The organism is Marinobacterium rhizophilum DSM 18822 (genome assembly GCF_000378045.1).
Classification (GTDB): domain Bacteria; phylum Pseudomonadota; class Gammaproteobacteria; order Pseudomonadales; family Balneatricaceae; genus Marinobacterium_A; species Marinobacterium_A rhizophilum.
On the sequence record NZ_KB899107.1, the window covers coordinates 1 to 56,493 of the forward strand.

General features: G+C 60.3%; 56 protein-coding genes (1 of these 56 only partly in view). 25 read left to right on the plus strand and 31 right to left on the minus strand.

Annotated elements, in window-relative coordinates; genetic code table 11:
- Positions 1-405 precede the first annotated feature (405 nt).
- Both F451_RS0118140 and F451_RS0118145 read right to left on the minus strand, forming a co-directional pair.
- Complete coding sequence (locus F451_RS0118140) at positions 406-861, minus strand: LPP20 family lipoprotein (RefSeq protein ID WP_020682830.1); 456 nt, start codon at positions 859-861, stop codon at positions 406-408.
- Positions 858-1,568 (minus strand): FlgO family outer membrane protein, encoded by a 711-nt coding sequence (locus F451_RS0118145; protein ID WP_020682831.1) that lies wholly within the window; start codon positions 1,566-1,568, stop codon positions 858-860. Before F451_RS0118145 ends, F451_RS0118140 begins: the two co-directional genes overlap by 4 nt.
- Before the next feature lie 101 nt (positions 1,569-1,669).
- Here F451_RS0118145 and F451_RS0118150 point away from each other — a divergent pair, with 101 nt between their 5' ends.
- Both F451_RS0118150 and F451_RS0118155 read left to right on the plus strand, forming a co-directional pair.
- Positions 1,670-2,866 (plus strand): flagellar assembly protein T N-terminal domain-containing protein, encoded by a 1,197-nt coding sequence (locus tag F451_RS0118150; RefSeq protein ID WP_020682832.1) that lies wholly within the window; start codon positions 1,670-1,672, stop codon positions 2,864-2,866.
- A 107-nt stretch (positions 2,867-2,973) separates the two neighbouring features.
- Positions 2,974-3,174 carry a hypothetical protein gene (locus F451_RS0118155; RefSeq protein ID WP_020682833.1) on the plus strand — a complete coding sequence of 67 codons (201 nt, stop codon included), beginning with the start codon at positions 2,974-2,976 and terminating at the stop codon, positions 3,172-3,174.
- Positions 3,175-3,369: 195 nt separating this feature from the next.
- Here F451_RS0118155 and F451_RS0118160 read toward each other — a convergent pair whose 3' ends face one another.
- Positions 3,370-4,026: a YiaD family glycine zipper/OmpA-like lipoprotein gene (locus F451_RS0118160; protein ID WP_026291873.1), complete on the minus strand. Its 657-nt coding sequence runs from the start codon at positions 4,024-4,026 to the stop codon at positions 3,370-3,372.
- A 312-nt stretch (positions 4,027-4,338) separates the two neighbouring features.
- Between F451_RS0118160 and F451_RS0118165 the strand changes: the two genes are divergently transcribed.
- Together F451_RS0118165 and F451_RS0118170 are read left to right on the plus strand one after the other, a co-directional pair.
- Entirely contained in the window at positions 4,339-6,249 is a 1,911-nt protein-coding gene (locus F451_RS0118165) for a beta-ketoacyl synthase (protein WP_020682835.1), read from the plus strand.
- A 47-nt stretch (positions 6,250-6,296) separates the two neighbouring features.
- Entirely contained in the window at positions 6,297-6,686 is a 390-nt protein-coding gene (locus F451_RS0118170) for a hypothetical protein (protein WP_020682836.1), read from the plus strand.
- Positions 6,687-6,695: 9 nt separating this feature from the next.
- On the opposite strand, the gene F451_RS0118175 is transcribed toward F451_RS0118170, so the two are convergent.
- The 3 genes from F451_RS0118175 to F451_RS0118185 form a co-directional block, all read right to left on the minus strand.
- On the minus strand, positions 6,696-7,517 hold the full coding sequence (locus tag F451_RS0118175; RefSeq protein ID WP_020682837.1) for a TatD family hydrolase: 822 nt from the start codon (positions 7,515-7,517) through the stop codon (positions 6,696-6,698).
- An 81-nt stretch (positions 7,518-7,598) separates the two neighbouring features.
- The gene (locus F451_RS0118180) at positions 7,599-9,185 is read right to left on the minus strand and encodes a peptide chain release factor 3 (protein WP_020682838.1); all 1,587 of its coding nucleotides are present in this window, start codon (positions 9,183-9,185) and stop codon (positions 7,599-7,601) included.
- 276 nt (positions 9,186-9,461) lie between these two features.
- Entirely contained in the window at positions 9,462-10,091 is a 630-nt protein-coding gene (locus F451_RS0118185) for a TetR family transcriptional regulator (RefSeq protein WP_020682839.1), read from the minus strand.
- Between the two features lie 131 nt (positions 10,092-10,222).
- Here F451_RS0118185 and F451_RS0118190 point away from each other — a divergent pair, with 131 nt between their 5' ends.
- From F451_RS0118190 to F451_RS0118210, 5 genes are all read left to right on the plus strand, one after another.
- Positions 10,223-11,425 (plus strand): efflux RND transporter periplasmic adaptor subunit, encoded by a 1,203-nt coding sequence (locus tag F451_RS0118190; RefSeq protein WP_020682840.1) that lies wholly within the window; start codon positions 10,223-10,225, stop codon positions 11,423-11,425.
- Positions 11,426-11,441: 16 nt separating this feature from the next.
- Entirely contained in the window at positions 11,442-14,585 is a 3,144-nt protein-coding gene (locus tag F451_RS0118195) for an efflux RND transporter permease subunit (protein WP_020682841.1), read from the plus strand.
- Positions 14,578-15,948: an efflux transporter outer membrane subunit gene (locus F451_RS25990; protein ID WP_020682842.1), complete on the plus strand. Its 1,371-nt coding sequence runs from the start codon at positions 14,578-14,580 to the stop codon at positions 15,946-15,948. Before F451_RS0118195 ends, F451_RS25990 begins: the two co-directional genes overlap by 8 nt.
- Positions 15,949-16,053: 105 nt before the next feature.
- Positions 16,054-17,322 (plus strand): ATP-binding protein, encoded by a 1,269-nt coding sequence (locus tag F451_RS0118205; protein ID WP_020682843.1) that lies wholly within the window; start codon positions 16,054-16,056, stop codon positions 17,320-17,322.
- Positions 17,309-17,851, plus strand: coding sequence for a response regulator transcription factor (locus tag F451_RS0118210; RefSeq protein ID WP_020682844.1), 543 nt, complete (start codon positions 17,309-17,311; stop codon positions 17,849-17,851). The genes F451_RS0118205 and F451_RS0118210 overlap by 14 nt, the downstream gene beginning before the upstream one ends.
- Before the next feature lie 18 nt (positions 17,852-17,869).
- Here the strand turns inward: F451_RS0118210 and F451_RS0118215 are convergent, their stop codons facing one another.
- From F451_RS0118215 to F451_RS0118235, 4 genes are all read right to left on the minus strand, one after another.
- On the minus strand, positions 17,870-18,538 hold the full coding sequence (locus F451_RS0118215) for an energy-coupling factor ABC transporter permease (RefSeq protein ID WP_020682845.1): 669 nt from the start codon (positions 18,536-18,538) through the stop codon (positions 17,870-17,872).
- A 42-nt stretch (positions 18,539-18,580) separates the two neighbouring features.
- Positions 18,581-19,030, minus strand: a complete 450-nt coding sequence (gene rimI / locus F451_RS0118220; RefSeq protein WP_020682846.1) for a ribosomal protein S18-alanine N-acetyltransferase — start codon at positions 19,028-19,030, stop codon at positions 18,581-18,583.
- An 80-nt stretch (positions 19,031-19,110) separates the two neighbouring features.
- Positions 19,111-20,097: a uracil-DNA glycosylase family protein gene (locus tag F451_RS0118230; RefSeq protein ID WP_020682848.1), complete on the minus strand. Its 987-nt coding sequence runs from the start codon at positions 20,095-20,097 to the stop codon at positions 19,111-19,113.
- The gene (locus tag F451_RS0118235; RefSeq protein WP_020682849.1) at positions 20,097-21,638 is read right to left on the minus strand and encodes a 2-isopropylmalate synthase; all 1,542 of its coding nucleotides are present in this window, start codon (positions 21,636-21,638) and stop codon (positions 20,097-20,099) included. Before F451_RS0118235 ends, F451_RS0118230 begins: the two co-directional genes overlap by 1 nt.
- A gap of 330 nt (positions 21,639-21,968) precedes the next feature.
- Between F451_RS0118235 and F451_RS0118245 the strand changes: the two genes are divergently transcribed.
- Entirely contained in the window at positions 21,969-23,123 is a 1,155-nt protein-coding gene (locus tag F451_RS0118245; RefSeq protein ID WP_020682851.1) for a MalY/PatB family protein, read from the plus strand.
- A gap of 84 nt (positions 23,124-23,207) precedes the next feature.
- On the opposite strand, the gene epmA is transcribed toward F451_RS0118245, so the two are convergent.
- Positions 23,208-24,185 (minus strand): EF-P lysine aminoacylase EpmA, encoded by a 978-nt coding sequence (epmA, locus tag F451_RS0118250; protein WP_020682852.1) that lies wholly within the window; start codon positions 24,183-24,185, stop codon positions 23,208-23,210.
- Positions 24,186-24,252: 67 nt separating this feature from the next.
- Positions 24,253-24,816, minus strand: a complete 564-nt coding sequence (efp, locus tag F451_RS0118255; protein WP_020682853.1) for an elongation factor P — start codon at positions 24,814-24,816, stop codon at positions 24,253-24,255.
- 121 nt (positions 24,817-24,937) lie between these two features.
- On the opposite strand from efp, the gene epmB reads away from it, so the two are divergent.
- Together epmB and F451_RS0118265 are read left to right on the plus strand one after the other, a co-directional pair.
- The gene (epmB, locus tag F451_RS0118260; RefSeq protein WP_020682854.1) at positions 24,938-25,957 is read left to right on the plus strand and encodes an EF-P beta-lysylation protein EpmB; all 1,020 of its coding nucleotides are present in this window, start codon (positions 24,938-24,940) and stop codon (positions 25,955-25,957) included.
- 126 nt (positions 25,958-26,083) lie between these two features.
- On the plus strand, positions 26,084-26,620 hold the full coding sequence (locus F451_RS0118265) for a hypothetical protein (RefSeq protein WP_020682855.1): 537 nt from the start codon (positions 26,084-26,086) through the stop codon (positions 26,618-26,620).
- A 66-nt stretch (positions 26,621-26,686) separates the two neighbouring features.
- Here F451_RS0118265 and F451_RS0118270 read toward each other — a convergent pair whose 3' ends face one another.
- Entirely contained in the window at positions 26,687-27,013 is a 327-nt protein-coding gene (locus F451_RS0118270) for a DUF1820 family protein (RefSeq protein ID WP_020682856.1), read from the minus strand.
- A gap of 205 nt (positions 27,014-27,218) precedes the next feature.
- Between F451_RS0118270 and miaB the strand changes: the two genes are divergently transcribed.
- From miaB to F451_RS0118300, 6 genes are all read left to right on the plus strand, one after another.
- Entirely contained in the window at positions 27,219-28,568 is a 1,350-nt protein-coding gene (gene miaB, locus F451_RS0118275) for a tRNA (N6-isopentenyl adenosine(37)-C2)-methylthiotransferase MiaB (protein WP_020682857.1), read from the plus strand.
- Positions 28,569-28,627: 59 nt separating this feature from the next.
- The gene (locus F451_RS0118280) at positions 28,628-29,632 is read left to right on the plus strand and encodes a PhoH family protein (protein WP_020682858.1); all 1,005 of its coding nucleotides are present in this window, start codon (positions 28,628-28,630) and stop codon (positions 29,630-29,632) included.
- On the plus strand, positions 29,629-30,084 hold the full coding sequence (gene ybeY / locus F451_RS0118285) for an rRNA maturation RNase YbeY (RefSeq protein WP_020682859.1): 456 nt from the start codon (positions 29,629-29,631) through the stop codon (positions 30,082-30,084). Before F451_RS0118280 ends, ybeY begins: the two co-directional genes overlap by 4 nt.
- 12 nt (positions 30,085-30,096) lie before the next feature.
- Positions 30,097-30,939 carry an HlyC/CorC family transporter gene (locus F451_RS0118290; RefSeq protein WP_020682860.1) on the plus strand — a complete coding sequence of 281 codons (843 nt, stop codon included), beginning with the start codon at positions 30,097-30,099 and terminating at the stop codon, positions 30,937-30,939.
- Positions 30,940-30,953: 14 nt separating this feature from the next.
- Positions 30,954-32,483: an apolipoprotein N-acyltransferase gene (gene lnt / locus F451_RS0118295; RefSeq protein WP_020682861.1), complete on the plus strand. Its 1,530-nt coding sequence runs from the start codon at positions 30,954-30,956 to the stop codon at positions 32,481-32,483.
- 110 nt (positions 32,484-32,593) lie between these two features.
- Positions 32,594-32,914 carry a carboxymuconolactone decarboxylase family protein gene (locus F451_RS0118300; protein ID WP_020682862.1) on the plus strand — a complete coding sequence of 107 codons (321 nt, stop codon included), beginning with the start codon at positions 32,594-32,596 and terminating at the stop codon, positions 32,912-32,914.
- Between the two features lie 261 nt (positions 32,915-33,175).
- Here the strand turns inward: F451_RS0118300 and F451_RS0118305 are convergent, their stop codons facing one another.
- From F451_RS0118305 to F451_RS0118320, 4 genes are read right to left on the minus strand one after another with little or no spacing between them, the layout of a single operon-like run.
- The gene (locus tag F451_RS0118305) at positions 33,176-33,607 is read right to left on the minus strand and encodes a YqaA family protein (protein WP_020682863.1); all 432 of its coding nucleotides are present in this window, start codon (positions 33,605-33,607) and stop codon (positions 33,176-33,178) included.
- A 2-nt stretch (positions 33,608-33,609) separates the two neighbouring features.
- Positions 33,610-34,308 (minus strand): gamma-glutamyl-gamma-aminobutyrate hydrolase family protein, encoded by a 699-nt coding sequence (locus F451_RS0118310; protein WP_020682864.1) that lies wholly within the window; start codon positions 34,306-34,308, stop codon positions 33,610-33,612.
- Positions 34,287-35,258, minus strand: coding sequence for an amidoligase family protein (locus F451_RS0118315; RefSeq protein ID WP_020682865.1), 972 nt, complete (start codon positions 35,256-35,258; stop codon positions 34,287-34,289). The genes F451_RS0118310 and F451_RS0118315 overlap by 22 nt, the downstream gene beginning before the upstream one ends.
- 55 nt (positions 35,259-35,313) lie before the next feature.
- Entirely contained in the window at positions 35,314-35,859 is a 546-nt protein-coding gene (locus F451_RS0118320) for a zinc ribbon-containing protein (RefSeq protein WP_020682866.1), read from the minus strand.
- A gap of 146 nt (positions 35,860-36,005) precedes the next feature.
- Between F451_RS0118320 and leuS the strand changes: the two genes are divergently transcribed.
- The 6 genes from leuS to F451_RS0118350 all read left to right on the plus strand — a co-directional run bounded on the left by leuS (position 36,006) and on the right by F451_RS0118350 (position 42,953).
- Entirely contained in the window at positions 36,006-38,600 is a 2,595-nt protein-coding gene (gene leuS, locus F451_RS0118325) for a leucine--tRNA ligase (protein WP_020682867.1), read from the plus strand.
- Positions 38,601-38,615: 15 nt separating this feature from the next.
- Positions 38,616-39,101 carry an LPS-assembly lipoprotein LptE gene (locus tag F451_RS0118330; protein ID WP_020682868.1) on the plus strand — a complete coding sequence of 162 codons (486 nt, stop codon included), beginning with the start codon at positions 38,616-38,618 and terminating at the stop codon, positions 39,099-39,101.
- Positions 39,098-40,126 carry a DNA polymerase III subunit delta gene (gene holA, locus F451_RS0118335; protein ID WP_020682869.1) on the plus strand — a complete coding sequence of 343 codons (1,029 nt, stop codon included), beginning with the start codon at positions 39,098-39,100 and terminating at the stop codon, positions 40,124-40,126. Before F451_RS0118330 ends, holA begins: the two co-directional genes overlap by 4 nt.
- 523 nt (positions 40,127-40,649) lie before the next feature.
- The gene (locus F451_RS0118340) at positions 40,650-41,087 is read left to right on the plus strand and encodes a VOC family protein (protein ID WP_020682870.1); all 438 of its coding nucleotides are present in this window, start codon (positions 40,650-40,652) and stop codon (positions 41,085-41,087) included.
- A gap of 132 nt (positions 41,088-41,219) precedes the next feature.
- Complete coding sequence (locus F451_RS0118345; protein ID WP_026291875.1) at positions 41,220-42,035, plus strand: transglutaminase-like domain-containing protein; 816 nt, start codon at positions 41,220-41,222, stop codon at positions 42,033-42,035.
- Between the two features lie 66 nt (positions 42,036-42,101).
- Positions 42,102-42,953 (plus strand): transglutaminase family protein, encoded by an 852-nt coding sequence (locus F451_RS0118350; RefSeq protein WP_020682872.1) that lies wholly within the window; start codon positions 42,102-42,104, stop codon positions 42,951-42,953.
- Between the two features lie 170 nt (positions 42,954-43,123).
- Here the strand turns inward: F451_RS0118350 and lipA are convergent, their stop codons facing one another.
- From lipA to F451_RS0118420, 14 genes are all read right to left on the minus strand, one after another.
- Positions 43,124-44,104, minus strand: coding sequence for a lipoyl synthase (gene lipA / locus F451_RS0118355; RefSeq protein WP_020682873.1), 981 nt, complete (start codon positions 44,102-44,104; stop codon positions 43,124-43,126).
- A 7-nt stretch (positions 44,105-44,111) separates the two neighbouring features.
- Complete coding sequence (gene lipB, locus F451_RS0118360; RefSeq protein WP_020682874.1) at positions 44,112-44,762, minus strand: lipoyl(octanoyl) transferase LipB; 651 nt, start codon at positions 44,760-44,762, stop codon at positions 44,112-44,114.
- Positions 44,762-45,034, minus strand: a complete 273-nt coding sequence (locus F451_RS0118365; protein WP_020682875.1) for a YbeD family protein — start codon at positions 45,032-45,034, stop codon at positions 44,762-44,764. Before F451_RS0118365 ends, lipB begins: the two co-directional genes overlap by 1 nt.
- Positions 45,031-45,894 (minus strand): aminotransferase class IV, encoded by an 864-nt coding sequence (locus F451_RS0118370; RefSeq protein WP_020682876.1) that lies wholly within the window; start codon positions 45,892-45,894, stop codon positions 45,031-45,033. Before F451_RS0118370 ends, F451_RS0118365 begins: the two co-directional genes overlap by 4 nt.
- Before the next feature lie 77 nt (positions 45,895-45,971).
- The gene (locus tag F451_RS0118375) at positions 45,972-47,135 is read right to left on the minus strand and encodes a D-alanyl-D-alanine carboxypeptidase family protein (RefSeq protein ID WP_020682877.1); all 1,164 of its coding nucleotides are present in this window, start codon (positions 47,133-47,135) and stop codon (positions 45,972-45,974) included.
- 137 nt (positions 47,136-47,272) lie between these two features.
- Positions 47,273-48,142, minus strand: coding sequence for a septal ring lytic transglycosylase RlpA family protein (locus F451_RS0118380; protein WP_169434538.1), 870 nt, complete (start codon positions 48,140-48,142; stop codon positions 47,273-47,275).
- Entirely contained in the window at positions 48,139-49,197 is a 1,059-nt protein-coding gene (mltB, locus tag F451_RS0118385) for a lytic murein transglycosylase B (RefSeq protein WP_020682879.1), read from the minus strand. The genes F451_RS0118380 and mltB overlap by 4 nt, the downstream gene beginning before the upstream one ends.
- A gap of 13 nt (positions 49,198-49,210) precedes the next feature.
- On the minus strand, positions 49,211-50,353 hold the full coding sequence (gene rodA / locus F451_RS0118390; RefSeq protein WP_020682880.1) for a rod shape-determining protein RodA: 1,143 nt from the start codon (positions 50,351-50,353) through the stop codon (positions 49,211-49,213).
- Positions 50,354-50,423: 70 nt separating this feature from the next.
- On the minus strand, positions 50,424-50,567 hold the full coding sequence (locus tag F451_RS27850) for a hypothetical protein (protein ID WP_156826552.1): 144 nt from the start codon (positions 50,565-50,567) through the stop codon (positions 50,424-50,426).
- Positions 50,564-52,486, minus strand: coding sequence for a penicillin-binding protein 2 (mrdA, locus tag F451_RS0118400; protein ID WP_020682881.1), 1,923 nt, complete (start codon positions 52,484-52,486; stop codon positions 50,564-50,566). The genes F451_RS27850 and mrdA overlap by 4 nt, the downstream gene beginning before the upstream one ends.
- A 7-nt stretch (positions 52,487-52,493) precedes the next feature.
- Complete coding sequence (gene rlmH, locus F451_RS0118405) at positions 52,494-52,961, minus strand: 23S rRNA (pseudouridine(1915)-N(3))-methyltransferase RlmH (RefSeq protein ID WP_020682882.1); 468 nt, start codon at positions 52,959-52,961, stop codon at positions 52,494-52,496.
- Positions 52,962-52,966: 5 nt separating this feature from the next.
- The gene (gene rsfS / locus F451_RS0118410; protein ID WP_020682883.1) at positions 52,967-53,308 is read right to left on the minus strand and encodes a ribosome silencing factor; all 342 of its coding nucleotides are present in this window, start codon (positions 53,306-53,308) and stop codon (positions 52,967-52,969) included.
- 6 nt (positions 53,309-53,314) lie between these two features.
- The gene (nadD, locus tag F451_RS0118415; RefSeq protein WP_020682884.1) at positions 53,315-53,983 is read right to left on the minus strand and encodes a nicotinate-nucleotide adenylyltransferase; all 669 of its coding nucleotides are present in this window, start codon (positions 53,981-53,983) and stop codon (positions 53,315-53,317) included.
- 6 nt (positions 53,984-53,989) lie between these two features.
- The gene (locus F451_RS0118420; RefSeq protein WP_026291876.1) at positions 53,990-55,246 is read right to left on the minus strand and encodes a glutamate-5-semialdehyde dehydrogenase; all 1,257 of its coding nucleotides are present in this window, start codon (positions 55,244-55,246) and stop codon (positions 53,990-53,992) included.
- A gap of 234 nt (positions 55,247-55,480) precedes the next feature.
- Between F451_RS0118420 and F451_RS26895 the strand changes: the two genes are divergently transcribed.
- On the plus strand, positions 55,481-56,493 hold the 5' portion of the coding sequence (locus tag F451_RS26895) for a hypothetical protein (RefSeq protein WP_020682886.1). The gene runs 589 nt beyond the window's last position; only the first 1,013 of its 1,602 coding nucleotides appear in the window; it begins with the start codon at positions 55,481-55,483; the stop codon falls past the right edge of the window.

Consider the following 56,493-nt stretch of genomic DNA (forward strand, 5'->3'; position numbering starts at 1 on the left):
CGAACAGGTTTTCACCACCCGAGCCCCGCGCGCAACAGCAGTTCGCCCGCTTTCAGGCGGTGCACACAAAGGAGTGAGTGACGGGCTTTTAAACCTGCGGGAGCCCGGTCTCCGGGCGAATTTGATCCGGCACCGCGGTTTTTTCGCTCGCGGAGCGAGCCCCTACTCCACCCAGGCGCGCTGCACCTGGCTCAGGTCCAGCTCCAGCATTGCGGGGATAGCGGCGTAGGTATCATCCTGCACCGAACAGGTTTTCACCACCCGAGCCCCGCGCGCAACAGCAGCTCGCCCGCTTTCAGGCGGCAAGCACAAAGGAGTGAGTGACAGGCCTTTAAGCCTGCGGGAGCCCGGCCTTCGGGCGAATTTGATCCGCCACCGCGGTTTGTTCGCTCGCGGAGCGAGCCCCTACTCCACCCAGGCGCGCTGCACCTGGCTCAGGTCCAGTTCCAGCGTCGTAGCATAGGTGTCATCCTGCACCGGGTAGGTTTTCACCACCCGAGCCCCGCGCACAATACCGGCCACCGCGGCACGAAAGCGATCGTTCTGCACGATCATGTCATTCACCTGGGTGGTGCCATACAGGTACTGCCCGTGTACCACGGCGGCCAATTCCTGATAGGCCCGCAACTTGGATGCCCGCATGGCCAGCAGCACACGATGCTGCTCGGTCTGACCGGGCTGCAGGCTGATGGGGGCATACCCTGTCGCCGTCACCCGCTCGGACGCCCGTATCGTGACTTCATCCAGCTCAGCACCGGGGGCCGTTCCTCCCTGCCAACCCTGTTGCAGCGAACCGCAAGCCGTCAGCAATAGACACGCGAAAGCCAACAGGCCCGATCTGAAATCTGTTTTCAAGTTCATTGCTGCAGCCCCAACGGTCCACGGCTATTCTCAATAATCATCCCCGCCTCCAGCGCCTGCAGCGCGTCATATCCAGGCAGAGCACCTTCCAGACGTGAATCCGGTACATGAGTCTGCCCACTCGCCAGTACCTGGCGTGTCGTGGTATCCAGTACCCGCGCATTCAGCACAATGCCATCCGGATAGCGAACATAAGTACCGGTCAAAACAAAATAAATGCGGTTGCGACTGAACAGCGCAGAAAGATTCTGTCGCGACAGCGGCGCCTTTTCAGTGGTCGTCAAACTAAGGGCGCGATAATCAATCAGGTTGTACTGCGCCTGCTGCATCTGATAGATAAAGTTTTCCGCCACACGTTCGCCCAGCAGATCGGTGGCTGTTTCGGCCGTATCACCGGCCAACTCGACAAAGGGCAATACCGCCATCGGCAGGCGTTTGACCCGATGCTCCTGCAAGCCGACCGACAACTGCCGCGCCATCTGCGCCACCGCCTCACTCATCGGATCGGCAAGCCCCTGCGACTTCAGAAAACTCAGAGGGGCACTGCCCTGTATCGCACCCGAGCCCACCACCCCTCCAGCACCCAGGCCTTGCAGCTGCACCACGGCGCCCTCACCAAAGGACTCTACCTGCACAGCCACGGGGGGGCGCTCCTGCACAGCACAGCCTGTTATCGCCAGCAACAGCACCACAGCCAGTCGTTTCATTGTTGTCATCCGTCCTTAAGTCCTCAGCCAGCAGCGGTACATTTGCAAGGCTCGTTCAAATTGCATACCTTTGCCCCAAGAGTATCGGCCCGAGAGCGCACATGTTTAGTTTTCTGTTACGCATTACAGGCTTGGCATTGCTGCTTTCCCTGGGCACCCAGGTCCAGGCCCAGTCCATGCAGGCCGAAGGGCGCGCCATTATCGTCGGCACCGATCTGGCCTCGGCGCGTCGCGCTGCCATCCAGGATGCCACTGAGCAGGCCGCCCTTCAGGCCGGCGCCTATATCAGCGTCAACCAGCAGATTACTGATGGAATCCTGGACATCGACAACCTGCACATGGCAGCCGTGGGCAAGGTACGCAACGTGCAGCTTCTGGATGAAAAGCGCCAGGGCAACTGGCTACTGGTGCGCATCAGTGCGGATGTCGATAGCACTCAGGGCTGCAGCAACGACAGCGCTCACCAGTACCGCAACAGCCTGGCCGTTACCGCCTTCACACTGCAACGGCCAAAGGATGCCAGCCTCGGCAGCCTCGGCAACATCGAACAGGCGCTGGCGTTGGATCTCAGCCAGGCACTGAACCTGAACCCCCGCCTGGATGCACTCAATGCTGGCAGCATTCGCCTTATCGATAATCCAAAGTCTGCACCTACGCGCCAGCTCGATAATGGCAGGCTGCAAACGTGGCTACCCCAGAGTGGGCAGCTGGGCCCACAATATATAATATCTGGCGTTGTGCGCGATCTATCGATGCAAAATTCTGCGGTGCATAGCGAACAGAACATTATCAAGCACTGGATCAACCGGGCGCAGCGCCAGGATGAACGCTACCTGCGCAACTTTGCATTCGACCTGTTCGTGCATGACGCCCTGTCCGGCGCACTGCTGCTCAGCCACCAGTATCAAACCCAGGGACTCTGGAATCTGCCCATGGAGCAGCGCACCGGCTTTGCCACCGCAGCCTTCTGGCAGCAGGACTACGGCCGCAAAACCCGGGACCTGCTCGACAAGGTAGCCCAGGAGCTGGGTGACGAACTGGCCTGCCTGCCCTTTCGCGCCCCCATATCCAGAGTGGACAATAACCGTATCTGGTTTGACGCCGGCACCAATGCCGGCATTGCCAAGGGCGACAGGCTCAGCCTGCTGCGACTTGACCGGCTGCACGGTAACAGCCTCGAGAACAGCAGTCAGACCCTGATTGTCGACGACGTACAGGCGCTGTCCGCCAGCGGCACCCTGGGCAACAACAGCGAAGTATTCAACATTCAGCGCGGCGACCTCGTCAGCAGCCAGTAAACCACGACAGAACTGTTCAGGTCGCTGAATATCGACAATAGGCCCGGCCGATTTTTTTCCCTATACTAGGCCGCTTTATCCACCCTTGGATCAGGATTGTAATCAAGATGCAACAGACAGAAATGTTCGCTTTGCTGGAACGCAAAATTGAGGAAATGCTGGAAGAAGTTGAGCTTCTGCGCATGGAAGTCACCGAACTGCGCGATGCGAAAGATGCGCTGGAAACAGAAAAGTCCGAATCGACGCGTCGCCTGCAGTCCCTGCTGGCGCGATTCGAAACCATTCAGGCCGAGCAGTCAGCAGCCTGAAGCATTCCTGTTGCGCGGCAGTTCCAGTTACTGCCGACAGCACGCAAAAGGGCCCGATCAAATGATCGGGCCCTTTTGATTATGAGCCGCGCAAAGAAGAAACAGCGAAATTTCAGCCAGACCGATTCGCCTGGCACAGCCCGCTCCCACCAATGACGCACCTGTACGTCATCGGTAAAGCCGCCAGTTAATCTATCAGCTCGCGGTACCGCGAATGTACACCTCAACGCGACGGTTCTGCGCGCGGCCTGCGGCCGAGCCATTATCCGCGACCGGGTAACGCGGGCCATACCCCTGTGTCGTCAGGCGCATCTGGGATACACCTCGGCTCGCCAGGTAGCTGGCTACACTGGCAGCACGCTGCTCTGACAGGCTCTGGTTGAATTCAAAAGAGCCGGTGCTATCGGTATAACCATTGACACCCACAGCGCTGTCCTTGAACTTGTTAAGCACCAAGGCAACATCGTCCAGCACGGGATAGAAGCCCGTATCGAGCTGAGCACTGCCCGTCTGGAAGGTAATATTACCGGGCATGATCAGACGGATATCATCGCCGACGCGCTCCACACCCACACCGGTACCGTCCAACTGCTGGCGCAGCTCCATCTCCTGTTTATCCATGTAGGCACCGACACCACCACCAACGGCACCGCCAACCAGGGCGCCGATGAGGGCACCTTTGCCACGATCCTTGCGACTGGACACCGCGGCGCCAAGCAGGGCACCACTGACGGCACCAATACCGGCACCTTTGGTCGCATTTGCTGTTTTTTCTTCGCGAGAATAAGGGTCAAGCGTCGTGCAACCCGCCAGCACACCTACCAACATCGTCGCTGTAACTACTTTTTTCATCATTGTGAATCCAACTCCAGCTGTTGCGCCCGATTGCGGGCGGCTCAAAGTCCATTCTAAACGTGCTGCATTAACGGGTACTGAAGCCTTGTCCGGCAATGCACCTTCACCATACACCTGCATGCACTTCCATAACCCCTTTAGCATAGGTTTTTTGTGCAGGCAGGCAACCGTCTGCCACAAGCTATTGACGACCTGCCAGGTTGCGCGGGGGGATTAGCGCTAGTCAGTCCGGCGAACAACCGATAAAATGTCATATCCTGATCCTGTCCTCTTTAAAATCCAGCGCTCGTTCTTACCGAGGAGTCCCCTTTGTCTCAGCTGCCTGTCATTGTCGGTTTTGGTGGTATCAATCCGGCTGGTCGAGCCTCATCACATCACGCCTATCGTCGCGTGATTCTTGACAAGCTCGATGCGAACAGTCGTCGACAGACGCTGCTGAGCCTCGCCACGCTGATGAATCTGGCCAGCTACAAGGATGATCAATACCTCAACGCCGACGGTGACGCCGTCACGCTGGATGATCTGCTGATAGAGGTGGGACAGCAAATCATCGATAACACCCTGATCCGGCGCATTCACCCTGACTGGTTCGATGTTGATGCCGTGATGTTCAACCGCCCCGCCGACATTCAGGCCGGTGATGAACCGCTGCGTTTTCAGCTGCGGACCCGCCATATGCCGCAGCAGGTGCCGGACAACTGGACCGTACGCCCACTGGGGCCAGGCCAGATGGAAGTGACCATCAGCGGGCGCTGTGAAGTCATTTTCCCCGATACCAAGACCGCCCAGGTACAGTCTGCCGGCATGCTGCCCACCGGGTTCGCGCCGGGCACGCTGTACCAGTCGCGCAATCATCCACGCGGCCTGCAGATGACCATTTTTTCCGCCTCGGATGCACTGCAGTCCAGTGGCGTCCCCTTTGAACGCATAGCAGCACGGGTTCGACCGGACCAGATAGGCGTCTATGCCAGCAACTCCATTGGTCAGCTCGATGACTTCGGTTTCGGCGGCCTGACCAAATTTCCATCCCTGGGCAAGCGCACGACGTCCAAGCAGATGCCGCTGGGCTACGCCCAGATGCCCGCCGACTTCGTCAATGCCTATGTACTGGGTAACGTCGGCGTCACCAGTGGTGCCCTGGGCGCCTGCGCCACCTTCCTCTACAACCTGCGCAATGCCGTCAACGATATTCGCAGCGGCGCCCGCAAAGTCGCTCTGGTCGGCGGCAGCGACGCGCCCGTCACACCGGAGATAATCGAAGGCTTTCGCGCCATGGGCGCCCTGGCCGAAGACAAGGACCTGCTGGCCCTGGACGGCCTCTCCCGCCTTAGTGATGACGACTACCGTCGCGCCTGCCGCCCCTTCGCCAACAACTGCGGCTTCACCATTGGTGAATCGAGCCAGTTTGTGCTGCTAATGAGTGATGACCTGGCACTGGAGATGGGCTGCCAGGTTTTTGGCTCGGTGCCGGATGTGTTCGTCAATGCCGACGGTTACAAGAAGTCCATTTCCGCTCCCGGTATCGGCAATTACCTGTGCCTGGGCAAGGCCGCCGGCATGGTGCGAACCCTGCTGGGTGACGAAGCCCTGCGCCAGCGCAGCTTTGTCCAGGCTCACGGCACAAGCACGCCGCAAAACCGCGTCACCGAATCCCATGTGCTGAACGAAATTGCCCGCGCCTTCGATATCGAATCCTGGCCGGTGACGGCGATCAAGTCCTACCTTGGTCACTCCCAGGGCACTGCCGGCGGCGACCAGCTAACGATGTCGCTGGGTACCTGGCAGTACGGCTATATTCCCGGCATTCAGACCACGCCGCACATCGCCGACGACGTTAACAGCAGCAACCTGCTGTTTTCGCACCAGCACCTGGAAGTTGGCTCCCAGGGCATGGATGCTGTGCTGCTCAACGCCAAGGGCTTTGGCGGCAATAACGCAAGCGCCCCGGTGCTTTCACCCACGGCCACCGAGCAGCTGCTGGAACGCCGCCACGGCGCCAAAGCGATGACCCGCTGGCGTCAGCAGCGCGAGGCTGCCCTTGTGGCGTCCGCCGCCTATGAGGATGCCGCCAGCAAGGGCCTGACCCGGCCGATCTACCGCTACGACAACGATGTGCTGGAGGGCAGCGATCTGCAATTCAGCAATTTTGAAGTGCGCCTGCCCGGCTACGAGCTACCGGTCAGCCTGATCGAAGACAACCCCTTCAAGGACATGTGCTGAGGCTCCTGCCCCGGCACAGCTATCACAGACAGGACACAGGAATCACCATGCGCCTCGTTACTCTCCTCGCCGCTGCCATGACCCTGAGCGGCTGCCTCGCACTTGAGACCAAGCAGGAAGATTTCTACACCCTGGACGCACGCTACCTGGAACTGTGCCGCGGTACCTCGGATAACTGTCTGGAACTGGCACTGGTCGCCCCCGGCATTTTCATGGCTGACCCCATCGAGGAAGCCTACGGGCAGGAGCTAACGCCCCCCAACTACCCGCTGAGCCTGGCAAAAATGATACTCAAGCCCGCCGATGCAAGCTACAGCGCCACGCCGGCGGATGAGAACGGCCGTTATTACATGCTGCCGATGAACGACAAAACCACCGTGGCCTGGGATACGCTCAACAGCATCCACGACTGGCTCTACCCCAACGAGAACAACTAACTCCCGGCCTCAGCCAACCGGCGCATTACATTCCAGCCCCAGCACCTCGCGTGCATTGTTACTGGTCTGGTGAGCAATACGTTCGGCCGTTTCGGCCCGCAACGTCGCCATGACCGCGAGCACGTCAGCCACGCGCTGCGGCCGGTTAGGCTCGGCGCGCCAGTCCGCCAGCGGCATATCCGGAGCATCGGTCTCCAGCACCAGGGCCTCGAGCGGCAAATTCGCCGCCAGATGCCGCAAGCGGGTTGCCCTGTCATAACTGATCGCCCCACCAAAACCCAGCTTGAACCCCAGATCCATATAGATACGCGCCTGCTGCTCACTGCCGGAAAAAGCATGCACAATGCCACCACGTGGCAACGCGAGCCGACGCAGCATCTTCAGCACTTGGTCATGGGCCTTGCGCACATGCAGCAGCACAGGCAAGTCGAACCGCCGGGCCAGCTGCAACTGCTGCTCCAGCAGCGCCTGCTGGGACTCTCTGTCGGCATTGGGAATAAAGAAATCCAGGCCGATCTCACCGACTGCCAGCGCCTCGCGCGCGGCGAGGCGCTGCTGAAGCAGAGCCAGATGTTCTGGAAAGTGATGGGCCATGAAGCAGGGATGCATTCCCAGGGCCGGGTACAGCTGTGGATAAAGCGCCGTGTCGGCGGCGGACTGATCGCGGCACAACTGCAGCAGCCTCGGCCAGTGCTGCGCCGTTACACCCGGCAGCAGAATCTGCCGAATGCCAACGCGACGGGCCTCAAGCAGCGCCTGGTCCCGCCAGCCATCAAAGGCCTCAAAATCCAGGTGACAATGACTGTCAAACAGATCCGGTTCGGACGCCATCACAGACCCTCACGACTGGAATCACAGCGCGACCCCTCTCGAATTAGAGCGCCCAAAGAGCTCAGGCACGGCTAGCCGACATCAGTGTTCGCGTGTTGCCCTGAAGGCGATATCCGGCCAGCGCTCCTGCGTCAAACTCAGGTTGACGCGTGTCGGTGCCAGATAGGTCAGCAGGCCGCCGCCATCAATCGCCAGGTTTTCGTAACCCTTGCGACGGAACTCCTCAAGCATCTTGTTATCCTTGCATTCAACCCAGCGGGCTGTCTGCACACTGACGCCTTCATAGACGCAGTCGACCTTGTATTCGTCCAGCAGACGGTACACCACCACATCAAACTGCAGCTGACCAACGGCCCCCAGCACCAGGTCGTTATTCTTCAGCGGCTGAAACAGCTGTACCGCCCCCTCTTCCGACAGCTGCTGCAGGCCTTTCTGCAGCTGCTTCATCTTCATCGGATCCTTGGGCCGCACACGGCGGAACATTTCCGGCGCGAAGTGCGGAATACCGGTAAATTTCAGATCTTCGCCGGCGGTAAAGGTATCGCCAATCTGAATGGTGCCGTGGTTGTGCAGGCCAATAATGTCGCCCGACCAGGCTTCTTCAACATTCTCGCGATCACCGGCCAGGAAGGTCACCGCATCGGCGATTTTCACATCCTTGCCGATACGGGTATGGCGCATCTTCATACCCCGTTCGTACTTGCCCGAACACACGCGCATGAAGGCGATACGGTCGCGGTGCTTGGGATCCATATTGGCCTGGATCTTGAACACGAAGCCGCTGAAGTTTTCTTCGTTTGCTTCCACCGGACGGCTCTGCGTCTGGCGGACAGCGGGCGCAGGCGCCCACTCGACGAAGTCGTTGAGCATTTCCCGCACGCCGAAGTTGCTCAGGGCGGTACCGAAGTACACCGGCGTCAGCTTGCCCGCAATGAAGGCTTCCTGATTCCACTGATGCGTCGCACCGCGTACCAGCTCCATTTCCTCGACAAAATCGTCATAGATATCGTCAAGCAGCTCGCGTGCCTGGGGTGAATCGATTCCTTGAATACGGATGTCATCGGACAGTACCGACCCCTTGCCAGGTTCGAAGACATGGATTTCATCGGTGTAGAGGTTATAGACGCCCTTGAATTCCTTGCCCATGCCGATCGGCCAGGTAATGGGGGCCGCTTCGATGCTCAGCACCTCTTCGATTTCGTCCAGCAGCTCAATGGGATCGCGGATATCGCGGTCGAGCTTGTTGACGAAGGAAAAGATCGGCGTATCCCGCAGACGACATACTTCCATCAGCTTGATGGTGCGGTCCTCGACACCCTTGGCGCCATCCACCACCATCAGTGCCGAATCCACCGCCGTCAGGGTACGGTAGGTATCTTCCGAAAAGTCCTCGTGTCCCGGCGTATCCAGCAGGTTGACGGTACGGCCGTTATACGGGAACTGCATCACCGAGGAGGTGATCGAGATACCACGTTCCTGCTCCATGGTCATCCAGTCGGAGGTCGCATGGCGGTCGCTTTTCTTGCCCTTTACAGTACCGGCCTTCTGGATCAGCTGTCCCAATAGCAGCAGCTTCTCTGTGATGGTGGTCTTGCCGGCGTCGGGGTGGGAAATGATCGCGAAAGTCCGTCTTTGCGAGACTTCCTTCTGAACGGGGGAGCTGGACATCAATAATTATCTTCTGGTCAGTACAAGAATGGCCACAGCGTGCCGGCCCTGGTGTCGATGGGTTACGGCCTGGGCATCCTGGGCGGTGGTCGGGAATTGCACCCATTTTCCCCGATCCTGAGCGGATACACAATCAATGCACGCCCTGAAGCATCGTTTGCCCTGCCGACTCAGGGAAACAGGATGAATTCCCTTCGGCAGACAGCCCAGACTGTCCTCTGGATCCAAAATGGACCCCGCACAAGACAACGCTCTCAAGGAACACCGCCGTAACCTTTACCGTGACACCAGACCGCATCTCAGCATGACCAGTACCGCATCGACAATCACCGGCGCATCCGCCTGCATGTCCACTTTCTTTTCGCTATCCATCCAGTTGGCGATCAGGCCATCCATCATGGATTGCAGCATAAAGGCTGCCAGATCGACTGGCAGGTCCGCCGGCAATTGGCCGCGGCTAACCCCGTTTGCGAGCATGCGTTCCATGCGCGACCGAAACTGCCCGTGCATGAGCTGCATGTGCTCACCAATTTCTCGCAGGTCACCTTCCAGCTCATTGCGATTAATCATCAGGCGAAAGATCTGCCGGTGCACCGAATTACTGACCACCGTCTGCAGCAGCAGCACCAATAGATCGCGCAGTTTTTCAACAGGCTCCTGCTCCTCGGGGTTCTCGCTGCTATCAGCCAACTCCTCCAGCGGGTTGCGCAACTGCGCCCACAAGGCCTCGAAAAGCTCCGCCTTGTTCTTGAAATGCCAGTAGAAGGCACCACGGGTAACCCCCGCAGCCGCCGCGATGTCCGACAACGTAGTGCGGGCAATGCCTTTTTCACAAAACTGCTCCAGCGCCGCAGTAATCAGACTGTTACGGGTCTCCAGCGCTTCTTCTTTTGTGCGACGCACCATAATATTTTTCCGCCACCTGATAATTTACATACATACATGTTTGTATGTATCATACGCATCTATTCACTGACTGCCAATCCGCTGCCAACGCAAAACCTGCGATTCGGCAGTTCAACCAAACAGGGTGCCCTATGCTAAACACTCCAATCCGCCGTACGCTGACCGTTGCTGTACTGGCCTGCACCCTGCTGGCCGGCTGCGACAGTTCAGAAACCGCCAACGCAAACATGGGCGCACCCATGCCCACTGAAGTTGACGTGGTAACACTTAACAGCCAACCGGTCAGCCTGACCACCGAGCTGTCCGGTCGCACCAGCGCCTACCGTATCGCCGAGGTTCGACCCCAGGTCAGCGGCATTATCCGTGAGCGCCTGTTCTCGGAGGGCTCGGACGTCAAGGCCGGGCAGGTGCTCTACCGCATAGACCCCGCCAGCTACAAGGCCGAAGTGGCCATAGCAGACGCCGCTCTGGCCAAGGCACGCGCCGCTGAAAGCAGCGCCCGCCTCAAGGCCCAGCGCTATGCAGAGCTGGTCAAGGTGAATGCGATCAGCACCCAGGATCACGACGATGCCCAGGCGAGCCTGAAGCAGCAGCAAGCCGAAATTGCCTCTGCCCAGGCACAACTGGATGCCGCCCGCATCAACCTGGCCTACACAGAGATCAAAGCCCCCATCGACGGTCGCATTGGCAAATCCGCCATTACCGAAGGTGCTCTGGTCACCGCCGAGCAGAGCACGGCCCTGGCCAGCATTCAGCAACTTAACCCGCTCTATGTCGACATGCGCCAATCCACCACAGAGTTACTGCGTCTCAAACGCAGCCTCGCCGATGGCAGCCTGGTTACAGTGGCCGACAACAAGGCGGAAATCACCCTGCTGCTGGAAGATGGCTCCGCCTACGAACAGAAGGGCCTGCTGCAATTCGCCGACGTCAGCGTCGATGAAAGTACCGGCATGGTGAACCTGCGTGCCGAAGTACCCAACCCCAACCAGTTCCTGTTACCCGGAATGTTTGTACGTGGCGAGGTGACTGAAGGCGAACGCCCGAAGGGGCTGCTTGTACCACAGGTAGCCGTCACTCGCACACCCAATGGCCGCGCAACGGTGATGACGGTGGATGCCGAAAACACCGTAGCGCTGCGTGATATCAGCATAAGCCGTGCAATCGATGACCAGTGGCTGGTCGAATCCGGCCTTGAAGACGGTGTGCGCGTCATCACTGCGGGAATCCAGAAGGTCCGCCCGGGCATGACCGTGCGAATCAGTGCCCAGAACACGCCACAAGAGATGCCCCAGAACAATGCGCCGGCCACCCCCGCCGCCGACCAGCACTAACCAGGAGCGCGCCTGAATGGCCAGATTTTTTATAGACCGCCCTATCTTTGCCTGGGTCATTGCTATCGTCATCATGCTGGCGGGAGCTCTGTCGATCCTGACACTGCCTGTCGCCCAGTACCCGACCATTGCCCCGCCGACGGTCAAGATCACTGCCAGCTATCCTGGTGCCTCTTCGCAGGCGGTGGAAAACTCGGTCACACAGGTGATCGAACAGAACATGACCGGGCTGGACAACCTGAGCTACATGTCAGCCCAGAGCGATTCCACCGGTAACGCCACCATTACCCTGACCTTCGCCAGCGGTACCGATCCCGATACGGCGCAGGTGCAGGTGCAGAACAAGCTGCAGCTGGCCACCCCGCAATTGCCCCAGGTTGTGCAGGCACAGGGCATCAAGGTCGCCAAGTCCTCCACCGGCTTCCTGATGGTGGCCTCGCTGATTTCAAAAGATGGCAGCATGAACAGCCAGGATCTGGGTGATTACATGACGGCCACGCTGCGCGAGCCCCTGAGCCGCATCGAAGGTGTAGGCGATGTCACGGTCTTTGGCAGCCAGTACGCCATGCGCATCTGGCTGGACCCCAACAAGCTCAACAGCTACAGCCTGACGCCACAGGATGTGCGCGACGCGGTTCAGTCGCAGAACAGTCAGGTCGCCATTGGCGAGCTTGGTGGCCTGCCGGCGGTTGAAGGACAGCAGTTCAGCGCCACCCTCATGGGCCAGGCACGCAAAAACACCGTCGAGGAGTTCAACAACCTGTTGATGCGCGTTAACGCCGATGGCTCGAGAATCTATCTCAAAGACGTAGCACGGGTTGAGCTGTCCGGCCAAAGCTACGGTACCGAGGCCTACTACAATGGTCAGCCTACCGCCGCCGTTGCGATTCAGCTCGCCACGGGCGGCAATGCCCTGGATACCGCCCAGGCGGTGCGGGAAAAACTCGCCGACCTCTCCGAGTTTTTCCCCAGCGAAATGGCCGTGGTTTACCCCTATGACACCACGCCCTTCGTAAAGATCTCTATCCAGGAGGTCGTCCAGACGCTGTTCGAGGCCATCCTGCTGGTGTTCCTCGTCATGTACCTGTTCCTGCAGAACTTTCGCGCCACCCTGATACCCACCATTGCGGTCCCCATCGTACTGCTGGGCACGTTCGGCGTCATGGCGGTCTTTGGCTTCTCGATCAATACCCTGACCATGTTCGGCATGGTGCTGGCCATCGGCCTGCTGGTGGATGATGCCATCGTGGTGGTGGAGAACGTCGAGCGCATCATGGCGCAGGAAGGCCTGTCGCCCCGTGATGCCACGCGCAAGTCAATGGGACAGATTACCGGCGCCCTGGTCGGCATTGCCCTGGTGCTGTCGGCCGTGTTTGTACCCATGGCCTTTTTTGGCGGCGCCACCGGCGCCATCTATCGCCAGTTCTCACTGACGATCGTCTCTGCCATGGCCCTGTCGGTACTTGTCGCCATGGTACTGACGCCTGCGCTGTGCGCTACCCTGCTCAAACCGGTCGATGGCCATGCTCACAACAACAAGCGGGGCTTTTTCGGCTGGTTCAACCGAGTTTTCGATCGCGGCACCGAGGGCTATGTGGGCGGGGTTCGACGCATCGTCAAGCAGGGCACCCGCTACGGCGTGCTGTACCTGGGACTGCTTGCAGTGCTGGCTGTACTCTTCGTGCGCCTGCCCAGCTCCTTTTTGCCCGACGAAGACCAGGGTGTGTTTTTCAGCCTGGTCCAGTTGCCGGCAGGTGCCTCCATGGAGCGTACCAAGGCGGTCCTCGACAAAACCCGTGTCCACCTGCTGGAAGCAGAAAAAGACAATATCGAATCAGTGCTCACGGTGGCGGGCTTCAGTTTTGCCGGCAGCGGCCAGAACGCCGGTATTGTCTTCGTCAAGCTCAAGGACTGGGACCTGCGCAAAGCCCCCGGGCGTGATGCCAATTCCATTATCGGTCGTACCATGGGCTTTTTAATGGGCATCAAGGAGGCCAATGCCTTCGCCTTCAACCTGCCGCCGATTCCGGAACTGGGCACGGCAAGTGGCTTTGACTTCTACCTGCAGGATCGCGCCAATCTGGGCCACGAACGTCTGGTTGAGATTCGCAATCAATTGCTCGGCATGGCGGCTCAGGAACCGACCCTTACCGGCGTAAGGCCCAACGGCATGAATGATACCGCCCAGTTTGAGGTCAAGATCGATTATGACAAGGTCCTCGCCCAGGATCTCAGTATCGACGATATCAACGATGCGTTATCCATTGCCTGGGGCTCGTCCTATATCGACGACTTTATCGATCGGGGCCGCGTGAAGAAGGTCTATCTGCAGGCAGACGCCCCCTTTCGCATGACGCCGGAGGACCTCAACCTGTGGCATGTGCGCAACAACAACGGCGACATGGTGCCCTTTTCAGCGTTTGCCCGTACGCAGTGGAGCTACGGATCGCCGCGCCTGGAGCGCTACAACGGCGCACCGGCCATCAACATTGTCGGTCAGGCGGCGCCGGGCATGAGCACCGGTGATGCCATGAATACCATCGAGCGTCTGGTGCAACAGCTGCCAGCCGGTGTCGGTATCGAATGGACCGGCCTGTCGCTGCAGGAGCGCATGGCGGGCGACCAGGCGCCTGCGCTCTATGCGCTGTCGATCCTGATCGTGTTCCTCTGCCTGGCAGCCCTCTATGAAAGCTGGACCATCCCGTTTTCGGTCATCATGGTCGTCCCCCTCGGTGTACTGGGGGCCGTGGTGGCAGCGATTGTGTATGGCTTGTCCAACGACGTCTACTTCCAGGTCGCCCTGCTGACCACCATCGGACTCTCGGCCAAGAACGCCATTCTGATCGTGGAGTTTGCCAAGCACCTGCACGATCAGGGCAGTTCTCTGGTTGATGCAGTCATCGAGGCCGGCCGCATGCGACTGCGCCCGATCCTGATGACATCGCTGGCGTTCATTCTCGGCGTTCTGCCCCTGGCCATCAGTACGGGCGCCGGTGCCGGCAGTCGTAACGCCATCGGTATCGGCGTCATGGGGGGCATGATCAGCGCAACCGTGCTGGCCATCTTCTTCGTGCCCCTGTTCTATGTTGCGGTCATGCGCCTGGCGGGACGCCGCACCGCACAGGCCGTCACCGCCACCGAGGTCAGCGTGCATGATTAATCGACTGCTAAGCCTCGGCGCCTGCACGCTGTTACTCAGCGCCTGCTCACTGGCGCCACCGTATCAGCAACCGGCCACACCCGAGGGGCCTGCATGGGAAGCGCCATCCAGCCCGGCAGAGCTGCCGCAGCGCCAGGCCGTGTTTTCCGACCCGGCGCTGCAGCGCCTGATCAGCCTCGCGCTGGAGAACAACCGCGACCTGCGCCTGGCCGCCCTTAACGTGCAGGCCTTCGAGGCCCAATATCGCATCAGCCGCGCAGCCCTGGTGCCAACGCTGGATGCCAGCCTGTCGGGATCGCGCCAGCGCCTGCCGGCAGATGTCTCCGGTACCGGTGTTACAGGCATTAGCAGCCAGTACAGCGCGGGTATCGGTCTTACGGCCTACGAACTGGACTTTTTTGGCCGCATTCGCGGCCTCAGGGATCAGGCGCTGGAGCAATACCTGGCCCAGCAGGAAAGCCGTCGCAGCGTCCAGATTGGACTGGTGTCATCGGTCGCCTCGGCCTACCTGACCCTGGTGGCCGACCGGGATCTGCTTGAGCTGAGCAACTCCACCCTCGCAAGCGAACAGCAGAGCCTTGACCTCATCGAGCACAAGCGTCGCCTTGGGGTGTCCTCTGAACTGGAGCTGGCCCAGAGTCGCATCACGGTCGAATCCGCCCGCGCCAGCCAGGCACTGTACCAGCGCCAGGTCACACTGGATCTCAATGCGCTGCAGCAGCTGCTCGGTACCCGCGTGCCCGACGACCTGGCCCTGCCCGCGAGCCTGACCGATGTGAAAATCGCCGCTACGCCGGCGCTGGCACCATCGCAACTGCTGCAGCAACGGCCCGACATCCTGGCCGCCGAACATCAGCTGCGTGCGGCCAATGCCAACATCGGTGCTGCCCGGGCGGCACTGTTTCCAAGCATCAGCCTGACGTCAAGTGCCGGCACTCTGAGCCCGGACCTTGGCGGTCTCTTTACCGGCGGTTCCGGCACCTGGCTGCTGGCACCGGCACTGAACCTGCCGCTTTTCGATGGCGGTCAGCGCAGCGCCAATGTCGAGGTCGCCCGAACCGAGCAGGAAATCGCGGTGGTGACCTATCAGCAGACCGTTGAAACGGCCTTTCGCGAAGTCGCCGACAGCCTCAATACCCAGCAGCAGTTTGACCACCAGCTCGCGGCCCAGGCCGCCCAGGTCGCGGCGAACGAGCGCTACCTGCAACTGGCCGATCAGCGCTTTGGACAGGGCGTGGACAGCTACCTGACCCGCCTTGATGCCCAGCGTTCGCTGTTCAGTGCCCGCCAGCAGCTGGTCAGCACGCGCCTGGCCGAACTGAACAACCGTATCAGCCTCTACAAGGCGCTGGGCGGCAGCTGAGCGGCTCCTCCCGGTGGTTCATCGACCTGCCCCCGTCGCCATAACACCCAGGCGCGGGGGCGAGTATAATGCACGCCAATTATTTCCATCCGGAATCTGCTCACCGTGCACGGCAATCGCCAACAACTGCTGCAACTGACCTACCTGCGAACCCTGGCCCTGTTCGGGCTGGGGGCCCTGCTGCTATATGCCGTCTACCAGCTGGACGCCAAACTGCAGAGCTGGCAGGCGGTCGCGCCCCTGTTGGCCATGGCCCTCGTCAATGCCGCGACCTATGCCCGGCTACATTCGCGAGTGCCGGTGACCAATCCCGAATTGTTTGCCCAGCTGACCGCCGATGCCGTCCTCTATGGCGCCCTGTTCTACCAGACGGGTGGTGCCAGCAACCCCTTCATTTTCATGCTGCTGGTGCCGCTGGTCATCGCCGCCACGACGCTGCCCTGGCGTTACACCTGGCTGATGGCCGCTCTCATCGTGGCCATCTATGGCTCGCTGATGCAGTTCTTCATGCCCATCTGGCCGACACACGACGCGCATCAAAGCCCCACCGAGGCACTGCTTAACCTGCACATCACCGGCATGTGGCTTAACTTCCTGCTCACCGTGCTGCTGATCGGCTGGTTTGTGGCCCGCATGCATGAAAACATGCTGCATCAGCAGCAACGGCTGGAGCTCCAGCGCCAGAAACGCATCGAAGATCAGCAGCTGCTGGCACTGGCGACACATGCCGCCGGCACCGCCCATGAGCTGGGTACTCCGCTGGCTACGATGCAGGTACTGCTGCACGAGATGGCACTGGAGCACCATGGTGCTCCGCAGCTGCTGGAGGATATTCAGCTGCTGCAGCAGCAGGTCGACAGTTGCTCGCAAAGCCTGCGCAGCCTGGCGCATTCGGTGCGGGACGAACAGAACAGCGCCCGACAGCAAGGCGTCGACAGCCTGCTTGACGAAGTGCTGGAGCAATGGCAACTGATGCGCCCGCAGGTCACCTGTTCGCTGCACGTCGATGCCGGGGAGGCGCCGGTGCTACTGTGTTCGGTATCGCTACGCCAGGCGCTGCTCAACCTGCTGAATAATGCCGCCGATGCCTGCCCGGACAACATCGCCATTACCCTGAGCTGGGATAGCAGCAACTGCTGGCTGCGCATCCGCGATCATGGCCCCGGCCTGCCGCTGGAGCACAGCGAGGATCTGGGCAAGCCATTCGTCACGACAAAAGGCCGCGGGCTCGGCATCGGCCTGTTTCTAACCACCAGCACCCTGGCCAGCATTGACGGCGAGGTGCGGCTGTACAACCATCCACAGGGCGGCACCCTGACCGAAGTCCGGCTGCCCCGCAAACCCACTGACAGGCAGCCCGATGAGCACGCTTGAGCACCCGCATTTCCTTATCGTGGACGATGACCCCACCTTTAGCCGCATTCTTGCCCGCGCGATGACCCAGCGCGGCTACGAGGTGCAGGTTGCACAGAATGTTGAGCAGGCGCTGCAGCTGCTGGAAACACAACTGCCGGATCAGGTCACTGTCGATCTGAAAATGGAGGGCGCTTCGGGTCTGACACTGATTCCGCACCTGCGCGCCGCCAGTCCTGATATGCGAATACTGGTACTGACCGGCTATGCCAGCATCAGCACCGCGGTCGAAGCCATCAAGCTCGGCGCCAGCAATTACCTGCCAAAGCCCGCCAATGCCGACCAGATACTGGCCGCCCTGGCACAGCAGGATGCCGACCCCGAACGCGAGATCGATACCCAGCCCATGTCGGTTAACCGGCTGGAATGGGAACACATTCAGAAGGTACTGGGCGAACATCAAGGCAACATATCGGCCACGGCCCGGGCCCTGGGCATGCACCGGCGCACGCTGCAGCGCAAGCTGCTCAAGCGTCCGGTCAGCCGTTAGCCCGCAAGAGTTGGGAGACTACTGATCGTCGATATAAATGCGCGCGTTGAAGCTGCGTATCCAGTCGGGGTAGAACACCATCATGCCGGTCATCAGGATGCCGTTTAGCAGGCCTTCCGGAAACATGATCAGTGGCAGCAGGATCACGTAATCCTGCTGGATCCGGCTCCAGGGATAGACGTCCAGCCCCCACAGCAAAAGTCCCGCCGCCAGCCCTCCGGCGGCGACCGCCAGGGCCGACCCGAGGAAAGCACAGCAGAATAGATAGACAAAGAAGTTCTTTGGCAGGTATGCCTCCACCAGCCGCAGAATGCCGAGACTGGTGAGCGCCGGCAGCACAATGGTGCAAAGGCCGCTCAAACCGTAACCCTGCCAGCTTTCCAGCCCGATCCAGCTCACCCCCAGCAGCGCCAGGGCTGCCGAGACGATCGCCAGGTCCCAGCCGAACATCAGCGTGAGGGTCGTCATGCCCAGAAAGTGAATACCCAGGCCAGGCGTTATGCCGGCGCGCATGATCCAGAGCAGCGTCAGGGCCACCGTACTGCCGAAAAACAGGTGCTGGAGTCGTCGGTTGCCGAGCAGAATACCCCAGGGCAGACGCCACAGGGCCAATAGGACAATCAGGGCGAACAGTGCATGAAACCAGAGAGGCGCTGAGCCTGTCAGCAGGCCGTCGGTAATGCTCATAGGCGTTATCTCTTTTCGGCCCCCAGCCGGGAGCAGATCCTTTCAGCTGCCGGGCCGCAGACTCATCAGCACCGCGTCTTCATGACCGGTCGCGGTAGGGTAATAGCCAGTGCGACGCCCGTCCTCGACAAACCCCAACGCCCGATAAAGCCCCAGAGCAGGAAGATTGGAGGCCCGGACCTCCAGCATCAGACGCTCGATACCCAGCTTCGCCAGTTGCTGCAGCGCATGTTGTAACAACTGACGCGCCAGCCCTGCACGCTGATATTGCGGCGCCACGCCGATTTCCAGCACTTCAGCCTCGTCCAGCAGATGGCTCAGCAGCACAAACCCGTGCAGTTGACCGCCGGTGAAGATACCGAGGCTCAGACTGCGCGGATGCACCAGGCGCGCCCGCAGCATCTCTTCGCTCCAGGGCGGATCGAAGCACTGCAGCTGCAACTGGTGCAGCGACGCCAGATCATTCAGCTCAAGGGGCCGAATGTCAGCCATCGGCAGGCTCCCGTTCGGCAAGATGTCGTATCAGCGGCTGGCGTTCTGGTAAAGACGCCAGACTTTCCAGGCCCAGCACTTTAACCATCACTGGGCTCCTGTTCGGCAAGATGCCGGATCAGCGGCTGCAGGTCCCGCCAGACTTCGCGCTTGCACCCTGGCACCTGCAGCATCTCACTCAGGCTGGCCGATGCCAGCGCTGCGACATGGCTGCGAGGCCGGAACAGCAGACCGCGCATGCCATCACCACCCTCTTCGGACTGCAGCACCAGGCGCGCCGCCGAGTCACCCAGCAGCAGCACAAAGCGAACCGGTGCCTGCTGCAACATCAGGTCAAACTTGCGCTGCACGGCCATTTGGGCCTGATCCCAGCCCTGATCGAGCGAGCGGCTGGTGAAGGCCGGCCAAGGTAACAGCTGGGCCCTGGGCGGCTCGGTCGCCGGCATGCCAAGCACGCGCCACAGCGACATTGCCAGGCGCAGGTGGGCGGCACTGAAACCACCCCGGGACTGCGGCGGCAGGGAGTCGATAATCAAGCCATCGCCCATGGGCAGGAACGCCAGCTTGAACTCGGGAACAACCTGCTGTTCGGTACGACGGGGACGCGGCACGGCGGTTTCGCTCGCCTGTGCCAACGCGCTGCGCCCTTCGGCGGCAATAGCAACGGGGGATGCCGGTACAGAGACCGGCGCCGCAGCCGCCGGGGCCTTAACCGGATGGGCCGGCGCCACCGGGCTCTGAGGCGCCTGAGCGGGTTTTTCCACGGCAGCGGGTGCGGCATCCAGACTGTCCAGCAGCGCGGCACGGCCAGCACCGGTGGGCGCATCATCCCTGCGTGCGGCAACGTCTGTACCGGCATCGCCGGCGCTGCTGTCGTCATAGTCGCCATCCTGGGCCTGGCCGGCATCCCAGTCATTCGTCGCACCCTGCTGAAACTGCCACACCCAGTCGTCAGACGCGCGGGCTCCCGGCAGCGGTTCGCGCGGGAGCCAGCTGCTGATGCCCAGTGCCTGCAGGTACTGGTGGCGAAGCTGTTCAGCGTGCATGCGCGGGTCAGATGCGTTCATCAAACCTGCGGATGCGCCTTCTGAACGTTGGCCTCAAGCAGGTTCAGGGCATGCAGATAGGCCTTGGCCGAAGCGATAATGATATCGGTATCAGCCCCCAGGCCGTTGACGATGCGCCCGCCCAGCTCCAGCCGAACGGTAACCTCGCCCTGGGAATCAGTGCCGCTGGTGATGGCATTCACAGAGTACAGTTCCAGGCTGGATCCCGACTTTACCAGGGATTCAATCGCCTTGAAGGTGGCGTCCACCGGGCCGGAACCCTCCGCCTGCGCCGACTGCTCCTGGCCGTTGATCATCAGGGTGACGCTGGCCTCGGGCACTTCGCCGGTCTGGGAGGTCACCTTGAGGCTGCTGAGGCGGTAAGTTTCATTGCCGGCCGATGCGCGGGTATCGGATACCAGCGCCATCAGGTCTTCATCAAAGATCTCGTGTTTCTTGTCCGCCAGATCCTTGAAGCGGGAGAAAGCATCATTCAGCTCGGCTTCGGAGGCCACGCTGGTGCCCAGCTCTTCAAGGCGGGTGCGGAACGCATTGCGGCCGGAGTGCTTACCCAGGACCATGCGGTTGGCATGCCAGCCGACGGATTCCGCCGTCATGATTTCATAGGTCTCGCGGTGTTTCAGCATGCCGTCCTGATGAATACCCGACTCATGGGCAAAGGCGTTTGCGCCCACGATTGCCTTGTTGGGCTGCACCGGGAAGCCGGTTACGCTGGATACCAGCTTGGAAGCCGGCACGATCTGGGTGGTATCGATATTGGTGGTCACGCCCAGGGTATCGTGGCGTGTCCGGATCGCCATGACGATCTCTTCCAGCGAGGCATTGCCGGCACGCTCGCCCAGGCCGTTCACGGTACATTCCACCTGGCGCGCACCGGCCGACACCGCCGCCAGGGAGTTGGCGACCGCCAGCCCCAGGTCGTTGTGACAATGCACCGAGAAGATCGCCTTGTCGGCATTGGGAATATTCTGAATCAGGTGTGCGATGGTTGCGGCAAATTCCTGCGGTACCGCATAGCCCACGGTATCCGGAATATTGATCGTGCGCGCACCGGCATCAATCACCTGTTCGATGATGCGGCACATGAAATCAAATTCGGAGCGGCTGGCGTCTTCCAGCGAGAACTCCACATCATCCATCAGGTTGCGCGCCCGGGTAACGGCTTTCACCGCCTGCTCCACCACCTGATCCGGCTGCATCTGCAGCTTGTATTTCATGTGAATCGGCGATGTGGCGATAAAGGTATGAATACGCCCGGCGTTGGCGTTGCGCAGCGCCTCGCCGGCGCGATCGATATCCTTGTCCAGCGCGCGGGACAGCGAACAGATGGTGCTGTTTTTCACCGTATCGGCAATCGCCTTGACCGCCTCGAAGTCACCCTGACTGGCGATGGCGAACCCCGCCTCGATAACATCGACGCGCATCTTCTCGAGCTGACGGGCAATACGCAGCTTTTCGTCCCGGGTCATGGAAGCACCCGGGCTCTGCTCGCCATCCCGCAGGGTGGTATCGAAAATAATGACTCTGTTGTTATCGCTCATCGGGAAATCTCCAAATGGGTTCTCGGCGTCGCCCGGTTGTTGCCGTCACAGGCGGTGATGCGGCCTGGTCTGCTCACAGGATACTAATATAAATAGAAGAGGTGGGAAAATCAGGCAGCTCGCCGTTCAATGAGTCGCTCAGCGCGCCACAATCACTGTATGCGATGTCCGCGTACAGGCCCTTGGCCGGGTCGGCAATCACTGCGATAGCACGGTGGAATGGAGTACCTGGCTGCTCCGGTTCGTAACTATAACGCCGCGTTGACTATTTGCAACCCGGCGCCGTTACAATGGATCGCAACCCGGCTGCAAACGCGAAAAAGGTACAACATGGCTCCAGAAAATTTTGACCGCATTATCGACCGCCGCGATACCGCCAGCGAAAAATGGGAAAAGTACCGCGACAGTGAAATTCTGCCCATGTGGGTGGCCGATACCGACTTCATGTCGCCGCCAGCCGTGATCGAGGCGCTTCAACAGCGCATCAGCCACGGTGTCTTTGGCTACACCCAGACACCCGCCGAACTCAACCAGCTGGTGATCGACCGCATGCACAGGCTCTATGGCTGGAACATCGAGGCCGACTGGCTGGTATGGCTGCCCGGATTGGTCTGCGGTCTCAACCTGAGCTGTCGCAGTGTCGGCGCCGACGGTGACAGCGTCCTCGTACCCAAACCGGTCTACCCACCGTTCATGACCGCACCGCGACTGTCATCGCGCCAGCTTGTCACCATCCCGATGCAGCAGCATGGCGCGCGCTGGACACTGGACTTCGATGCGCTGGAAGCCGCCATCAGTGCCGACAGCCGCCTGCTGCTGTTCTGCAACCCGCACAATCCAGGCGGCACCTGTTACCGGCGGGAGGAACTGGAGCGCCTGGCATCCATCGCCCGACAACATGACCTGATCGTCTGCTCCGATGAAATCCACTGCGACCTGATTCTTGAGCCGGGTGTCGAGCACCTGCCACTGGCTTCCCTGCAGAGCGACATCGAGGCCCGCAGCATCACCCTGATGGCACCGAGCAAGACCTACAACATTGCAGGCCTGGGCTGCTCATTCGCCATCATTCCCGATCCGGAACTGCGCAAAACCTTTCGCCGGGTGCGCCGGGGCATCGTGCCGGATGTCAACCTGCTGGGCTATACGGCGGCGCTGGCTGCCTACCGCGATGGCGATGCCTGGAACCGGCGCCAGCTCGATTACCTGCGCGACAACCGCGATTACCTGGTGCGGGAGATCAACAGGATTCCGGGGCTGCGCATGGAGCCGGTTGAAGCCACCTACCTGGCCTGGATCGACGTGTCCGCCGCCAAGCTCGACAACCCGGCCCACTTCTTCGAGCAGGCCGGCGTCGGCATGTCCCCGGGGCGGGATTTCGGCGACGACCGTTTTATGCGTCTCAACTTCGGCTGCCCCCGCGGCCTGCTGGAAGAAGCGGTACGCCGCATGCGCAGCGCCCTGCTCAATCACCTGCCGGCGTAGGCCGGTGTGGTCCGGCAAGCGGAGCCGCCGCGACACGGCGTGAGCCAATCGGCGGCGCTTTGTTCAGGCAGCATAGGTATCACCTCACGCCAGATCAAACGGGAAAGCGATGACGTCGTTGATCGAGGTTGTTTGCAACGCCAGCATCACCAGCCTGTCGACCCCGAGGGCGACCCCGGCGCAGTCGGGCAGCCCGGCGGCCAGCGCACCCACCAGCCGCTGCTCGAGAGGACGCTGGGGCAGTTCGAGTGCGGCGCGGTTCTGCTGGTCGGCCTGCAGACGCCGGGCCTGCTCCGTGGCATCGGTGAGTTCGTGATAGCCATTCGCCAGCTCCATCCCCTCAACGAAGAGCTCAAAGCGCGCCGCCACTGACGTGCCGTCTTCACCTGTCCGTAACCGCGCCAGCGCCGCCTGGCTGGCGGGAAACTCGTGCACGAACACGGCACCCTGCCCCGCCAGGGCAGGCTCAATCAGGTGCGACATCAGCAGGTTCAGCCAGCTGTCCCTGTCATCGTCATCCATGGTGACATCAAGCGCCGTCCGCGCCCTTGCCTTGAGTTCGGCCAGTGGCGCTGTCAGCGGATCCAGTCCCAGCTGGTCCACGAACAGCGCCCGATAGGTCACCCGGCGAATCGGCGGCAACCCCAGTACACTGCACACCAGCGCCTCGACCTCATCCATCAGCGCGCGGTCGTCAAAGTCCGGCCGATACCACTCCAGCATGGTGAATTCCGGATTATGCCGCCCACCAGACTCGCCATTGCGATAAGCGCGTCCCAGCTGGTAAATGGCACCGGAACCGGCCGCCAGCAGCCGCTTCATGGCGTACTCGGGGGAACTCTGCAGATACAGTGACTGGACCGGACCGCCCGGGAACGGCGCATACGCCGCTTCGATGCTGTCGATAAAGGGGTCGCTCACGGCGCAATGCGACAGCGCCGGCGTTTCCACTTCCAGTACTGCACGTTCGGCAAAGAAACGCCGGATATCGGCTAGAATCTGTGCCCTGCGCCGCAGATTTTCGATTGGCGCACTCGGGCGCCAGGCTTGTGAAATCATCATTTGGGTCTCAGACAACAAAAAACGGCAGCCTGCGCTGCCGTTTTCAGTATGCAGTGAAGCTCGCTAATCAGGCGCGGCTAACGTAGGCGCCCGTGCGGGTATCGATCTTGAGAATGTCGCCTTCCTCGATAAACAGCGGTACGCGTACAACGGCACCCGTGCTCAGGGTCGCGGGCTTGGAGCCGCCCTGGGCGGTATCGCCCTTTACGCCCGGATCCGTTTCGGTCACGGCCAGCTCGACAAAGTTCGGCGGGGTCACGGAGATCGGATTGCCGTTCCACAGCGTGATCATGCTGCGGTCCTGCTCCTTGAGCCACTGGTGCGCATCGCCGACGGCGTTTTTGTCAGCCGCAAACTGTTCGAAGGTTGCGGGCTCCATGAAGTGCCACATTTCGCCGTCGCAGTACAGATATTCCATATCGCGGTCCATTACATCAGCGCCTTCTGCCGACTCGTTGGACTTGAAGGTCTTTTCCCAGGTACGGCCGGTGATCAGGTTACGCATTTTCACACGGGTGAACGCCTGACCTTTACCGGGCTTGACGAACTCGACATCCGTCATGGTGCAGGGGTCGCCGTCCAGCATGATTTTCAGGCCGTTCTTGAACTGGTTCGCAGAGTAATTTGCCATATGCAGAAAGTCTCGGGACTCGAATTAGCTAACTAAATACCGGGCACTGCCCGAAAATTGACACTCATTCTACTTGAAAGCAGAATGCGAGCAAATTCCCATCTTACACCTGCGGTCTCTGATGAACCTTCCGGTAACACTGCTTGATGACTGGCAGCAGCTGCTTAGTCACACCATCGACGACCCAGCCGAACTGCTGCGCCTGCTGGAACTGCCCGCCGAGTTGCTGGCGCCTGCCAGGGCTGCGGCCGGCGACTTCCCGCTGCGGGTGCCCGCTCCCTACCTCAACCGCATCCGCAAAGGCGACCCCGCAGATCCCCTGCTGCGCCAGGTACTGCCACTGGGCGCCGAGCGTATCAGCGTACCTGGATACGTCACCGACCCCCTGGCGGAAGCGGCCGCCAACCACCACGATGGCCTGATTCACAAATACAAGCGGCGGGTGCTGCTCATCCTGACCGGCGCCTGTGCGATCAACTGCCGCTACTGCTTCCGGCGCCATTTCCCCTACGATGACAATCGACTGGGGCCGGAGCAATGGCAGCAGGTGCTGGACTACCTGCGCCAGCATGCAGAGGTCAACGAGGTGATCTTCTCCGGCGGCGACCCGCTGGCCACCAGCGACAAGCGCCTGGCGCGCATGGTGCGGGATCTGGCCGAAATCCCCCACCTCAGCCGTATCCGTGTGCACAGCCGGCTGCCGGTGGTGATCCCGCAACGGGTGACCGACAGCCTGGTCGACGCCCTCACCGGCACCCGCCTGCGCAGCGTGATGGTGCTGCACGCCAACCATGCCAACGAGATCGACACCGAGGTTGATCAGGCCGTGGCCCGCCTCAAGGGTGCAGGGGTGACAATGCTGAACCAGTCCGTGCTGCTGCGCGGCGTCAACGACAGTGTCGAGGCACTGCAGAGCCTCAGCGAGCGACTCTTTCGTGCCGGCGTACTACCCTATTACTTGTTTGTGCTGGATGCCGTGGCCGGCGCCGCCCATTTTGATGTCAGCGATAACGAGGCACGGGGGCTGATGCGGGCACTGCAGGCCGAGCTGCCCGGTTTTCTGCTGCCGCGCCTGGCGCGGGAAATTCCAGGGCGGCCGGCAAAAACCTTGCTTGCACTGGACGCAGACAGTACCGCCTAAATCGGCTTCATGCGACAATTAGATACCAGATGCCCATAGACCTTCATCGCGCCTGACAGGGTTCGATCAGACAGGCATCACAACAGGAAAAATAATCATCATGGATCTACGCAGGAGCCTGTTCCCATGAAAGCCTGGAAACTCTTGGTTGTCGCAGCTGGCGCCATTGCACTGACCGGTTGTGGCAACATGTTTAAAAAACCCGCACCCGTTGTCGAACCAGAGCCAGAACCTGTTGTGTATGTTCGCCCCATTCCCAAACCCGTTGTTCAGATCAACGGATTTCGCGCCGGCAAGCCCGGCAAAGCCGGCTTGACCGACGCCCATATCAGCTTCAGCAATGTATCCGACCAGCCCTTTCAGTTTGTGATGTTCAAGACCACGGCCTATAACGCCGAAGGCAAGATCATCAATGCCAAGAAAACCAACAGACCGGAAACCTGGCTGCGCGTCGCAGGTCCCTTCAGGCCTTTCAGCAGTGCCGGCGAGCACAAGTGGGGCCAGATCTGGGCCAACAAGAAGGCAACCTGCTTTGAAGTCGAAGGCGTCGAGATCATCTTTATGGATGGCGCCAACGAGTTTTACAACGAAAGCCGTCTGGGCGAAATTCTCGACCCGAACCTGAACAACAGCTGCAAGCCCTCCCTGGCCCAGAATCAGTAACAGCAGCTGGAAATTACGGGGCAGTCAAACCTCGCGACTGCCCCATACATTCGGCCCCGTCAGGGATTATCGATCCCTGCGCGGTGGCGCCGACAGCGGGAACGCCGTAACGCTGCCACGTGCCTCGCTGATCTTGGGAACACCTTCCTGCCTGACCTCGTCGATGCGGATAATCGCCTGCACCGGGATATAGGAACGCTTGACGTCACCAAACTGCTTTTTCAGCTTTTCCTCACCCGGATCCACCAGCAGCTCGGAACGGCTGCCAAAGACGAAATCCTCGATCTCGATAAAGCCCCACATCTCACTCTGAAAGACATGACGCGCATAAAGCTCGTATACCTGATCCTGGTTGATGAATTGCACGCGATACATCTGCTCGTCACTGGCCATGATTTACACTGTTGCTCCGGCTAACTGCTACTGCGTTCTATAATGAGGGCAAATTCACCTGATACAAGGCTGCTCAAAATCTAGGCAGCTCGACCCGCTTTCAGTATAATGCGCGGTCCTTTCGGGGTGGATGCAGCACTGTCACTCAAACCGGCGACGCTGTCCGACTCCCCAGAGTAACCCGTTTAATCAATACAGGTGAGAAATGGCGAAAAAGCTGTTTATCAAAACCCATGGCTGCCAGATGAACGAATACGATTCGTCCCGCATGGCAGATCTGCTGGGTGAAAGCCATGAGCTGGAGCTGACTGACAATCCCGAAGATGCGGATGTACTGCTGCTCAACACCTGTTCTATTCGCGAAAAAGCCCAGGAAAAGGTGTTCCATCAGCTCGGCCGCTGGCGCAAGCTAAAGGACCGCAATCCCGACCTGGTGATTGGTGTGGGAGGCTGTGTGGCCAGCCAGGAAGGCGAGGCCATTTATCAGCGCGCGCCCTATGTCGACATGATCTTTGGACCTCAGACCCTGCACCGCCTGCCGGAAATGATCGACCTGACCCACCAGGGCCAGAAAGGCGTCGTGGACGTCAGCTTTCCGGAAATTGAAAAGTTCGATCATCTGCCCGCCCCCCGTGTCGAGGGCGCCGAAGCCTTCGTATCGGTGATGGAAGGCTGCAGCAAGTACTGCACCTTCTGCGTGGTACCTTACACCCGCGGCGAAGAAGTCAGCCGCCCGCTGGACGGCGTGCTGGCCGAATGCCAGGAGCTGGCCGAACAGGGCGTGCGCGAAGTGAACCTGCTGGGACAAAACGTCAATGCCTACCGCGGTGCGACCCCGGATGGCGACAGCGCCGACCTGGCTGAACTCATTCGCCGGGTTGCCGCCATCGACGGCATAGACCGCATTCGCTTTACCACCTCCCATCCGGTGGAGTTCAGTGACAGCCTGATCGATGCCTATGCCGATGTACCCGAGCTGGTCAGCCACCTGCACCTGCCGGTACAGAGCGGATCAGACCGGATATTGATGGCCATGAAGCGTGGCCATACGGCACTGGAGTACAAGTCAAAGCTGCGCCGTATTCGCAAACTGCGCCCGGACATCAGTTTCTCGTCGGACTTCATCGTCGGCTTTCCCGGTGAAACCGATGCCGACTTCGAAGCCACCATGAACCTGATTCAGGAAATTGGTTTCGACCATTCCTTCAGTTTCGTCTACAGCCGCCGCCCGGGCACTCCGGCCGCTGACCTGCCGGATACCGTGTCGGAAGAGACGAAAAAGCTGCATCTCAAGATTCTGCAGGATCGCATCATCGCCCAGGCCATGCAGATCAGCCGGCGCATGGTTGGCAGCGTGCAACGTATTCTGGTGAACGGGTACTCGAAGAAGGATCCGGGCGAGCTGTCCGGGCGCACCGAGAACAACCGTGTCGTTAACTTCCGTGCCACCAATCCGGACCTGATCGGCCACTTCGCCGATGTCCGGATTCTGGAAGCGTATGCCAACTCGCTTCGCGGGGAACTGATCGGCTCAGAGCTTGATCAAACGCACTGAACGCGAATTAAGTAGCCGCAGGGCGGATCATCCCCTGCGATTACCGACTAGGAGCTAAATTGAACACAGCGCAAACGCTACGCCTGACCCTCGAACCTGACAACATCGAACACCTGGCCAACCTGTGCGGCCAGCTCGATGAACACCTCAAACTGATCGAACAACGCCTGCATATCGAAATCCGTAATCGCGGCAATCACTTTCAGCTGATTGGCGATCTGGAGATCGTGCGCGTTGTCGCCCAAATGCTGCAGGATCTCTACAAGGAAGCCGCCGCCGGCGTGCAGCTCACACCTGAAGCGGTGCACCTGCAGCTGCAACAATCCGGCGTCGAGCTGATACAAAACCGGATTGACCTGGGCAGCCCCGACATCAGCATCCGTACCAAGAAGGTCCACATACGGCCACGCGGTGAAAACCAGCAGCAGTACGTGCGTGCCATTCGCACGCGGGACATCAACTTCGGCATCGGCCCGGCCGGCACCGGCAAGACCTACCTGGCCGTGGCCTGCGCCGTGGAAGCCCTGGAACGCGAAGAGGTCAGCCGCATCCTGCTGGTACGCCCGGCGGTTGAAGCGGGCGAAAAGCTCGGCTTCCTGCCCGGTGACCTGGCCCAGAAGGTGGACCCCTACCTGCGCCCGCTCTACGACGCCCTGTATGAAATGCTGGGTTTCGAGCGCGTCACCAAGCTGATCGAGCGCAACATCATCGAAGTGGCCCCGCTGGCCTACATGCGCGGGCGCACACTGAACGGCTCCTTCGTGATTCTGGACGAAAGCCAGAACACCACGCGCGAGCAGATGAAGATGTTCCTGACCCGCATCGGTTTCGGCTCCACCGCCGTGATCACCGGTGACATCACCCAGGTGGATCTGCCCAAACACATGCAGTCCGGTCTAGTGCATGCCATGCAGGTGCTGGGCGATGTCGACGAAATTGGCTTTACCCATTTTTCGGCCAAGGACGTGGTACGTCACCCGCTGGTCCAGCACATCGTGCGCGCGTACGAGCGCTTCGAGCAGGAACAGGAAAACGCCGCAGCAACGGGAGCCCGTTCATCGTGAAACCCAGCATAGAATTGCAACTGGCCTGCGAGGCGGCGGATATCCCCGACGAAGCGCAGTTCCAGCTCTGGGTCGAAGCCGCCCTGCACGGGCGCTTCGAGGGTGGTGAACTCTGTATTCGCGTTGTCGACAGCAGCGAGAGCCAGGCACTGAATCTGCAGTACCGCGGCAAGGACAAGCCCACCAATGTACTGTCCTTCCCGTTCGAGGTTCCCGAGGGTATCGAACTGGACCTGCTCGGCGATCTGGTGATCTGCACCGACGTGGTGACAAGGGAAGCGCAGGAACAGCAAAAGCCTGTGCTCGATCATTGGGCGCATCTGGTTATTCACGGAACCTTGCATCTGCTGGGTTACGATCATATAAAGGACGAGGAAGCCGAAGAGATGGAAGCACTGGAACGGCAACTCCTTGCCGACCTGTCCATCCCGGATCCTTACCAGGAACGCTAGTCGAGGAACACCATGAGCGTTGACCGATCGGGAGGCCAACCCCGAAGTTGGTTTGGCCGCCTTGCGCAGGCCTTTGCCGACGAACCCCGCACCCAGGAAGATCTGCTCTACCTGCTGCGCGAATCCGTTGAGGACAATGTCCTCAGTCTCGAAGCCCTCGGCATTATCGAGGGCGCCATGCAAGTGGCCGAAATGCAGGTGCGCGATGTGATGGTGCCGCGCTCGCAAATGGTGGTGGTACAGGTGGAGCAGTCGCCGCGCGACTTCCTGCCCCTGATCATCTCCAGCGCCCACAGCCGCTTTCCGGTAATCGGCGAAAGCCCCGACGAAGTACTGGGCATTCTGCTGGCCAAGGAGCTGCTGCCACTGATCCTGGAAGACAACTGCGACAATTTCGATATTCGCAACGCCCTGCGACCGGTAACGGTGATTCCCGAATCCAAGCGCCTGAACACGCTGCTGCAGGAGTTTCGCGCCACCCGCAATCACATGGCGGTGGTCGTTGATGAGTACGGTGGTATCGCCGGCCTGATCACCATCGAAGACGTGCTGGAGCAGATTGTCGGCGAAATTGAGGATGAAACCGACATCGACGACGATGACGGCAATATCCGTTCGTTCGACGACAATGGCTTTATCGTCAAGGCGCTGACCCCCATCGAGGACTTTAACGAGTATTTCGATGTCGGCTTGCCCGACGATGACTTCGACACCATTGGCGGTCTCGTTACCCAGCGTTTCGGTCACTTGCCGCGCAAGGACGAAAGTGTCGATCTGGATGTGTTCACCTTCAAGATACTGTCCGCCGACAACCGTCGCATTCGCCTGCTGCAGGTCAGCCGCCACCCGCGTTAACCCCGGAAGTCTCTATGTTTGCGATGGAACGCGCTGTCCCGTTCTGGCTCAGAGCGCTGGCCGCCGCCCTTGCCGGCGGCCTGGTGCCGCTGGCTTTTGCCCCCTTTGATTTATGGCCGCTGGTACTGATCGCGCCGGCGCTGCTGTGGCTCTGCCTGCGAGACCAGTCGGCTCGCCACGGCGCCTGGCTCGGTTGGCTGTTTGGCCTCGGGTTTTATGGCGTCGGCATATCCTGGGTTTACGTCAGCATCCATACCTATGGCAATGCCTCGGTACTGCTGGCCGGCCTGCTGACCGCCGCCTTTGTCGCCGCACTCGCCCTGCTGAGCGCCGCCCAGGGCTGGATGTACGGCCGCCTGTTTGGTCGGGGCGCCGGCCAGTGGCTCGGGTTTGTCGGCCTCTGGCTGGTCTGGGAATGGATTCGCAGCTGGCTGCTGACCGGCTTTCCGTGGCTCTACCTGGGTTATCCGCTCATCGATACCCCGCTCGCGCTCTGGGCTCCAGTAGGCGGTGTCTGGGCGCTGAGCCTGATTGCGGTACTGCTGGGTACCGGGCTCGCCCAACTGATACTGGCACCCAACCGCCGCAGCCGCCTGCTGTGCGCGACGCTGATCAGCATTCCACTGCTGGGCAGCGCACTGCTGCCTACCAGCTGGACCCAGCCCTTCGGGGCGCCGCTCAAGGTTGCGCTGGTGCAGGGTAATATCCCGCAGCAGCTGAAGTGGGATGCCGACAGCCTGCACAACATTCTGCGGCGCTATCAGCAGCTCAGCCTGCAAGCAGGCAAGGTCGATCTGCTGATCTGGCCCGAAACCGCGATTCCCGCCACCCTGAACCGGGCCGAACGCCAGCTGAACCCGTTCATCGAGACACTGGAGCGCAGCGGAACCGGCTTTATTTCCGGCCTGCCGTCGGTGCTGCAGGATAACCGGAACCCGGGCCGCAGCATCTATCACAACAGCCTGGCGATATTGACGCCTCAGTCCGCGGTCTACCACAAGCAGCGACTGGTGCCCTTTGGCGAATACGTGCCGCTGGAATCCTGGCTGCGCGGTCTGATCGATTTTTTCAATCTGCCGATGTCCGCCTTCAGCCTGCCCCAAACCGAACAGCAGGCGCTCCCTTTTCGACACCACCGCATCGCAGCAGCCATCTGCTACGAGATCGCCTACCCCGAACTGGTGCGGCGCTCGAGCCTGGAGTCCGACCTGTTACTGACCGTGTCCAACGATACCTGGTTCGGCCGCTCCATTGCCCCGGATCAGCATCTGCAGATAGCCCGCATGCGCGCGCTTGAAACAGGTCGCTGGCTGATACGCGCCACCAACAACGGCATCAGCGCACTGGTCGACGATCAGGGCAAGCTCCGCGCCCTGGCGCCGCGTTACCAGAGTGCCGTACTGATAGACGACGTTCAGGCCATGCGCGGCCTGACGCCCTATCAGCGCACAGGCGTCTGGCCTGCACTGTTGATCGCCCTGCTGTGCTGCGCCCTGGCGCAGCCTTGCCTGCGTCGCACGGCCTGCACAACAGCTCACACCTAAGACAGGCAGTATCCTCACATCAGAATGAGCGCGGCGCAGGTTATTAGTGCTACATCCGACCGGCTGCTAGGCTGCAAGGTACAACGCTCGATCAATCAGGAGGTGCCGCCATGGCCGAATCGAAGCTTCCGAAGAACTATGTCCAGTTTCGCAGCCGGTACAAAAAGCTCGCCGGTGCGCTGGATAACCTGGGCAAGGCGGTACGTGAGGAAGGCCCGCTGGATGAAAAAAATGCCCAGCTGATTCAGCTCGCCGCGGCCGCCAGCATCCGCTCTGAGGGCGCCGTCCACAGCCACTGCCGCCGCGCACTGGACGCAGGCGCCAGCCGTGAAGAAATCCGCCACGCCATCATCCTGCTCACAAGCACCCTGGGGTTTCCGGCCATGATGGCTGCGCTCAGCTGGGTAGAGGACATACTGGACGGCGACTGAAACATCATGCGGATAACGGCTCAGAACAGCAGAGCATCGGCAAACAGGACTACCCCCAAGAAAGAGCCGCAGCCCCTGGTTACCCAGCCCCGTAGCGGCTCAGAACAGCAGTGCATCGGCAAACAGGAGGACCACCCCAAGAGAGAGCCGCAGCCCCTGGTTACCCAGCCCCGTAGCGGCTCAGAACAGCAATGCATCCGCAAACAGGATGACCACCCCAGGAGAGAGCCGCACCCCCTGGGTAACCGGCCCGGTAGCGGCTCAGAACAGCAGTGCATCGGCAAACAGGATAACCACCAGGTAACGCACGCCCTTGCCGATGCCCACCAGCACAACGAAGTAATGCAGCCGCACCCGCATGATACCGCCGATAAACGTCAGCGCATCGCCGCCGATCGGCAGCCAGGCAAACAGCAGACTCCAGACACCGAAATGCTGGAACCAGCGCTGCGCCCGCTCCAGCTCCTTCGCCTTGATGGGGAACCAGCGCCGATCACTGTAGTGCAGCATGTACAGGCCCAGCCACCAGTTGAACACGGCCCCCAGGGTATTGCCTGCCGTGGCAATCAGCCATAACCAGCCCCAATTGGCGGACTGTTCTGCCAGCAGAACGGCCAGATAGACCTCGGAGTAGAACGGCAGGATGGTGGCAGCGGCAAAGGCCCCGCCAAACAGCAGCAGATATTCAATCATTATCAGTCATCAAGGGATTCAGGCATGCTCACGCTGGCGCAGTCTATCAGATAACGAAACAGACGACGTTGCGCCGCAAGGTACGGCAGATATTCCGGATGCCACTGCACTCCGAGAATCAGCCGGCCCTGCTCGCATTCCACCGCCTGCACGAAGTTGTCCAGATCCCGCGCCGCAACCACCAGCCCCTCCCCCAGCCGCTCAATGGCCTGATGGTGCAGGCTGTTGATTCGCCAGCGCTCACGGCCCAGCACGCCGTGTAACACGCCCTGATGCGCGGCGAGCGCCGTCTTGCGCGGCAACGGTGTGCGGAAATTGGACGTTTTCCGGCGCAAACCGCGTATATCACCATGCAGCGAGCCGCCCAGCACCACATTGATAAGCTGGGCACCGCGGCAGATGCCCAGCATCGGCAGGCGGGTATGCAGAGCATGCTCGATCATTTCGATTTCAAAGCGGTCCCGCTGCGGGTCGATGGGCGCCCGACCATCATCTTGGCCGCCATACAGCGTCGGGTCTATGTCATCGCCACCACCGATAATCAGCCCCTGCAGGCGATCGTGGCTGTGCAGCCGATAACTCGAGGGCGTCAGACGCAGGGCCCGGCCACCGGCCATCCAGATAGCCAGGCGGCTGGCCCACCAGGCGGTGGCAACACGGCCATTGGGGCCCGTGACACCTATGACGGGTCGGTCAGCCACAGATCCACCTTTTCTGACCAGGGGGCTACCCAGTCCGGTAACGGGCGCCGCAGATGGGCCAGGTACTCCTGGCACAGGCTGTCCAGCCGCGCGGGTGCCTGCACCAGCGCTTCGACCTGCTGCCAGTCGTTCCAGGCATCCAGCAAGTGCCAGTCCGGATTGTCGATATCGGAATTGGGCAGGCGGTAATGCAGCGTCGGGCGGGCATTGACCTTTTCGTCCTGCACCGCGGCCTGCACCGCCTTCGGATCCAGCCAGGCGAGCAGCGGCAGCATGTCCAGCGCCCGGTTGCGGGTCGGATTCTGCGCCAGATAGTCACGGATCAGTCGATCCTGGTCCGGCCAGTAGTCACTCTGCAGCACCTGCTCGCAGTACTCCCGCGTAAAGGGCTGAATGAACGTACTCAAGCGCCGTACCAGTGCGGTCTGCTCTCGCGCGCTGAGCCAGTCATGCAGGCACAGATACGCTTTCAGATAACGCACCAGGGTGTCACTGTCCAGCGCCGGCAGTTCGGGATTAAAGTGCACGCCAAAGGCATAGCGGGCGGCACCGTGGGTCCCCAGGGCACCGGCCTCGCGCAGTGACTGCACCAGTGTTTCCAGCACATCCAGACGGGAAATCGGAATGGGCGGACAGACGATTTCAAACGGCACCAGGTTGCTGGCAACAGCCGCCAGCGCCTCGGTCGCGAGGTTTTCCAGCTCGCTGCTGTGACCATGGCTCTGCTCGCGCCCGAGCTTTTTCAGGTAGCGCATATCCAGTTCCAGACTGAAGACGCCAAACTCGGTGCCCGCGACCCGCTGTTCACACACGGACACTCGCTCGACCCGCCCGCCAAAGGTGGCGCGGATACAGCGGGCGATGTCGTCAAGCTCGATACCCGCCAGCTCTATCTCAACCCCGACCCGTCGCTCGTGACCTTCCTGGGTTTGATCATGCTGCGGCGTCATGGCCACACCCGCATGGCTGTGCCGGTCCCGTTACCCGGCCACAGAGCAAATACCCTCACGACTCGGGCCAGGGTTTGGAGATACGGCGGAAGTAGCCCTTGCCGCAAACATGGCAATCCTCGATGCGGGAGGTTTCGGTCAGTTCCTGGGTTGCGCCGCAGTTGAGGCAGGCCAGGGTACCCACGGTGGCAATCTCGCCGCTGAGGTAGTCATCCTCACCATGGGACAGGCGCTCACGCAGCGCCTCCTGGTCGATACGGGTCCTGTCCGCCAGTCCCATCAGTAACTGACCCACCCGGTGTTCGAGAATATTCAGGTCAAAATGCAGCCAGGCCGCGATGCCCTCGCCGGTTTCATGGGCGTAGTACCCCAGCCGTTTCAGGTCGCGCTTGAGGTAGGCCGTTAGCAGATCCATCTCGTCGCGGGTCATTTCCTCGGCCGCCAGCTCGAGTTCGGCGGCTTCCTCTATGCGTTCCTGCAAATAATCCCAGGATTTTATTTCGGCGGTCTCCAGATCCGCCAGTAACCGTTTGAGAATACGGTCATAGGCCGTCGTTGCGTTGTCCTGCCTGTGTTCCTGTTTACGGGGATCTTCAGTCATATCGTCTCCTAGACCGGGCGCATTCCACTGTTGATGGAGTAGCTTCTATTGTATGCTATGCCGCATGTCACGAACTTTCCATTGAACCAATAGCCGGCATTCTCGAATGCCGGTTTTATTGTCAGAGAATGTCGATTCCTAAATCCATGAACGAACAATACCAGCCCGGGGACATCGAGTCCCAGACCCAGGCGTACTGGGATGAGCACGATAGCTTTCGCTGCGACGAAGACACCACCAAAGAAAAATTCTACTGCCTGTCGATGTTTCCGTACCCCAGCGGGCGGCTACACATGGGTCATGTGCGCAATTACACCATTGGTGATGTCGTCTCGCGCTACCAGCGCATGCAGGGCAAAAATGTCCTTCAGCCCATGGGGTGGGATGCCTTCGGTCTGCCTGCAGAGAATGCCGCGATCAAGAACAATGTCGCGCCGGGCAAGTGGACCTACGAAAACATCGACTACATGCGCAACCAGCTGCAGCAGATGGGCTTTGGTTATGACTGGAGCCGCGAAGTGGCCACCTGCCACCCGGAGTACTATCGCTGGGAGCAGTGGTTCTTTACCCGGCTGATGGCCAAGGGCATGGTGTACAAAAAGGAATCCGAGGTTAACTGGGATCCGGTTGACCTGACGGTACTGGCCAACGAGCAGGTTATCGACGGCCGTGGCTGGCGCTCCGGTGCGCTGGTCGAGCGCAAGAAGATCCCGCAGTGGTTTTTGAAGATCACCGACTATGCCGACCAACTGCTGGAAGATCTCGACAAGCTGGATCACTGGCCCGAGCAGGTCCGTACCCAGCAGCGCAACTGGATCGGCCGCTCCAAAGGCGTGGAGCTCAAGTTCCAGGTCGCAGGCAACGGCGAGCTGGAAGTCTTCACCACCCGTCCCGACACCCTGATGGGCGTCACCTACGTGGCGGTGGCACCGCAGCACCCGCTGGCACTGCAGGCGGCCGAGCGCAATCCGGAACTGGCGGCTTTCCTGGAAGACTGCAAGCACACCAAGGTGGCCGAGGCGGATCTCGCCACCATGGAGAAAAAAGGCATGGCGCTGGGTCTGGAAGCGACCCACCCCCTCACCGGCGAAACCGTGCCGGTCTGGACCGCCAACTTCGTGTTGATGGACTACGGTTCAGGCGCTGTCATGGCGGTACCGGCACACGACCAGCGCGACTGGGAATTTGCCCACAAGTACGGCCTGCCGATCCGCCAGGTCATCAAGCCGCTGGATGCATCCACCCCGGTGGATATCGAGCGCGAAGCCTTCACCGACAAGGGTGTGCTGATCAATTCCGGCGACTTCTCCGAGCTCGAGTTCGACGTGGCCTTCAAGGCCATCGCCAAGGAACTCGAACGCAAGGGCAAGGGCCGCACCACCATCAATTACCGCCTGCGCGACTGGGGTGTATCCCGCCAGCGTTACTGGGGTACGCCGATTCCGGTCATCAACTGCCCGTCCTGCGGCCCGTTGCCGGTACCGGAAGAGCAGCTGCCGGTGGTACTGCCCGAAGACGTCGATTTCGACGGTGTCGGCTCGCCGATCAAGAAGATGGACAGCTTCATCCAGTGCGAGTGCCCGAAATGCGGTGGCGCGGCCGAACGTGAAACCGACACCTTCGATACCTTCATGGAGTCGAGCTGGTACTACGCGCGCTATGCCTGCGCCCGCAGCGGCGATGCCATGCTGAACGCCGAGCAGGCCAACTACTGGCTGCCGGTGGATCAGTATATCGGCGGCATCGAACACGCCATCCTGCACCTGCTCTACTCACGCTTCTTCCACAAGCTGATGCGCGACGAAGGCCTGGTGAATTCCGACGAACCCTTCACCCGCCTGCTCTGCCAGGGCATGGTGCTGGCCGACACCTACTACCGTGAAGACGACAAGGGCGGCAAAATCTGGATCGCCCCGACCGATGTCGACACCGAAACCGATGACAAGGGCCGCATCATCAGCGCGCGCCTGAAGTCGGATGGCCTGCCCGTGGAACAGGCCGGCGTGTCCAAGATGTCGAAGTCCAAGAACAATGGCATCGACCCTCAGGTCATGATCGACAAATACGGTGCCGATACCGTGCGCCTGTTCATGATGTTCGCAGCGCCGCCCGAACAGTCGCTCGAATGGTCCGACTCCGGTGTTGAAGGCGCGCACCGCTTCCTCAAGCGACTGTGGAAACAGGTGCACGATCACCTGCAGCAGGGCCAGGGCGTAGCCACACTGGATGCCGCAAACCTCACGAACGATCAGCGCGACCTGCGCCGCAAGGTGCACGAAACCATCGCCAAGGTGAGTGACGATATCGAGCGGCGCCAGACCTTCAATACCGCCATCGCCGCGGTCATGGAGCTGTCCAACAGCATTGGTCGCTTCGTCGACGTCAGCGAACAGGGGCGCGCCGTAACGCGCGAAGCCGTGCTTGCCGCCACGCAGCTGCTGGCACCCATCGTGCCGCACATTACCCATCACCTCTGGCAGCAGCTGACCGGCAGCGACGATCTGCTGCACACGCCCTGGCCGCAGGTTGATGAAGCCGCCCTGACCCGCGCCTCGCTGGAAATGGTAGTGCAGGTCAATGGCAAGGTCCGCGCCAAAATCAGCGTTGCCGCCAACGCCGATGAAGACGTGATCCTGCACACGGCCCTGGCGGACGAAAATGTGCGCAAGCACATGGCCGGCAAGCAGCTGCGCAAGAAAATCGTCGTGCCCGGTAAACTGGTCAATATCGTTGTAGGCTAAGGATTGGAGAAAGCAATGACTGTGCAATTGAGGCTGATACTGCTGATCGCAACCCTGCTGTTAAGCAGCTGTGGCTTTCAGTTGCGCGGCAATGCTGAAGTGCCCAGCGAGTTGCGGGAACTGGCGCTGGAAATGCCCGCCGGCCGCAGTGCTCTGCGCCTGGAACTGAGCCGTACTCTGCGCGGCAATGGTATTGAGCTGGCTGCCGCCGCGCCGTACACCCTGAAAATTCTCGACGAGAAACAGGGCCGTCGCGTCGCATCGCTGAATGAACGCGTCAAGGCGGACGAATACGAACTGCGCACTGAGGTTCGCTTTCAGGTCACCCAGGGCGAGCGCTTTCTGATCGCACCGACGGCGGTACGCACGGAACGCGTCTATTCCTATAATGCTGATGCCATTACCGCCAGTAATGCCCAGGAAGCCCTGCTGCGTCGTGAAATGCAGCAGGATATTTCGCGCCAGATTCTGCGCCTGTACATCGCCGCCGGTCAGCCATGAAACTGAAACCGGAACAGCTCGGCGCCCGACTGAAACAGGCTGTGGCGCCGGTCTATCTGGTCACCGGTGACGAGCCCCTTCTAGCCGAGGAAAGCTGCGACCTGCTGCGCAAGGCCTTCCTCAGCCAGGGCTTTACCGAACGGGAAGTCCTTCACGTCGATGGCAGCTTCAAGTGGGAATACCTGCTCGAATGCGCCAGCGCCCTGTCACTGTTTGCCGAACGCAAGATCATCGAACTGCGTCTGGGCAGCCAAAAGTTGAACAAAAATGCCAGCGACATGCTGCAGCAGTACCTGGTCAACCCGGCCCCCGACAATGTGCTGCTGATCATTGCAGACAAGCTCGATGCCGGTGCAAAGAAAAGCGCCTGGTACAAGGCCATCGACAAGAGCGGCGTGATTGTCGAGCTCTGGCCCATAGAGCCTGCCCAGCTGCCCGAGTGGATCCGGCGCCGTGCCGTGCAGATGGACATGCGCCTGGACGATAGTGCGGTTGAAGTCCTGTGCCAGCGAGTGGAAGGCAATCTGCTGGCAGCCCGCCAGGAAATGAGCAAACTGCAGCTGCTGTTTCCCAACAAGACCCTGAGCGCCGATGACGTTATTGATGCCGTGTCGGACAGTTCGCGTTTCGATATCTTCGGCCTCACCGACGCCGCCCTCGGCGCCCAGCCTCAGCGCGTCACACGCATTATTCAGGTGTTGCGCCAGGAAGGCACTGAACCTGCAGTGGTGCTCTGGGCACTGGCCCGGGAGATTCGCACCCTGCATGCCGTACAGCGCGGCCTGCAACAGGGCAGCGCCTTTGACAGCCTGTGCCAGCAGCAGCGCCTGTTCGGCAAGCGCAAGCAACTGGTGCGCAACACCACCAAACGCCTGTCCCCCGCCACGCTGGAAAACCTGCTGCAGCAGGCCGCCGAAGTGGACCGGCTGGTAAAAGGCGCCCGCGCCGGTGACCCCTGGCTGCCACTGACCTCAATTCTGCTGCACCTGGCCGGTACCGTACTGCCACTGGATGCCACCGGCTGATCCCCCTGCTGGCTCACACTGCCAGTCCGCACCTTTTCTCCAGGGCTCAGCACTTCTGCCTGCCGGGTGTTTTGCGATCGACAAGTGATCACAAAGCAGCCAATTTTACCTCAGCCCGCAGCGGCGGCACTCACCCCATTTACCCTTAAGTTATACACAGAGTTACCCCTGCATTTTGTGGATAAAAGTACTAAAGCCGATCGTAAAATTTTTCGACCAGGCTTGACAACGGCCTTTCGAGGCGCGTTTTTTTCTACCCATATACACAGCTCAAGTTACTGAAAATCTACATTTTTTACCGTTCAAAAAACGCACGTATCAGGCAACACGCCGGCTCCGCACGTCTCTGGATCTGTACCCATACCTTATTCACAATCTTATACACAGGATTCGGGGATAACCTTTAACGTCAGTTCCATCCTGCGCTTGTCCACAGCGGGCAAGTTGTCCCCAGACAGGCCTCCACCGCCATCAGGGTGTATAACTAAAAGGGATCGGACCAGAGTCACTTCAGGAGCACAGAATGTCTGCAACAGCCCGCATTACCCATCTGGCCCTGCATGTCACAGACATGGCAGCCTGCGTTGCCTTCTACCGTCATTACTGCGGCATGCGGGTTATTCACGAACGCCACAGTGGCCATCAGACCATCTGCTGGATGGCTGAACCCGGGCGCGAACGGGACTTTATCTTCGTGCTGATGAATGGCGGACAGGACCTTCACCTGCCGGACAACGACTACCGCCATTTCGGCTTCGCGCTGGAAAGTCGCGATGCCGTTGACCGTATCGCGCACCAGGCCGCCGAGGCCGGCTGCCTGGTCTGGGCCCCCAGGGATGAACCCTTTCCTGTTGGCTACTACTGTGGCCTGCGCGATCCCAATGGCAACTACGTCGAATTCAGTTACGGCCAGCCACTGGGACCGGGAGCGGATGACTTTGATAAACTACGCCAGAGCTGATAGTTCAAAATCGATGTCTGTGTGGCCGGCGCGCGTCAAAGGAATGCATTACGCAGTGGCAAAAACCTGTACAGTGAAACGATTGCCGGCCGGTTTTCCTGGTTGCTTATCCCTTAGAATAGGAAATAGGCCATGTGGTTAAGAACAAGCTGTGATCTGACGTTCGACATAACGGTATCCACTCCCTTTGTGCTGATGCTGCGACCGCGCAGCGGCGCCCAGCAATGGATAGCCAGCGAACAGTACAAACTGGTACCCAGCGTCCCCGTTTTCGAATTTACCGACAACTATGGCAACCTGTGTCAGCGCCTGATTGCGCCGCCAGGGCCCTTTGGTATCCATACGTCGGCCGAGGTGATGACCTCGGACCATATCGATCGAGCCCCCGGCGCTCCGTTCGTGGAAATCCAGAACCTGCCCGAGTCGGCGCTTAACTACCTGTTGCCCAGTCGCTTCTGTGAATCGGACCGCTTCAGTCAGATGGCCAATAGCATCACTGCCGGTTACCAGCCTGGCTACGATCAGGTGGCAGCCATCGAAGCCTGGCTGCGCGCCAATGTTCGTTATGAGTCCCAGAGCAGTGATATTCAGATTTCGGCCACCGAGGTTAACACTCGGGGCTGGGGCGTATGCCGTGACCTCGCCCATGTAGGCATCGCTCTGTGCCGCAGTCTGAGCATTCCCGCGCGCATGGTCGTGGGATATCTGCATGACCTGGAGCCCATGGAACTGCACGCCTGGTTCGAAGCCTACGTAGCGGATCGCTGGTATACCTTTGATGCCACCCAGATCCAGCTTCACGCCGGCTACGTCGCCATCGGCTATGGCCGGGATGCCGCCGATGTTGCGGTCTATAACCAGTTTGGTCCGGCGCTGTACCCCCAGGCACAAAAGGTACGCGTGCAACTTATCAATGAACCCGGCTTTACCGATTGGGGGATGACCTGACACAGCAACGACGCCGTCAATACCAGGCCCAATCAAACGCACTCAGAGCAACGTTCGGGATGACCTATGCAGCGCTATAAGATTGTTCATCGCACCTACTACAATTTCACCGACGAGGTCGTTCTGGGTGAACACCGGCTGCTGCTTCGACCGCGAGAGGGTCATGAACTGCGTATCGAGTCGTTTTCGCTCAATATCAGCCCAGCGGCGACGCTGCACTGGCACCGCGACATCGAGGACAACTCCGTTGCCATTGCCAGTTTCAACTCCCCTGCGCGCCACCTGATGATCGAAAGCGAAGCCATTATTCAGCAATACAACGAAGCGCCACTGGATTTCATCGTCGCCACCTACGCTCTGAATTACCCTTTCGTCTATCAGCAGCATGATGAGCCCATGCTGGCCCCGTACCGAACCCTGCCCGATGCGTACACCAGTACGCAGCTCAGCCGCTGGATCGGCACCTTCTGGCGATCTGGTGAACCCATCGAGACTTACAGCCTGCTGCAGCGCATGACCGAACACATTTACCAGACGCTGAACTACCAGGCACGGGAAGAGCCCGGCGTACAGAGCGCGCGGCAGACACTGGAGTGTGGCAGCGGATCCTGCCGAGACTTTGCCGTACTCTTCATGGACGCCGCCAGATACCTGGGACTGGCCGCCCGTTTTGTCAGCGGCTATCTGCACGACCACCTGCCCAGCAACAACCTCGGCGCTACCCACGCCTGGGCCGAAGTTTATCTCCCAGGCGCCGGCTGGAAGGGATTTGATCCCACCATCGGTAAGGTTGCGGGCACCGACCATATCGCCGTCGCCGTTGCATGTCGGCCGGACGCCGTGCCCCCCATTGCCGGATCCTTCAGCGGCTGCGCCGCGTCCACAATGGATGTGGGTGTCTGGGTGACCAGGGTGTAGCAGCATTGCCAGCCAGTGCAGCGCCTGGCAGCACCGGGCTTGATGGCAGGGGTAAAACATCTTTCACGTGTATTAACCACCGGCCAGCGCATGCTGGCACGCGCCAGGCGCAAACAAAAAAAGAAGCCCGCAGGCTTCTTTTTCTGATTCACATATCCGTGTGTATCTAATTAACCGACTTTCTCACCCTTGGCCTGCAGATCGGCATGGTAGGAGGAGCGCACCAGCGGACCGGAGGCTACATGGGAGAAGCCCATTTCCTTGGCCTGGCGGGCAAATTCATCGAACTCGGCCGGCGTCACGAAGCGATCCACCGGCAGATGGCTGCGGCTCGGCTGCAGATACTGCCCGATGGTGATCATGTCGACGTTGTGTGCCCGCAGGTCACGCATCACTTCGACAATCTCTTCATTGGTTTCACCCACGCCCACCATCAGGCCGGACTTGGTGCGGATGCCCGGCTGACGCTGCTTGAACCCTTCGAGCAAGTCCAGTGACCATGCATAGTCGGCACCCGGGCGTACCTGCTTGTACAGGCGCGGCACGGTTTCGAGGTTGTGGTTAAAGACATCAGGCGGCGTGGCACTGAGGATTTCAAGCGCAACATCCATGCGGCCGCGGAAATCCGGTACCAGCGTTTCGATTTCGATGGACGGCTGGCGCTCGCGGGTTTCGCGTACACAGTCGGCAATATGCTGGGCACCGCCGTCACGCAGGTCATCACGGTCAACCGAGGTGATGACCACATAGCGCAGGCCCAGGTCGGCAATGGCAGTCGCCAGTTCGCGGGGCTCGTCGGCGTTGAGGGCATTGGGGCGGCCGTGGGCCACGTCACAGAACGGGCAGCGGCGCGTACAGATATCACCCATGATCATGAAAGTGGCGGTGCCATGCGTAAAGCACTCACCGATATTCGGGCAGCTGGCCTCTTCGCACACGGAAGACAGCTTGTGTTCTCGCAGCTTGGACTTTATGCGTTGCACTTCGGCCGAGGAGCCCATGCGTACGCGCAGCCACTCGGGCTTGCGTGGCATTTCGTCTTTCTCGGTAGGAATGACCTTTACCGGGATGCGGGCGACCTTTTCTGCGCCACGAAGTTTGACACCCTGCTCGACGCGCGCGCCAGCTGCTTTGCTCTCAGAACTTGCCATACAATCGCTAATCCAATCTGGTTCTGCGGGACACGCTAGTATACCCGATTTTGTTGATCAAAATATCACCCATACGACTGACCGCCGCGGCACTGTTCAGACCCGGCACCAGGCTCGCCAGCTGCGTCATCGCCATGCCGGCATATCCGCACGGATTGATGCGCAGGAAGGGCTCCATGTCCATGTCCAGGTTCAGTGCCAGGCCATGGAAGGAGCAGCCACGGCGTACCCGCAGACCCAGCGAGCAGATCTTGGCATCGCTGACATAGACACCCGGAGCATCCGGCTTGGGGTAGGCTTGCACACCATATTCGGCCAGCAGCTCGACCACGCTCTGTTCCATCAGATCCACCAGATCACGCACCCCAAGGCTTTTGCGGCGCAGATTCAGCAGCAGATAGACCACCAGCTGACCGGGCCCATGGTAAGTCACCTGGCCGCCACGATCGGCCTGGACCACCGGTATGTCACCCGCGTTGAGGACATGCTCGGCCTTGCCGGCCTGGCCCTGAGTAAATACGGGCGCATGCTCCAGCAGCCAGATTTCATCCGGCGTCTGGTCATCACGACAGTTGGTAAAATCCTGCATTCGCTGCCAGGTGGAATCGTAGGGAACCTGACCCAGACTGCGCAGTACCAGTGTGTCTGACACCGCCATCAAATGACGATCTTGACGCGGCCCGAGGACTTCAGGTCCTGGTGCAGCCGTTCGAGCTGATCAACTCCGGTGGCCGTAATGCAAAAGCGCACGGACTGAAAAGTCCCTTCACGGCTGTCCTGCACCGTGACGGTCGTGATGTCGAAATCGGGCGCATGAACCTGCACGGTTTCAATGACATAGGCACGAAAGTCGTCACTGTTAACCCCAATCACCTTGATCGGGTAATCAGGACAGGGGAATTCGATTTTTGGGGGTTGCTGTTCGCTCATAGTTCACTCTCCCCCGTCATCAGCTGATGCTGATACCGGGCCAACAATTCAAACATGCGGGCCCAAACGGGCCCCTTTTTGCCATCGCCGATGAGGCGGTCATCCACCCTTGTCACCGGCAGCACGCCGCGGGTCGAACTGGAAATCCAGACCTCATCGGCATTCATCAGGGTATCGTAATCAATATCCACTTCCTGGTACTGCATGCCGTTCACATCAGCCAGTCCCAGTACCAGCTCCCGAGTGATGCCGCCCAGAATCTCGGAGCTGCGCTTGGGCGTATAGATAACCCCCTGGCGCACTACAAACAGATTGCAGGAGGTACCTTCTGTCAGCACACCGTCGCGCAACAGCAGGGCTTCATCGGCCTGATGATCCCGAGCCTGCTGCAGCACCAGAATGTTGGGCAACAATCCGGTGGACTTGATATCGCAGCGATGCCAACGCAGATCCGCCGTCACTATGGCGCTGAGCTCCTGCACCTCTTCGGCGGATACCGCCGCAAAGTCGCGCACCGGGGCACAGCAGGCAAAGACCGTGGGCGTGAGGCTGGCATCGTAGCTGTGGCTGCGGCTGCCGCTGTCGCCGCGCGTCACCTGCAGATAAACCGACAGGTTGCCACCGCCATTGCGCGCCACCAGCTCGTCCATGACCGCGGCCCAGTCGGTATGCGCCTGAATGCGTACCGCCCGCAGGCTGTGTTCCAGTCGAGTGATATGCTCCTGCAACCGGAATCCGATACCGCGGAAATACGGCACCACCTCGTAAACACTGTCACCGAACAGAAAACCGCGGTCGAAAGGTGAAATCATTGCCTCTTGCGAGGGCATGAACTGACCCTTGAGATATACGATATTCATCAGTGCCGGCTCCTCTCCACCCGCCTGGCATCAGCACGGGGGTCAGTAGGTACTTACTGTAAAGGTCTAGCAGACTGCTAGCCAATCAGGCTAAGAAAGAACAGCAGGATGCTATGCCAGATACGTTTTAGCAGGCCACCCTCGGCAATGTCTTCAAGTGCCACCAGCGGCACTTCGCGTACCGTTGCGCCATTGAGCGTCACGCGAACACTGCCATATTCGTGCCCCTGCACCACTGGCGCCTCGATCACGCGATCAACATCCAGGGCCGCTTCCAGCTGATCGGTCTGCCCTCGGGGCACGGTCACCGCCAGCGACTCAGCCAGGCCCAGACGCACTTCGCTACCCTGACCACCCCAGACAGTCGCAGTATTCAGCGGTGTGCCGCCATCATACAGCTTGTGGGTGCGGTAGTAGCGGAACGCATAGGCCAGCATTTTCTGGGTTTCCTGAGCCCGCGCCTCTTCACTGGAGGTACCCAGCACCACGCTGATCAAACGCATGTCATCGCGCTTGGCCGAAGCCACCAGGCAATAGCCCGCTTCTTCGGTGTGGCCGGTTTTCAGGCCGTCAACCGAATCGTCCCGCCACAGCAGACGGTTGCGGTTAGGCTGGCGAATCTCATTGTAGGTGAAGTACTTTTCGGAATAGATCGGATAGTTTTCCGGGAACTGGCGAATGATGGCCCGTGCCAGGATCGCCAGGTCGCGCGCCGTGGACATGTGCTGATCCGCCGGCAAACCGGTGGCATTGCGGAAATAGGTGTTTTTCATGCCCAGCAGGCCGGCATGCTGGTTCATCAGGTCGGCGAAGGCGGATTCGCTGCCGGCGATATGCTCTGCCACGGCAACCGAGGCATCGTTACCCGACTGGATAATGATGCCCTGCAGCAGATCGATCAGCTTGACCTGAGTACCTTCACGCACGAACATGCGCGAGCCTTCTGTACGCCATGCCTTTTCACTGATCAGGACCAGGTCATCCTTGGATATGTTGCCCTTGGCCAGCTCGTACTCAACGATATAGGCGGTCATCATCTTGGTCAGGCTGGCCGGGGCAAACTGCTCGTCTTCCTTGTTGGAGAGCAGAATCTCGCCCGTTTCGGCATCCATCACCAGATAGGACGTGGCTGCAATCTGGGGTGATGCCGGTATCAGCTCAGCCGGCGACAACGTCGGGGCCGCATTGAGCGTGGGGGTCTGGTTCAGGGTCGGCGTTTCGGCCTGTACGGGGCCGGCCATGAGAAGTGAACAGAGGAAAAAGCCGCATAGTCGGGCGTATATCGGTCGTTGAGCCATGATTCTCATTATCAGTCTGCGGGAAAGTGGGTGCCGGGTAGACGTCATCGGGGACTAAAAGTTCTACTCTACTCAGGCGATCAGGGTAAGTCCACCGGCCGGGCCGCCGCGTAACCGGCATCGGCCAGCTCACGCATCAGGCGCGCTTCGGTTTCGCTGTCAGGCACGGGCCCCAGTTGAACACGGTACAGGGTCTGGCCTTGCTGGATTACCGGAGAAACCCTCAGATTGAGGCCGGCTGAAAGCTGTCCAAGTCGCTGTTCGATACGCTCGATCGCAGAACGATCAGAGAACGCGCCCAGCTGCAGGTAGCGTCCGGGACCCGCGGCGCCTTGCTTGTCGGCAGCAACGGCAGGCGCCGCTGCCAGGATTGCGCGCGGATCCAGTGCTTCCAGCGAAACTCGGGCCGTGCCTTTTCCCAACATGCCCAGCCGCGAGGCGGCCGCGTAGGACAGATCGATCACCCGCCCTTCATGAAAAGGGCCGCGATCATTCACCCGCACGACCACCTGACGACCATTATCCTGATTGGTGACCCGCACGTAGCTCGGCAGCGGCAACGACTTGTGGGCGGCAGTCATGCCGTACATGTCGTAGATTTCACCGTTGGAAGTTTCGTAGCCATGAAACTTGCGACCGTACCAGGATGCAGTCCCCTTCTCCTTGTAGCCCAGCGCAGAGTCGAGAATATGATAACGCTGCCCCAGCACCTCGTAGGGACTGCGGTTTCCTGCAAGGCTTTTAGGCTCAAGACGGGGCACGGCATCAGGCACCTTGGATACATCGACCGCATCCAGTGGCGCCTTGTCGTGTTTCATTGAGTAACGTCCGGCATTGGCTTCAGGCGCGACAGTGCCGTCCGCGCCATCGTTTTGCTTTACCGTGGAGGCACAGCCGGCCAGCAGCGCCAGCAACAATGCCAGAGGTGCGCGTACTGTTCGGAAGATCACCCCTGCTTGCTCCCCCGGTAAGCCGCACCGATCATCTGGCTCAGTTCGTGTACCGCCATGCCATAGAGCCGGCTGTGGTTGTAGCGCGTGATGACATAGAAGTTATGCAGGCCGAAGCGGTATTCATCACCCTCGGCTGTTTCGAGTTGCATCAGGGTCGCCTTCTGGGCCGGATCCAGCCCCCTATGCGTGTTGATCCCCCGCTCAGCCCACTGCGCCAGTGTGACTTCAGGCTCCAGGCCCGCATTAAACCAGCCGGCATCTGCCGTGCCGTTGATCACCACGTTGCTGATCACAGGCTCATCCTGTTTCCAGCCATGGCGGGCAAAGTAATTGGCGACACTGCCGATGGCATCATCGGGGTTGCTCCAGATATCGCGCTTATTGTCACCGTCAAAATCTACCGCATAGGCACGATAGCTTGATGGAATGAACTGGCCGTACCCCATCGCGCCGGCATAGGATCCCTTGAGCGACAGCGGATCAACCTGTTCCTCCTGCACCAGCTGCACGTACTCTTTCAACTGCCCGCGGAAAAAGGCGCCGCGTTTGGGGTAGTCGAATCCCAGGGTCGCCAGTGCATCGATCACGCGATAGCTGCCGGTAATGCGTCCATAGCGGGTTTCGACACCGATAATGGCGACGATGACCTCGGCCGGCACACCGAATTCCTGCTCGGCCCGGGCCAGGGTATCGGCGTGCTCACGCCAGAACTGGATACCCTGGTCGATGCGTTTCTGTTCAATAAAGATCTTGCGGTACTCACCCCAGGTCAGGCGCTTTTCCGCCGGACGCGAAATGGCCTTGAGAATGGATTCCTGACGCTGCGCCTGGTCCAGCAGGTTCACCAGATAAGCGCGATCCACCCCTTCGGCCACCATTTCATCAATCAGCGACTGCGCCTCGGCATGCTGAGAATAACCGTTGCCCAGATCCGCAGCAGTCACCTTCTCTGCAGCTGCGTCCTTGCTGACATGACCAACCGCCGTTGATGCACAGCCAGTCTGTAATACCAGTGCCAGTGAAACCAACGCGGGAACCAAAATCTTTTGCATACTAAATCCCTGTTTAACGACGCAGCATCTGCCGATGGGTATGAACCGACATCATAATGCCGAACCCTGCCATCAGCGTCACAATAGAGGTACCGCCATAACTGATCAAGGGCAGCGGCACACCAACCACCGGCAGCAGTCCGCTGACCATGCCGATGTTTACAAATACATACACAAAGAACGTCAGAATAATACTGCCCGCTACAAGGCGACCAAAACTGTCCGGTGCCCTGCTGGCCATGATCAGGCCACGGCCGATGACCAGCAGGTACAGAAACAGCAGTACCAATACACCGATCAGGCCGAGTTCTTCGGCAATGACCGCGATAATGAAGTCGGTGTGGGACTCAGGCAAAAAGTCCAGCTGCGACTGAGTGCCTGCCATGTAGCCCTTGCCCCAGACTCCACCCGAGCCAATCGCGGTCTTGGACTGGATTATATTCCAGCCACTGCCCAGCGGATCACTTTCGGGGTCCAGAAAAGTAAGTACCCGCTGACGCTGATAGTCTTTCATGACCATCCAGAGCCCCGGCAGGGCAGCACCGGCAGCCAGCATGGCGGCAAACACATAGCGCCACAGGATGCCCGACAGCAGCAGTACAAAGATGCCGGAGGCAGCAATCAGCAGCGAGGTGCCCAGGTCCGGCTGTTTCATGATCATGACCGACGGTATGCCCAACAGCACCAGCGAGACCACAATATGCACCGGTCGCGGCGGTAACGGCCGGCTCGACAGATACCAGGCAATCATCAGCGGCAGGACCAGCTTGGTGATTTCCGAAGGCTGAAACCGAAACCCCGGCAGCGCCAGCCAGCGCTGCGCCCCCTTGGCCCCCACCCCCACCAGCAGCACCGCCAGCAGCAATAACACACTGGCCGCGAAAATCCAGGGCGCCCAGCGCGCCAGCAGGCGCGGATTCACCTGGGCCAGCGCTATCAGCACGAACAGGCCCGCCCCCATGCGAAGCGCCTGCCGACTCACATAGCCGACGTCCTGCCCAGAGGCGCTATAGAGCACAAACAGGCCAAAACCACACAGCAGCAACAGGAACAGCAGCATCCAGGCATCGAGATGGGTATAAGACCACCAGCCCGGCCGGGTCGCCAGATGCTGACCGGATTCAGGCATGGTGCGCTGAAAGTCACGCAGGCTCATCGCGATATCTCCATTTCCTGAATGACATCTTCGGCCATTGGATCGGCACTGGGAACGATCGTCTCAGGACTCATCGTGAAATCTCCACTTCCTGGACCGCCGTTTCGTCTATCGGTTCAGCGCTCGGATCAATGCCCAGCAGCCAGGCGTCCATCACCCGACGGGCGGATCCTGGGTGTAGCCGCCGCTGCGAAACGATCGTCTCAGGACTCATCGTGAAATCTCCACTTCCTGAACCACCGTTTCATCAATCGGTTCAGCGCTCGGATCGATGCCCAGCAGCCAGGCATCCATCACCTGGCGGGCGATCGGAGCCGCCGTACTGGAGCCGCCGCCACCGTTTTCCACCACCACGGCAACAGCAATCTGCGGATCGTCGGCCGGCGCGAATGCCAGGAAGAGTGCATGGTCGCGATTGCGCTCCGACAGTTTGGAGGCATCGTAGCGTTCATCCTGCTTGATGCCCACGACCTGCGCCGTACCGGTTTTGCCCGCAATGATATAGCTCGAGTCCTTCCCCGCCTTGCGCGCGGTCCCACGCTCACCGTGCATCACATCCACCATGCCCTTGATCACCTGCTGCCAATAGGCATCGGACTTGACGTTTACATCAGGCGGTACCGGCTCGGCATCCGCCAGTTGCGGCATGGTAATACTGATCTCACCGCCCTCGGCCACCGTGCGCACCCCCTGCAAAAGCTTGGGCTGCACCCACTTGCCGCGATTTGCCAAAACCGTCGCAGCGGTTGCCAGTTGCAGCGGCGTTGCAACAAGAAATCCCTGACCAATACTGAGATTGACCGAATCACCGGGATACCAGGGGCGCTTGCGGGCCTCGCGCTTCCATTCCTTGGACGGCAGCACCGCGGGTACCGCTTCCGGCAGATCCAGGCTGGTAACCTGCCCAAAGCCAAAGCGGCCCAGGTAGTCGGACATGCGATCCACACCCATGCGATAGCCCACATCGTAGAACCAGACGTCACAAGATTGTGCCATGGCCAGATTCAGATCCACCCGGCCATGGCCGCCGCGTTTCCAGTCGCGATAGCGCCGACCGCCCTGACTGAGGGTAAAAAAGCCGGGGTCCCACACCGAATGGCTCGGCGAGACGGTACCCGAATCCAGCGCCGCCAGTGCAATCACCGGCTTGATGGTGGAACCCGGCGGATAACCGCCACGCAGCGCGCGGTTAAACAGCGGCAGGTCGGGCGAGTCCCGCAGCGCACTGTAATCGGTCGTCGAGATACCGGTGACGAAGAGGTTGGGGTCATAACCCGGCTCGCTCACCAGCGCCAGAATGCCTCCCGTCTTGGGATCGATCGCCACAACCGACGCACGGCGCCCATCGATCAGCCGTTCGGTAATCTGCTGCAGGCGCAGATCCAGGCTCAATACCAGGTCATCCCCCGGTACCGGATCGACACGTTCGAGCACGCGCAATACACGGCCGCGGGCATTGGTCTCGACCTTCTGAAAGCCCACTCGACCATGCAGTTGCGGCTCATAGAATTTTTCGATGCCCAGCTTGCCGATGTAGTGGGTCGCCGCGTAGTTGTTGGCCTCGACCCGCTGCAGTTCAGCCTCGTTGATACGCCCGACATAGCCCATCGCATGTACCACGGCCTCACCGTAGGGGTAATAGCGAATCAGATCGGCTTCGACCTGAATCCCCGGCAATCGGTGATAGTTGACGGCAATGCGGGCAATCTCGGGTTCAGTGAGGCGAAAGCGTACCGGTACCGTTTCAAAGGGGCGACGCCGCTGACGGTAACGCTTGTGGAAACGCTCCAGTTCCGACTCGGTGATGGGAATCAGCTGCTGCAGAATATCAAGCGTGCCCTCGAGATCCCGCACTTCTTCCTTGAGCACCGTCACGCTGTAACTGGGGCGGTTGTCCGCCAGCAGTACACCGTTGCGGTCATAAATCAGCCCGCGAGTGGGCGCCACCGGCTGCAGATGCACCCGGTTGTCTTCCGACATCGCGGCATAACGGTCGTACTCCACCACCTGGAGGAAATAGAGTCGTCCAACCAGTACCGCCACCAGCGTAAGCACCAGCGCGAAGGCCAGCGTTGCCCGAACACCAAAGGTGCGGCTTTCCTGGCTGTAATCCTTGAAGCGTTCGAAGGCCATGAAATCGCTATTTGTGGTAGGGGTGACCCTGCAAAATGGTACAGGCGCGGTACAGCTGCTCTGCCAGCAGCACCCGCACCAGCGGGTGAGGCAATGTCAACGCCGACAGCGACCAGCGCTGATCAGCCGCGGCACTGCAACGGGCGTCCAGGCCGTCCGGACCACCGATCAGCAACGAGACGTTACGACCTTCCATGCGCCAGCCTTCCATGTTCGCTGCCAGCTGTTCGGTCGACCAGTTGCGCCCCTCCACCTCCAGCGCCACCACCAGATCTCCCTTGGGGATGGCTGCGAGCATCTGATCGCCCTCCTGGCGCTTGGCCCGGGCGAGATCCGCGCCCTTGCCACGGTGACCCAGGGGCAGCTCCACCAGTTCCAATGTCAGATCCGCCGGCAACCGCTTGGCATACTCGTCGTAGCCCTGGGTTACCCAGCCTGGCATCTTGCCGCCAATGGCAATCAGGCGTACTTTCATCGCCGTTACTCTGCCGCCTGGGCCGTGTCAAAGCTCCACAGACGTTCCAGATCGTAGAAGCTGCGGGCATCGGGCATCATGACGTGGACGACAACATCGCCCAGATCCACCAGTACCCAGTCACCCACCGTCTGACCTTCGGTACCCAGCGGCATCACACCCGCTTCTTTCGCCTTCTCGATCACTTCCTGGGAGATGGAGTTCACATGGCGGTGAGAGGTTCCGCTGGCGATCAGCATGAAGTCTGTAACACTGGACTTGCCCTGCACATCAAGCAGCACGATATCTTTGGCTTTCATATCTTCCAGCGCGGTTTGCGCCAGTGTGACCAGTTGATCAATCCGCATCTTGGGTTAACTATCCTCTTCAATCACGTAAAGTTTGTGTTGTTGCATGTAGTGCCAGACGGGGTCCGGACACAGATAACGGGGTGATAGCCCCTTCGCCACCAGCTGGCGAATTTGGGTGGCCGAGATACTCAGCGGCGTAAGTTCGTGCATCAGCACACGGCCACAGGGCGATCCCAGCACGGTTTCAAGCGAACGGGTTTCGTGGACACGGCGAAAATTGCGCATCCGCTCATCCGGCTCATAGACATAACCCGGCCGACACACCACGATGATGTGACAGCAGTCAGTCAGTTGTTCCCAGCCATGCCAGCTGGGCAGTCCGAGGTAGGCGTCCATCCCCAACACCATGCACAGCGGCCGGTCCGGCCCGATCTCGGCCCGTAGCGACTGCAGTGTCAGCAGACTGTAGGAGGGTTTTTCCGACAGCACCTCGCGCGCATCCACACACAGGGCCGGCTCATGCTCCACCGCAAGGCGCACCATGGCCAGGCGCTGTTCCGGCGAGCAGCCAGGCTGCTCACGGTGCACCGGGGTGTTCGAGGGAATCAGGCAGACCTGCTCGACGCCCATCCACTGCTGGATCTCCAGCGCAGTGCGCAGGTGACCGTTGTGTACGGGGTCGAAGGTACCGCCCATGAAAACCAGGGCCTCGTTGGACCGGCTGCTACTCATGTCCGCTTAAGTACGGATATGACCATCACCCAGCACCACGTATTTCTGCGATGTCAGCCCTTCCAGACCGACCGGGCCGCGGGCATGAATCTTGTCGGTGGAAATGCCGATTTCGGCTCCCAGGCCGTACTCGAAACCGTCGGCAAAACGGGTCGACGCATTGACCATCACGGAACTTGAATCCACTTCACGCAGGAAGCGGCGAGCCTTGGTGTAGTTTTCCGTCACGATCGCATCGGTATGGTGCGAACCATACCGGTTGATATGGCTGATGGCCTCATCCATGCCATCCAGCACACGGATTGACAGGATGGGCGCCAGGTATTCGGTAGACCAGTCTTCTTCGGTCGCCGCCAGGATCTGGGGCAGCAGCGCGCAGGTACGCTCACAGCCACGCAGCTCCACACCGGCCTGCTCGTAGGCACCGGCCAGCTCGCGCAGCACGTCGGAAGCCACGCTGCTGTCAACCAGCAGGGTTTCCATGGTATTGCAGGTACCATAGCGGTGCGTCTTGGCATTGATGGCGATATTGATGGCCTTGGAGGTGTCCGCGTCGCTGTCGATATAGACATGGCAGATACCGTCCAGATGCTTGATCACCGGCACCCGTGCATCGCGGCTGACCCGCTCGATCAGGCCCTTGCCGCCGCGCGGTACGATCACGTCGACATACTCGGGCATGGTAATCAGCTGGCCCACGGCGGCGCGATCGGTCGTTTCGACCACCTGCACCGCGGTTTGCGGCAGGCCGGCACGCTGCAGACCGGCGGCGATACATGCCGCAATCGCCTGGTTTGAATGGATAGACTCGGAGCCGCCGCGCAGAATGGCGGCATTACCGGATTTCAGGCACAGGCTCGCCGCCTCGACCGTCACATTGGGACGCGACTCATAGATGATGCCGATCACACCCAGCGGCACGCGCATCTTGCCGATCTGTATGCCACTGGGGCGGTAGTTCATGTCGGTAATGCCACCAATCGGATCCGCCAGGGTCGCCACCTGACGCAGGCCCTCGATCATGGTATCGATGCGTGCCGGCGTCAGCTCAAGACGGTCCAGCATGGCCGCGTCCAGACCACTGGCCCGACCACTCTCCAGATCCTGGCGATTCGCGCTGACCAGGGTATCGCGCCCCGCTTCGATGGCCTCGGCCATATACAGCAACGCCCTGTTCTTGATGCCGGTTTCAGCGCGTGCCATCAGTCGTGACGCCTCGCGTGCACGCTGACCCAGCTCGATCATGTATGACTCTACGTTCATGCCCTGCCCTTAGCTCCGGTCGTTAACCTGCGCATTATACCGTCCGGAACCCGGTTGTTGCATGAAGGATTTCACTTTTGCTGCAAGGCACCGTATCCGCGGGCGCAGCTTGCGTATTAAATGGCCTGTGTGGGCACTGCAACATCCAGTCCGGCAACACTGTGCCGGCTACTGTTGAGCTGTTATGATCGGTTTCGTCCAATGTCCACGCTTCCTCGGATACCCCAGCCCACTATGTCCGCAGTCCAGCACCACATCACCGCCATTCCGTCCCCATTGCGTCGTCGCCTGCTGCTGCAACTGGCCATGATCCTGACCTGTGGTCTGCTGCTCAGCAGCGGCTATCTGTGGTTCGGCGCCAGCCAGGACGCCCGGGTGCAGACCATCGACGCCGGCGACAAGCTGATGCGCCAGTCCGCCGTCTTGCTGCAGCCACTGCTGCTGGCCGACGACCGTGTCAGCCTGAACTACCTGCTGAACGAACTGGGCGACCAGCCCGAAGTCCGCGGCATCGCACTGTACAACCAGACCAACGAGCTGGTCGCCCGCAGCGGCGAGACCGAAGGCCCGCTGGAGCGCGAGTTGATACTGGAACGCGAGCAGCAATCACTCGGGCGCATGCTGTTCTGGCTCGACCCGGCGCCTGCCCGGGCACAGCGCCTAGCGCAACTCATTCTGGTGGCATCGCTCTGGATCGCAAGCGCCCTGGCAGCACTCCTGACCCTGGCCGTGGCACTGAATGCACGCCCGGCACCGCAACCGGACGCACAGGACCCGAACGAGACAGTGCCGCTTGACGCCGAATCCGGCGACACTGCGCAATACGACGAGGTTCTGGCGGATAGCGCTCAGGCAGAAACACGCCAGGCAGAAGACAGCCTGTCCGAAGACCCGGATTCGAGCGAGGCGATGCAGCGAGAACGTGCGTTCGAAGAAGACACGCAGGACGACGATGAGTTCGATCAGGAAGATGATCAGGACAACGCGAAAGACAGGCACGCGCCGCGGGAAGAGTCCGGTTTCGAGGGGCTCCTCGACCTGTTACGCCCCGTCAAGCAACGCCTGATGCCCCGTTTCACGCCCTCGGTGCCGCAGCAGGACGATACCGACCGCTCGCACGAGCCCAGCTTTATCGATGAAGCCCTGGAGTTTGACGATGATGACAGCACGCCTGTCGAACCACCGCGGCCGAGCGCGCCCAACCCGCTGCGCGAGCGCGCCGAAACCCAGTTGGGCCTTTACAGTTT

Excerpts from the sequence above, each read along its gene's own strand:
- F451_RS0118140 (WP_020682830.1), bottom strand. The coding sequence starts at position 861 with ATGAACTTGAAAACAGATTTCAGATCGGGCCTGTTGGCTTTCGCGTGT.
- F451_RS0118145 (WP_020682831.1), bottom strand. The coding sequence starts at position 1,568 with ATGAAACGACTGGCTGTGGTGCTGTTGCTGGCGATAACAGGCTGTGCT.
- F451_RS0118150 (WP_020682832.1), top strand. The coding sequence starts at position 1,670 with ATGTTTAGTTTTCTGTTACGCATTACAGGCTTGGCATTGCTGCTTTCC.
- F451_RS0118155 (WP_020682833.1), top strand. The coding sequence starts at position 2,974 with ATGCAACAGACAGAAATGTTCGCTTTGCTGGAACGCAAAATTGAGGAA.
- F451_RS0118160 (WP_026291873.1), bottom strand. The coding sequence starts at position 4,026 with ATGAAAAAAGTAGTTACAGCGACGATGTTGGTAGGTGTGCTGGCGGGT.
- F451_RS0118170 (WP_020682836.1), top strand. The coding sequence starts at position 6,297 with ATGCGCCTCGTTACTCTCCTCGCCGCTGCCATGACCCTGAGCGGCTGC.
- F451_RS0118175 (WP_020682837.1), bottom strand. The coding sequence starts at position 7,517 with ATGGCGTCCGAACCGGATCTGTTTGACAGTCATTGTCACCTGGATTTT.
- F451_RS0118180 (WP_020682838.1), bottom strand. The coding sequence starts at position 9,185 with ATGTCCAGCTCCCCCGTTCAGAAGGAAGTCTCGCAAAGACGGACTTTC.
- F451_RS0118185 (WP_020682839.1), bottom strand. The coding sequence starts at position 10,091 with ATGGTGCGTCGCACAAAAGAAGAAGCGCTGGAGACCCGTAACAGTCTG.
- F451_RS0118190 (WP_020682840.1), top strand. The coding sequence starts at position 10,223 with ATGCTAAACACTCCAATCCGCCGTACGCTGACCGTTGCTGTACTGGCC.
- F451_RS0118195 (WP_020682841.1), top strand. The coding sequence starts at position 11,442 with ATGGCCAGATTTTTTATAGACCGCCCTATCTTTGCCTGGGTCATTGCT.
- F451_RS25990 (WP_020682842.1), top strand. The coding sequence starts at position 14,578 with ATGATTAATCGACTGCTAAGCCTCGGCGCCTGCACGCTGTTACTCAGC.
- F451_RS0118210 (WP_020682844.1), top strand. The coding sequence starts at position 17,309 with ATGAGCACGCTTGAGCACCCGCATTTCCTTATCGTGGACGATGACCCC.
- F451_RS0118215 (WP_020682845.1), bottom strand. The coding sequence starts at position 18,538 with ATGAGCATTACCGACGGCCTGCTGACAGGCTCAGCGCCTCTCTGGTTT.
- rimI (WP_020682846.1), bottom strand. The coding sequence starts at position 19,030 with ATGGCTGACATTCGGCCCCTTGAGCTGAATGATCTGGCGTCGCTGCAC.
- F451_RS0118230 (WP_020682848.1), bottom strand. The coding sequence starts at position 20,097 with ATGAACGCATCTGACCCGCGCATGCACGCTGAACAGCTTCGCCACCAG.
- F451_RS0118235 (WP_020682849.1), bottom strand. The coding sequence starts at position 21,638 with ATGAGCGATAACAACAGAGTCATTATTTTCGATACCACCCTGCGGGAT.
- F451_RS0118245 (WP_020682851.1), top strand. The coding sequence starts at position 21,969 with ATGGCTCCAGAAAATTTTGACCGCATTATCGACCGCCGCGATACCGCC.
- epmA (WP_020682852.1), bottom strand. The coding sequence starts at position 24,185 with ATGATGATTTCACAAGCCTGGCGCCCGAGTGCGCCAATCGAAAATCTG.
- efp (WP_020682853.1), bottom strand. The coding sequence starts at position 24,816 with ATGGCAAATTACTCTGCGAACCAGTTCAAGAACGGCCTGAAAATCATG.
- epmB (WP_020682854.1), top strand. The coding sequence starts at position 24,938 with ATGAACCTTCCGGTAACACTGCTTGATGACTGGCAGCAGCTGCTTAGT.
- F451_RS0118265 (WP_020682855.1), top strand. The coding sequence starts at position 26,084 with ATGAAAGCCTGGAAACTCTTGGTTGTCGCAGCTGGCGCCATTGCACTG.
- F451_RS0118270 (WP_020682856.1), bottom strand. The coding sequence starts at position 27,013 with ATGGCCAGTGACGAGCAGATGTATCGCGTGCAATTCATCAACCAGGAT.
- miaB (WP_020682857.1), top strand. The coding sequence starts at position 27,219 with ATGGCGAAAAAGCTGTTTATCAAAACCCATGGCTGCCAGATGAACGAA.
- F451_RS0118290 (WP_020682860.1), top strand. The coding sequence starts at position 30,097 with ATGAGCGTTGACCGATCGGGAGGCCAACCCCGAAGTTGGTTTGGCCGC.
- lnt (WP_020682861.1), top strand. The coding sequence starts at position 30,954 with ATGTTTGCGATGGAACGCGCTGTCCCGTTCTGGCTCAGAGCGCTGGCC.
- F451_RS0118300 (WP_020682862.1), top strand. The coding sequence starts at position 32,594 with ATGGCCGAATCGAAGCTTCCGAAGAACTATGTCCAGTTTCGCAGCCGG.
- F451_RS0118305 (WP_020682863.1), bottom strand. The coding sequence starts at position 33,607 with ATGATTGAATATCTGCTGCTGTTTGGCGGGGCCTTTGCCGCTGCCACC.
- F451_RS0118315 (WP_020682865.1), bottom strand. The coding sequence starts at position 35,258 with ATGACGCCGCAGCATGATCAAACCCAGGAAGGTCACGAGCGACGGGTC.
- F451_RS0118320 (WP_020682866.1), bottom strand. The coding sequence starts at position 35,859 with ATGACTGAAGATCCCCGTAAACAGGAACACAGGCAGGACAACGCAACG.
- leuS (WP_020682867.1), top strand. The coding sequence starts at position 36,006 with ATGAACGAACAATACCAGCCCGGGGACATCGAGTCCCAGACCCAGGCG.
- F451_RS0118330 (WP_020682868.1), top strand. The coding sequence starts at position 38,616 with ATGACTGTGCAATTGAGGCTGATACTGCTGATCGCAACCCTGCTGTTA.
- holA (WP_020682869.1), top strand. The coding sequence starts at position 39,098 with ATGAAACTGAAACCGGAACAGCTCGGCGCCCGACTGAAACAGGCTGTG.
- F451_RS0118340 (WP_020682870.1), top strand. The coding sequence starts at position 40,650 with ATGTCTGCAACAGCCCGCATTACCCATCTGGCCCTGCATGTCACAGAC.
- F451_RS0118345 (WP_026291875.1), top strand. The coding sequence starts at position 41,220 with ATGTGGTTAAGAACAAGCTGTGATCTGACGTTCGACATAACGGTATCC.
- F451_RS0118350 (WP_020682872.1), top strand. The coding sequence starts at position 42,102 with ATGCAGCGCTATAAGATTGTTCATCGCACCTACTACAATTTCACCGAC.
- lipA (WP_020682873.1), bottom strand. The coding sequence starts at position 44,104 with ATGGCAAGTTCTGAGAGCAAAGCAGCTGGCGCGCGCGTCGAGCAGGGT.
- lipB (WP_020682874.1), bottom strand. The coding sequence starts at position 44,762 with ATGGCGGTGTCAGACACACTGGTACTGCGCAGTCTGGGTCAGGTTCCC.
- F451_RS0118365 (WP_020682875.1), bottom strand. The coding sequence starts at position 45,034 with ATGAGCGAACAGCAACCCCCAAAAATCGAATTCCCCTGTCCTGATTAC.
- F451_RS0118370 (WP_020682876.1), bottom strand. The coding sequence starts at position 45,894 with ATGAATATCGTATATCTCAAGGGTCAGTTCATGCCCTCGCAAGAGGCA.
- F451_RS0118375 (WP_020682877.1), bottom strand. The coding sequence starts at position 47,135 with ATGGCCGGCCCCGTACAGGCCGAAACGCCGACCCTGAACCAGACCCCC.
- mltB (WP_020682879.1), bottom strand. The coding sequence starts at position 49,197 with ATGCAAAAGATTTTGGTTCCCGCGTTGGTTTCACTGGCACTGGTATTA.
- rodA (WP_020682880.1), bottom strand. The coding sequence starts at position 50,353 with ATGAGCCTGCGTGACTTTCAGCGCACCATGCCTGAATCCGGTCAGCAT.
- F451_RS27850 (WP_156826552.1), bottom strand. The coding sequence starts at position 50,567 with ATGAGTCCTGAGACGATCGTTTCGCAGCGGCGGCTACACCCAGGATCC.
- mrdA (WP_020682881.1), bottom strand. The coding sequence starts at position 52,486 with ATGGCCTTCGAACGCTTCAAGGATTACAGCCAGGAAAGCCGCACCTTT.
- rlmH (WP_020682882.1), bottom strand. The coding sequence starts at position 52,961 with ATGAAAGTACGCCTGATTGCCATTGGCGGCAAGATGCCAGGCTGGGTA.
- rsfS (WP_020682883.1), bottom strand. The coding sequence starts at position 53,308 with ATGCGGATTGATCAACTGGTCACACTGGCGCAAACCGCGCTGGAAGAT.
- nadD (WP_020682884.1), bottom strand. The coding sequence starts at position 53,983 with ATGAGTAGCAGCCGGTCCAACGAGGCCCTGGTTTTCATGGGCGGTACC.
- F451_RS0118420 (WP_026291876.1), bottom strand. The coding sequence starts at position 55,246 with ATGAACGTAGAGTCATACATGATCGAGCTGGGTCAGCGTGCACGCGAG.